Consider the following 55,958-nt stretch of genomic DNA (forward strand, 5'->3'; position numbering starts at 1 on the left):
TAGGCGCATAAAAAATCCGATGCTCGTTTCCAAGCATCGGATTGTGCGGCCTACGGGCTAAAGCTCAAAGCGTCAGTCTTAACTGACTGGTATTAGGCTTTACCCTGGAGTTTGTGAGCTATGGCAACGACCTGCAGAACGTCTGACGGGGATCTGCTGGATGTGATTTGCCAGCACTACTACGGCCACCTTAACGGCACCGTCGAGGCGGTGCTGGAGGCTAACCCGGATCTGGCCAGAGAGGCGCAGTCGTACCGCGCAGGCCTGCTGATTCAGCTGCCCGACCTGTCGGCACCGGCGGTCGAGCTGCTGCAGCTGTTCGACTGATCCCCATCGCGTTGCGCGTAACGAGCCCCGCCCTGTGCGGTTTTTTTTGTGCCTGGAGCAAGCATGAAACCCACGTATCGAATCATTGCGGATAGCAAGGACATCACGGCGCTGATCAATGACCGCCTGTTGCTGCTGCGCGTTTCGGACAAACCCGGCATGGAGTCGGACGAGTTCGAGCTGCGCATTGACGACCGCGACCAGGCTGTCGCGCTGCCTGCGCGCGGCGGCCGGGTGGAGGTGCTGTTGGGCTATGAGGGTCAGCCCCTGAAGCGCATGGGCGCTTACACGGTTGATGAGGTGCAACTGAGCGGGCCGCCTGACGAATTGACCATTCGCGGCAAGGCCAGCGATATGCGTGGCAGCGGCAAGACTGTGCGCAGCGGCAGCTGGGAAAACGTGCCGCTGTCGCAGATCGTCAACGAAATTGCCAAGCGCAACGGCTGGGAGCCGGTGTGCCCGGTCACCACAAAGGTCGAGCGCGTCGATCAGCGCAACGAATCGGATTTTAACTTTGTCACGCGCCTGGCGCGGCAGTACGACAGCACCGCCAAGGTGGCCGACGGCAAGCTGCTGGTAATGCCTCGGCAGGGCGGCAAGAGTACCTCGGGCAAATACTTGCAGGTCATCACCATCAATAAGACGGACGTTTCCCGGTACCAGTTCCGCCTGGGTGATCGCAGTACGCAAAAAGCTGTGAAGACTCAACACCAAGACCAGAAGACCGGGGCCATGAAAGTGGTCGAGCTGGGCAACGACGAATCGCCTGACGGCCTGCCCCCGGTGCATACCGACCGCCATATCTACCCCAACAAAACCGCCGCCGAGCAGGCCGCCAAAGCGCGGCTGGCTGCGTTCAACCGCAGCACCGCCGGCGTGCGTCTTGAAATGGCAGGGCGGCATGACCTGTTCGCCGAATGCACGATCAACGCCCAGGGCTTCAAGGTCGGCCTCGATGGCGAGTACCTGGTGGAAAGTGTCGAGCAGGTGTTTACGCAATCCGGGTGGAGCACGACGGTGGAGTGCAACGGCGGCAAGAAGGGCAAGGCCAAGGTCTCGGGCAAGAAAAAGAAAGTCGAAAAGCCGCTCAAGGTTGAGCAGCTCTAATTCCCTTGGCCGCTTTAGGCCATCACTGGAGGCACCAATGGCAATATCAGTTCAACAACTGCAACAGATCCTCCCCAACGCCGGCCGCAAAGCCGGCGTTTTTGTTCCTGGCCTCAACGCGACAATGGGCAAGTACTCGATCATCGCCCAAGCGCATGGCGGCATTCCTTGCCCAGGTCGGCCATGAGTCCGGCCAGCTGCTGTATGTGCGTGAACTCGGTAACGATGCCTACTTGGCCAAGTACGACACCGGCCGCTTGGCGCAGCTCCTGGGCAACACCCCGGCGGCTGATGGAGATGGTCAGCGGTACCGTGGCCGTGGGCTTATCCAGATCACGGGTCGCGACAACTACGAGGCCTGCAGCGAAGCGCTGTTCGGTGACAGCCGCTTGCTCAACACCCCCGACCTGCTCGAGCAGCCTGTCTACGCCTCGCTGTCGGCCGGCTGGTTCTGGCAGCGGTCGGGGCTTAATACCCTGGCTGACAAGGTACTGCAGGCCGATGACTCGGTTTTCGAGTCGATCACCCGTCGCATTAATGGTGGCTTGAATGGTTTGAAAGATCGCCAAGCGCTCTACACCCGGGCGCTCGAGGTGCTTCAGTAATGTCGCTGAATTGGCGTATCGCCCTGTTGGCTGTTGCGGTCGGGCTGTATGTCGGCGGCCGTGGCGCCTGGGTGTGGCAGGCCAGCGAGTACGGTCGGCAGCTTGCTGACCAGGCCGCTGGTTGCGTTCGGCAACTGTCGGACAAGGATCGAGCCTATAGCCGAGAGCGCGAAGAGGCAGCAGCTGCAGCCCTGGGGCAGTTGGCGGAGCAGAAGACTCAGCGACAAGCCCTGGAGATTCGCCTGCAGGAGCAGGGCAAAACACATTGGCAGGAGATGACCGATGCTCAACAAACTCAAACTCGCCTGCGTGACCGGCTTGCTACCGCTGATCTGCGGTTGTCAGTCTTTGTCGACGCCAGAGCCTTTGCCGCCCCGGGTGGTGACGGTGGGGTGCGAGAACCCGCCGGCACCGGAGGCCTGGTACATGGCGCCGTACGCGCCCAACTTGACCCAGCGCATGCTAAACGAATTATTGCCATCACAGACGACGGCGACCGGGGGCTGATTGCACTGCAGGCCTGTCAGGCCTACGTGCGCGAAGTCACCAAGTAAAAAGAGGCGAGCCAGGAGGATGCGTCAACATCCAGCCCGGCCCCCCAAACCCGCAGACCCTTCCTGCAAGTCCAGCCGTGGCCTCTGCCTTGTGCACAAAGCGCGGCGAGCCTAACACCTGTTTATCCATACAGTAAAGACTTGCATACCTATGACCTCTCCAATCATCCCCTGGATGGGTGGCAAACGCCGCCTGGCCGACCGCTTGATCCCACTCTTTCCCCCTCACGAATGCTACGTTGAAGTCTTCGCCGGCGGGGCCGCGTTGTTCTTCATGCGTCCCCAGCCCGCCCCGGTGGAGGTGCTGAACGATCTCAACGGTGACCTGGTTACCCTCTATCGCGTTGTGCAGAACCACCTTGAAGAGTTCGTGCGCCAGTTCAAATGGGCGCTCAGCTCTCGGCAGATCTTCGAGTGGCAGAAGATGACGCGCCCTGAAACCTTGACCGACATCCAGCGTGCGGCGCGGTTCTTCTACCTGCAGCAGCATGCGTTCGGCGGCAAGGTCACCGGGCAGACGTTCGGTACCGCCACCACGGGGCCGGCCATCAATCTGCTGCGCATTGATGAGAACCTGTCCGCCGCCTGGCAGCGTCTAGCCGGTACCTACGTCGAAAACCTGTCCTGGCTCGACTGCGCCGAGCGCTACGATCGAGCACATACGTTCTTCTACATGGACCCACCGTACTGGCAGACCGCCGGCTATGGGGTGGACTTCCCCTTCGAAGAGTACGGGCGCATGGCCGACTTCATGCGCCGGTGCAAGGGTAAGGTGATGGTCAGCATCAATGACCATCCGGACATCCGGCGCGCCTTCAGTGGTTTCCACTTCGATTGCCTGGATATCCGCTACAGCAACACCAATCAGCGGCAGAGCAAAGCGGAAATAACTGGCGAACTCATAATTCTCAATTGGACTCCGTCAGCATTGGATCTTTTGATCTAGAACGGAGGGCATCGTGCTATGCTCCGGTACTGGCATGATGCCTTCATTTCAAGCGTATTCTATAGGCTTCACTGTGGCTAGAAGAAAAGACAAAGATATCCATTCAAACGGTGTGCAGGCAGGCGGGGGTTTGGCTAAGACCCCTTTCGCGTTTGGAGTTCTCCTATGTGCTTTAGTGATTGTTTTAATAGTGTTTGCCGCGCTGGCTTATCATTTTTTTATTGGGGGCGATATCCCGTTTTTAAAATTATCTAATCACGAATCTGCACAATACTGGGGGCAGTTGGGCGACTTCGCAGGTGGGTTGTTGAATCCTATATTGAGCTTTCTTGCTCTAATGGCAGTGTTGAAAACTCTGACTCTGCAGCGAGCCGAGATGGCAGCGGCTCAAGTCGAGGCGAGGGCAGCAAATTTAGAGCAAAGGGTGCAATCAAATCTCTACTCGAGGCAGGCTTTTGAAACTACTTTTTTTGGCTTGTTAGATGTCCATTCTAGAATATTGAGCGACATTTGCTTCCGTGCTGATAGGCCTGTAAAAGGAAGAGAGGCGGTTGATACGATGTTGGCGAAGTTAAAGGCTTCGAATGAGTATCAGGGGGCAATACTGTTTCCGGAGCTCACGGAGACTGAAGATATACAGCGGAGAATTGATGATTTTTGCTTAAAATATAAGTCTGAAGTTGGGCATTATTTTAGAAATTTATACTGGATATTAAAGAAGATTGATAGTAGTCGCTTAGGTCTTGACTCCGAAGAAGAGAGCAAAGATGAGCGGTTTCGTGAACGCCGTATTTTCTTCGATTATTTAAGAAGGCGGCAGTATGCAAGCTTGGTCAGGGCGCAACTCAGTGAAGGGGAGTTAGCGCTGTTGCAGCTTAATTGTTTAGGTCCGTACGGTGAGGGGTTGAAGTTTTATGTGGAAAAATATTCCCTTTTAAAGTCTCTGGATCAAAATTTTTTTGGTGGTTGGAGTGAATACATTAATAATAGATTTCATCCGCTTGCAACCAAGAGCTCTTCAAAATTAGCACTGGATGATGTGAAAGCGTTTATTGTGTCGAATGTAATGTTTAGGCGCCTGAGAGCTAAGGCTGGAGCGATTGAATCTAAGCATGAGTAAATAATTACTTGATGTTGGAGGGGTGGACGCCTCGGAGAGAACGCCGGGCCTTCAGCCTAAAGTATCAATGCAAGTATTTGCATGCAACCTATCCGCTTAGGCAGGAATAGCGCAGGCCGTGCACTATGTGATGGTAATAAGCTTTAAGGTCAAGAGGCACCCAAGTCCGTTTGTCCGGCGTTAAGGTGCCTTCCTGCCTGTTACATATAAAGTGAGAGCTGGCTCATTGCCAGCTCAGATATCCCGACGAGAGTTGTTTGAATCTGCTGTCAAGTGGGGCTTTTCCGTTGCCCGGTAGGTTGGTTAAGAGGAAATCAATGCATTCGAGAAGACGCTGGTTTACTACTCCGGTCTTGAGCTTTTCTAATGCCATGCACGCTTGTTTGCGGCAAATTTCTTCGCCAAGTTGAACTTGGATCTCGAAACTCGTAAGTGCGGCCAGCGCTGTTGGTGCCCAGAAGTCACCCAGCAAGCCTAGGAGCTTATCGTAGTAAGCTGCGCCTCTTGGTGAAACGCCATTGCAATAGGGGCGGCCATTACCAATTCGGCACATTAGGAAAACTTTTATTAGTTTTGGGGCGAAGTTTGCCAAGATGTCCTGTTGGTTTTGTATGAAGGACATTATGTCATCAGCTACTGGGGCTTCGTGGTGATAGTTATCCCAAGCGTGATGCTTCTCCAATAAGTTGTCGATGAGGCCGTCAACGATAATGGCACGCTCAGCATTTGAACGAAATGCATTGCCGTTCACTGCTTGGAAGAACTGCACTCCGAGGTCGTACTTATCTTTATGAAGGTTGGTGTTATAGCCTTCAAGGGTTATTCCAAGTCGATATTTAAAGTCGTCATTGCTTGCTTGCCAAACTGCGACTGACAGAAGGGAGATGTTCTTTCTGACTTGTGGGTCCGTGTCTGGAGCTACATAGATTCCAAACATAGTTCTAAGAATGCTTCCGCAATGATGGGAGGCGAGCTCTCTGATTTTGCTGGTTATGCCTGTAAGGTTGCCTGCGTCAAGTGGTTGGGTGTACGTGCGAAGGTTCTGAATAAAGGCTTGAACCTGTAAGGCTGACTCCGTCGGGCGGTCATTTAACACATCTTTGATACAGTTGGTGAGCCAGGCAAGAAGCTCGTATGCATTGATGGTGTAGTTCGTAGGGTGAGATATGCCAATGTCGTTGCGCATGTCGAGCATGTGCTTCAGCTTCTTTGATGTTGTTTCGCTGATTAGTTCCAGCTTTCGACACGTATCCAAAAGGGTTGCATCTTTTACGGAGCGAAGATCATCCTCCGTTTGATAGAATTCCCTATTCTTTCCGCCGATTGCTGCGTCGTAGAATATGTCGAGGCCATAGGCAATTACTTTTTTGTGGAGGTCTAGTACGACTTCGTTCCAGATTGCATTGAGGGAGTAATCAAAAAGCCCGAATCCCGCACCCACCACAAATTTAGACAGGTATCTGGCGCCTTGCTTGGCATCGTGAGGAAGTGATTCGATTAGTGCAGGTAAGGCTTGCCCAATAATTGCTCTCTCTTCCTGAGATGCGATGATGTTTTCATGCGGCAAGCCGATGCTCTTTAGAACATCGACCACCATCTGCGCTTGCGGGTCAACCAACTGCATTTGGGGTTTGGGGATTAGGTTGCTCATTGTGGATCCGTTCCTTTATGCAATGACGTTTTTTCGATTCAGCCTATTGGCGCTAGAGCTAGCGCCTGCGACCCTGTTGGGCCAACTTGGAGCCGTTCCATGTCAAGGTCTGGGTGCATTGTGCCAGTAGCCGGATGCGTGAGCTATCCACCGCCAGAGCAGGCGTGATGTCTGTGCGAAAGCAGGGAGCGGCCACTGCCCCGGGTGGGGCTGATCTGGAGCCTGAATGTCCGCAATGGGTCGAAAGCGGACCCTTGCAAAAGGGGGATTTAGCCCTGAGTTCGTGGATGAACTGGCCGTAAGAGAACTGGGAGTGTGCAGATGGGTGGTACAAAATTGGTACATGCGCAGCCAAGCCCGGCTGTAAGCCTTGCAGATATTGGCACTTAGGAAATGATGCCCCAATCCATCATGGGGGCAACGCTGAAGCGACGTGACGGCTCAGGGCGCGTGGTTGCTGGGTTAGAGCCTGGTTCAGTGGTCATATCGTTCAACGTTTTCGGTACCGAATTCTGGATTTTGAGGCGTTTTAGCAAATTGCAGGGGCGGCGTAGCAAATGCTCGCAACAAAAAAAGACCTGCATCTGCCTGGGCTGTCGGCTAGTTTACCAAGGCAGCTAAGAATCCGTCAGGGTGCAGCTCGGGGACTCGTTCTCAAACCTCTGCGTGTGCGTTGGACAAACTCATACACGTATGCAGACGTTAGCTATGTGTGCTGCTGCTCTTTTTGTGTGGAGATCGCTCCACCGCTATGGGGAAATTGGCATGTCGTTTCGTACCAAAAAGCGTGAGCATCCCGTATCGATCCAAATGCGAGTGGATACCATAGAGCGAGACCTGATCGATGCGGCGGTAGATCTGCTGGGAACGGACAGAAGCAGCTTTATACGAGATGCTGCCTGCAAGCGAGCGAAGGAGGTGCTCTTTGAGCGCCAGTTGCTCATTGTCGATGACAAAGCCTTCGACCGCTTCGAACAGGCACTGGAGCAAAACGCTCTGAAGGATAACAAGTGCCTACAGAGGCTAATTTCCAATCCCGTGCTGTGGAGCTGAGCAAGCCAGCGCATCAAACCGCACGTTATGACAGCGCGTGCATGTCGCGTTAGTTAACGCGCCATGCATGCGCTCACAGCCAACGTTTGACTACTTCAACGGCACATAGATATCCGTCTGCCATTCTTCCAACGGCGTTTCCGGATACACGCTCAGGTAGTGAAAAAACAACGGATGATCGCGCAGCTCTTCACTGCTCGAAGGCAACCAGTCCCGATAAATCGGATAGATGGTTTCGCCGATGTAGTCAGGCGAGCCGATATGCCGAACCACGGCGCAACGCCCCGCCGGAATGACCCGTTCATGCACGCCGAACTCATTGGCTTGCACGGCCTCATCCATTTCCCCGCAAACCGCGAAGCGAAAGGCGTGCGCCGGGGTGGTGTCGGGGTTGTCGTAGGGGATGCCGAAGGTGCGGCTGCTGGCCACCGGCGATTGGCCGCTCTGCATGCGCCATTGGCGAAAGCGTGCGACGCTTTCGCCGACAAGGCCGGGGGCCCCGCGATGTTCGAGCGCGGCCACGCGGGTTTCGGCGAAATCCACGATATGGATTTGCATGGTGATACTCCTGGAAAGGTGAGGAACAACGAATACCGCACTCCAGGCCTGCCAGTTGGGGGCCTTGGCGAATGCGCTCGGTGCCATGCCAAACGCGCGCCTGAACGCCCTGGCAAAGGCTTCGGGGCTTTCGAAGCCGGCGCTGAAGGAGGCTTCCAGCACCGAGATGGCAGGCGAGGCCACCAGTTGATGCGCTGCCCGTCGAAGCCTCATCAGTTGCACATACCGTGAAACCGGTACGCCCATGTATGCCGTGAACTGCCGATGGAAGTGAAACGCCGAGAAGCTGGCGATGCGGCTCAGGGCAGCCACCGACAGGTCGCCTTCGAGGTGGCTGTCGATGTAGGCAAGCACGGCTTCGAACCGTTTTGCGTAGGTCGGGTTGTGCTGTGAGTCAGTCAACGAACGGAATCTCCGGAAGGTGCGGTGAGCGCTAGCATCCGTTGTTCAGGCATCGAGGTGCCTAGCCGTGATTGCTCTCTCCGGGATTGTCTTGACCATGTAGTGCATGGCACCGGCGTTGCCGGTGCTCGCGGGGGCACGTCAGCCTTGTATGCCAAGCGGTCAAGGAGCTGCGCAGCAGCCCCAGTGACGCTGCCGGTCAGTCCACCCGCACGAACTCATTCTTGGCCATGTCGCTGCCGCCTACAGCTTCCAGACGCTTGCCGCCGTCCAGCACGCGAACGTTGATCAGCGCAAGTCCGTCCTTGTTGCGTGCAGTGACCACATCATCCTTGCGTTCCCATTCCTCAACCTTGACCTTGCTGCCGTTGGTCATGATGTAGTCCTTGGAAAACTCCCATGTCTGCTTGGGGCCTTTGAAACCCATCACAGTGGTGGTCGCTTCGTAGGTGCCTTCCAGGGCGTCGTTGCCGCAGCCGGCCAGTACAAAGAATGGCAACGCTGCCAGCACAAACTTGAATTTACGCATGGGATTTCCTTATCGGTTGGTGTGTATCGGGGTTGCAGGCCACTTTATGCTGACCCGCGTGTCAGAACCCGGTGAGCGCCACAGGCACCCATCCTTGGGCAGGCGCAAGCATACGGATATCAAGCTGCTTTGCAATGTCAGCCGGTGTGAGTAAGGGCGCTGACGGGGGCATACCAGGGGGCGGCAGAATCAACATGAACCTGTTTCTGCTTCCTGGGCAGGAACGGCGTATCGAGCGTGCCCAGGGCAACCGACACCCAGTCGGCAAACTCACCTTGGGTGCGCGACCAGAACAGGCTCGAGCCGCATTCGCCGCAGAACTCGCGCATTACCGTGGGTGAAGAGGCAAATTTCTTGAGGTTGGTAGCGCCGCGCAGTATTCGCAGTTGGCTGCGCGGAACGCTCCCGTACGAAGCAAACGCGGCCCCGTGGCTTTTGCGGCACTGGCTGCAATGGCAGTGGCTTACCGCCTTTGGCGGGGTGAGTAGCAGGTAACAGATCGCTGCGCACAGGCAGCTTCCTTCATAGGTATCGATCACTGGCGCTTCCGTGCAGGTGGAAAGCGCCAGCGTAACTGCCTTGGCGTGATCAGTCGACTGGCCACTGCCGGGCCTTTGCCCGCGATCAATGCTGCGCGCTGTCCACCGCAATGCTTTCGCCAGAAACGTCGGCGTAGCGGGCACTGCGGTTGGCAATGGCGTAATGGATCAACCCGCCCAGGCCAGCGCCGAAGAACCAGGAAAACTGCGACAACGTATCGAACGCCGGTACCAGCGCCAGCACGATGGCGATCAGCGCAGCCGGGATAAATGCCGCTACGGCGCGCAGGTTGACCCCGCCGCTGTAGTGATAGGCAGCCTGTGAACTTTCGCTATACAACTGCGGCAGGTTTACGCGGCTGCGGCGTACCAGGTAGTAGTCGGTGACGATGATGCCGTACAAAGGGCCGAGCAGCGCGCCGAGGCCGCCGAGGAAATACACGATTACCGACGGGCTGTTGTACAGGTGCCAGGGCAGGATCACCACCGCGATGGCAGCGCTGAGCAAGCCGGCGCGGCGGAAGGTGAGCAGGTTTGGCGCCAGGTTGGCCAGCACGTAGGCCGGGGCGACGAAGTTGGCCATGATGTTCACCGCCACGGTAACGATCAGGAACGCCAGGCAGGCAAGCACCAGGCCAGCGGTGTTGGGTATGGCGGCGACGATTTCCGTCGGGCTCTGCACCAGTTTGCCGTCGATGCTGAACTGCGCACCGGCCAGTACTACAGCGATCAGCGCGAAGCCGAGCATGTTCACCGGCAGGCCCCAGAAATTGCCCACGCTGATGGTGCGCCGGTCCGGGCAGTTGCGGGTAAAGTCGCAGAAGTTGAGGATCATGGTGCCATACAGCGAGACCCACAAGGCAGCCGCACCCAGCACCTTCAGCCACATTGTGCTGCCGGTTGGTGCGTTGCCGCTGGACCAGGAAATCGACAGGCCACTGCGCCAGTACATCCAGCCCGCAAGGCCGCTGAAGGCGACCAGGATGATGGGCCCGGTGATGGACTCGAAGCGGCGTACCATCTCCATGCCGTAGGCGAATATCGCCACCTGCACGCACCAGATACCAAGGAAGGTGACCCAGCCCAGGGTCGACAAGCCCAGGATCGCGTTCTGGTCATACGCCTTGAGGTCTGGAGCCAGGGCAGTCAGCAGAACGCGCAATACCACCGAGGCAAGGTAGGTCTGGATGCCGAACCAGGCGATGGCGATGACCGCGCGGATCAGTGCCGGGATCTGCGCACCATGGATGCCGAAGCTGATCCGGCACAGCACGGGGTAGGGCAGGCCGGTTTTCTGGCCCATGTAGCCGGACAGGTTCATCAGGCCGTAGATCACCAGTGCGCCGAGCGCGAAGGCGGCGAGTATCTGCGCGCCGCTCATGCCCAGGGCGAACAGGCCGATGGCGAAGGAGTAGTTGGCGATGTTGTGCACGTCGTTGGTCCACAGCGCAAACAGGCTGTAGCGCCCCCAGGTACGGTTTGCCGCGCGGGTCGGGGCAAGGTCGGCACTGTAAAGGCGCGGGCTCAACGCCAGCGGGCCGGGATCGGTCGTGTCGGTGGGGAGCGTATCAGCTGGGCTAACATCGGAACGCGAAATCGACGCCATCGGGACCTCGTGATGGTTGTGTACTTTTATTTTTGGATTTGTATACAAACAAGATTCGTACCAAGCCGCGGGCGCCAATGAATGCTGGGCGCGCAGGTCTCTTGCGGCTTTTTCCGGTATGGGGTGAGCGGCGAGTTGGGAATTTTGTGCACACTTGCTGTGCTCGTTTGTTACCACGCATGGTGAATGCAGGGGGCAGGTGGCTTTGTGCCGCCCGTTCCGACTAAGCTGGGAGCAGGGATCGAAGAGGGATTATTCGATGTTGCATGTATCGCTCGGGCTGAGCCTGTTGCTTGCCGCCGCCGTGGTCGCAGCGGCACCCCTGCAGGTGCCCACGCCGACCGAACTCAGGCACCAGCTCGACAGCCTCAAGCCTGGCCAGTTTCTCTGGTACCCGCAGGTCTCGCCGGTGGGGCCGGTAACTGTTGTGGTGAGCCTTACCGAGCAACGTGCCTACGTGTATCGCAATGGCATCGCCATCGGCGTCAGCACTGTGAGCAGCGGCAAGGCAGGCCGTGAGACGCCCACCGGTGTATTCAGCATCCTGCAGAAAAAGGTCGAGCACAAATCCAGCCTCTACAACAGCGCGCCGATGCCGTACATGGAGCGCCTGACGTGGGATGGCATCGCCTTGCACGCCGGCCATCTGCCGGGTTACCCCGCGTCGCATGGTTGCGTGCGCCTGCCGCTGGCGTTTGCCAAAAAGCTGTATGAGGTCACTGGTTTCAGTTCCACCACGGTCATTGTTTCCGACACCCACAGTGCACCGGTGGAGGTCTACCACCCCGGCGTGCTGGCGCCTACGGTCAGCGAAGGCAAAGCCCAAGGGCCGCTGGTGTTGAACAACCAGCAGTTCTGGGACGACCCGGACCCTGCCTCAGGGCCATTGTCGATCCTGGTCAGCCGCGCCGACATGCGTGCCTATGTGTATCGCGGTGGCCAGCTGGTCGGCTCTGCCCCCGCACTTTCGCTGCAAAGCAGCCAGCATCGCAGCGGAATGGCGGTGTATTCCCTGCTGCAAAAACCGTCCAGCCTGGCAGTAGACGGCGGGCTGCCCTTGCATTGGTCAGTGGTGGGGCTTAGCAACCCGGAGTATGGGAATACGCCCTATGAACAATTGGGCCAACTGGACATCAACCCGGAGTTTCGCCGCCACCTACGTGCGGCGATGGATGTCGGCACCATGCTGGTGATCACCGACTGGGCGTCCACCCGGGATACCCGCAGCGACGGGAAATTCACGGTGATCAGCACCGAAGGCAGTGAGGAAGTTAAACCATTGGTCAAGAAATGATCGGCAATTCTGTAGAAATCAAGCAAAGTAGCCGCTTTTGGCTGCAATCAAGGCAAGAAAAGCCAGGTTTTCATCAGGGTAACCCATGTCGATGTTCACACCATTGCAGGGGGCCATCCGGCTCTCGCTGGCCAGTATTGGCCTGTTTTTCCTCAGCGCCTGGCAGGCCGTGCACGCACAACCCCTGCCTGGTGCCGCCGAGTTGCAACGGTTGGCGCCGAACGCCAGCCTTTCGGCCTTGACCCTGGCACTTACCGCCTACGCCTGTGCCAGCCACAGCGAAGCGGACAAGCTGCTGACGGTGATCGACTATTCAAAGCCCTCGCGTGACAAACGCCTGTGGGTGTTCGACCTGCGCGCCAAGAAGCTGTTGTTCGAAGAGTGGGTTGCCCACGGCAAGAACAGCGGCGCTGATGTGCCGACCACGTTCTCCAATGCGCCGAACAGTTACCAATCCTCGCTCGGCCTTTATGAAACCGGCCAGACCTATAGCGGCAAGCACGGTCGCTCGCTGCGGCTGCAAGGGCTGGAGCCGGGGTTCAACGACAACAGCATGTCGCGCGCGATCGTGATGCATGCCGCCGCCTACGCCGACCCCAAGGTCGTGCCCGGCCTTGGGCGCCTGGGGCGTAGCCAGGGGTGCCCGGCCGTTCGCCCGGCGATTGCCGGCAAACTGATCGAGACGCTGCAGCGCGGCAGCTATGTGTTTGCCTATTACCCGCAGCAGGACTGGCTGAAGAAATCGCGCTTCCTCAACGCCCAGAGCTGCCCGCTGGCGAATCAGTCGATCGCCAGCAAGTAAGGGAGTGGCTCAGGCGCTTCCCTTGGCCTGCTGCTCCAGATGCACCTGCAACGTCGGCTCGATTTGCAGTGCGGCGGCCAGTTCGTCAAGGTAGGCCCGCTCGGCGTCCTGCTGGTCGTCCACCAGCATCACGCTGGCCAGGTACATTTCTGCGGCCATGGCCGGGTCCTGGGCCGACCGTGCGACCTCGGCAGCATCCAGTGGCTTGCTCACTTCTTCATCCAGCCACTGCTGGAGTTGCGGGTCGTTGGCGTGACGTTTGATTTCAGCGTAGATCAGCTGTTGTTCCTGCTCGTCGATGCGACCGTCAGCCTTGGCTGCCGCGATCAGTGCGCGCAGGATTGCATGGCTGTGATCTTCGGCCTCGGGGCCGGACAGTTGGTCTACTGTACGTAACGCTTGTTGCGGGGCTGCCGCCTGGCTGTGCTGCCAGCTTTGATAAGCCTGAAATGCCATCATGCCCAACGAAGCCAGGGCAGCATAATTGATACCGCCAGCGGAGCGGCCCTGGGTATGGCCGCCAGCGTTGCTGCCAGCGCCGCCCAAAATGCCACCCAGTAAACCACCAAGCCCCCCACCTGATGCACTGCCACCGCCAAGCAGCCCGCCCAGCAAACCGCCCAGGCCGTCTTGCGATGACATGCCGGCGCCTTGCGGTGCCTGCGAGCGCTGCCCGGCTCGGAGTAACTGTTCGAGCAAATCACTGGTGTTCATGGCTCCACCCTCGGTCGGTAGTCGTTGCCCAGACCAGCAACGATAGCTGTCGCAAGGTGAACCGACATGACCGTTTGGCTGCAAAGTTGCTGGTGAGCGCGGCCTGGCCCGAGGTACTTGGGCATCACTCAGCTTGACGCGTGAAAATTTTTATGTAATTTTTCATGAAAAATAACACTAAAAATTTCACGGCAGTCCGAAACGATGAAGATGCACGAAGAGGTTGAAGCCCTCGCGATCCTTATTCACGACCTGCGCAAATTCAAGAACCTCACCCTGGGTGAGCTGGCCGGGCGCATCAACCGTTCGGTCGGTTTCCTCTCCCAGGTGGAGCGGGGTGTTTCGCGCCCGACCGTGGCAGACCTTACCGCCATCAGCGAAGCGCTCGGCGTGTCCACCGCTTACTTCTACAACCTGAGCAAGCCCCGCGGCATCGGCTGGGTCACGCGCCCCCATGAGCGGCGCACGCTGTACCTGGAGTCGGGCATTACCGATGTGCTGGCTTCGCCCACCATCGCCGGCGCCTTCTCCATGCTCGACAGCCATCTCGAACCCGGCGCCAGCAGTGGCGAGGAATACCTGAGCGACCGCTCCGAGCAGGGCTGTTTCGTGCTCGAAGGCGAACTCACGGTATGGCTGGACGCGGGCGACGCGGTGACCCTTCAGGCCAACGACTGCTTCCAGCTGCAACCCCACGCGCAGTTTCGTTACGCCAACCTGACGGAAAAAACCACCCGCGTGCTCTGGGTCTTCAACTGAATCTGTTCACCTCACAAGGATAAGAAGATGAGTGTCATCTTTGCGGACCTGCTGACTGAAGTGCGCTCGTTCCGGGCGCAGCACCCGGCAATACGTTATGTCGACCTGATTGCGCTGGATATCCCCGGGCACTTCTATGGCAAGCGCTACCCCATGGACATGCTGGAAAAGGTCGCAGCCGGCACCCCGTTGAAGCTGCCGCAAAACTGTGTGCTGCTGGGCACCCAGGGCGGCCTTTACCCGATTGGTGACTACTGCTTCGCCGACGGCGACCCGGATGCCGCCCGGCGTCTGGTGCCGGGTACCCTGAAACCGGTGCGCTGGGAAAAGGAAGTGATTGCCCAGATGCTCATCACCTCCGATGGCACAGCCAAGCCTATCGAGTTCGAACCCCGTGAAGTACTGGCCCGGGTCATCCAGCGCCTGGCCAAACGTGGCATTCGCCCGGTGGTGGCCTTCGAGCTGGAGTTCTACCTGTTCGACCGCAAGCTCGACAACGGCCTGCCGCAGCACCCACGGGATACCGCGACCGACGACGAAGACGACCAGCCGAACATGCACATCGAGCGGCTGTCACGCTTCTCGTCGGTGCTGCACGAGATGGTCGATGGCGCCAACGAGCAGGGTGTGCCGGCGAACGTCATCACGGCGGAGCTTGGCCCAGGGCAGTTCGAGATCAACTTCGCGCACAGCGAAGATGCCCTGAGCGCGGCAGACTGGTCGGCGCTGTTCTGCCGCAGTACCCGCGGCATCGCGATGAACTACGGCTACCGTGCCAGCTTCATGAGCAAGCCATACCTGGACGCGCCGGGCAGCGGCATGCATGTGCACGTCAGCCTGTACGACAGCGCTGGCAACAACCTCCTGGCGGGCGCAGAGCAGCGCAAGCTGCGCCATGCGGTGGCCGGGTGCCTGGAGCTGCTGCCCCACTGCATGCCGATCTTCGCCCCCAACCACAATGCCTACCGCCGCTACGGCGCCATGGTCAATGCGGCGAGCAAGGCCAGCTGGGGTTTTGAAGACCGCGACGCCTGCATTCGCATCCCCGAGTCCGACCCGCGCAACCTGCGTATCGAGCACCGGATCGCTGGCGCCGATGCAAACCCGTATCTGGTGCTGGCGGCCATCCTGACGGGCATGGAGCACGGCCTGGACCGCGGCGTCGAACCCATCGCCCCGCTGAACGAAAACCGCCAGAGCGGCATCGACTTCCCCAAGGATGCCCTCAGTGCCCTGGCCGCCATGCGTCACCACCCGGTGGTCAACGAAGGCCTGGGCAGTGAGTTCGTGATGGTCTATTGCGAGAACAAACACCAGGAGCAACTGGACTTCATGCGCCACATCGATGTCCGCGAGTACCGCTGGTTCCTGTAAGTGCCGAAGCCCGAACAGCAACACCTTCCCAACGTTTGAATACCACGCGCAATACCGATTTGCCGGAGGAAGATATGCCACGTGTGCCCGTTATTGGCATTACCGCATGCACCAGCATGATTGAGCAGCATGCCACCCAGACCATCGCCGAAAAGTACGCACGCGCGGCGGCCAAGGCAGCCTGTGGCTTGCCCATCGTGATACCCAGCCTCGGCGAGCTGATGGACAGCGCCGACATTCTTGACGTGGTGGACGGGCTGATCTTCACCGGTTCGCCGTCCAATATCGAGCCGTTCCATTACAACGGCCCGGCCAGTGCTGCGGGGACCCACCACGACCCTTTGCGTGATGCCACCACGTTGCCGCTGATGCGTGCAGCCATCGCCGCAGGCGTGCCGGTGCTGGGGGTTTGCCGTGGCTTCCAGGAAATGAACGTGGCGCTGGGCGGCACGCTGCACCAGAAGGTGCACGAAACCGGTGTGTTCATGGACCACCGCGAAGGCAAGGGCGAGCCGATCGAAAAGCAGTATGGCCCGCGTCACACCATGCATGTGGAACCCGGCGGCGTGCTCGACCGCATGGGCTTGCCGGCGGTATTCGACGTCAATTCCATCCACGGCCAGGGCATTGATGCACTGGCGCCCGGGCTGAGGGTGGAGGCGCTGGCACCCGACGGGTTGGTGGAAGCGATTTCAGTCCAGGGCAGCAAGGGCTTTGCCTTGGCTGTGCAATGGCACCCCGAGTTCCAGGTCATGGACAACCCGCATTACCTGACCATCTTCCAATCCTTTGGCAAGGCTTGCCGGCAGCGCTCGGTATTGCGCCAGAAACTGTTGCAGTCCGCCTGAACACCGACCGATTCCTTTGATGAAAATACCTGCGCAGCCTGGCTGCGCAACGTGATGGAGTGAAAAAATGAGTGAACAGAATTCGCAGACCCTTGCCTGGCAAGCCATGAGCCGCGACCACCACCTGGCCCCGTTCAGCGATGTGAAGCAACTGGCCGAGAAGGGCCCGCGCATCGTCACGTCGGCCAAGGGCGTGTACCTGTGGGACAGCGAAGGCAACAAGATTCTTGATGGCATGGCCGGCCTGTGGTGCGTGGCGGTCGGCTATGGCCGCGATGAGCTGGCCGAGGTCGCCAGCCAGCAGATGAAGCAGTTGCCGTACTACAACCTGTTCTTCCAGACAGCGCACCCGCCTGCGCTGGAATTGGCCAAGGCAACCGCCGATGTGGCCCCGCAGGGCATGAACCACGTGTTCTTCACTGGCTCCGGCTCCGAAGGCAACGACACCGTGCTGCGCATGGTTCGCCATTACTGGGCACTCAAGGGCCAGAACAACAAGAAGGTCATCATTGGCCGCATCAACGGTTACCACGGCTCCACCGTGGCGGGCGCGGCGTTGGGCGGCATGAGCGGTATGCACCAGCAGGGCGGGGTGATCCCGGATATCGTGCACATCCCGCAGCCGTACTGGTTTGGCGAAGGCGGCGACATGACCGAGGCCGACTTTGGCGTGTGGGCGGCCGAGCAGTTGGAGAAGAAGATTCTCGAGGTTGGCGTGGACAACGTTGCCGCCTTTATCGCCGAACCGATCCAGGGCGCCGGTGGCGTGATCATTCCACCGCAAACCTACTGGCCGAAGGTGAAGGAAATCCTGGCCAGGCACGACATCCTCTTCGTCGCCGACGAAGTGATCTGCGGTTTCGGCCGTACCGGCGAGTGGTTCGGCAGCGACTACTACGACCTCAAGCCCGACCTGATGACCATCGCCAAGGGCCTGACCTCCGGTTACATTCCAATGGGCGGAGTGATCGTGCGTGACGAAGTGGCCAAGGTCATCAGCGAAGGCGGCGACTTCAACCATGGCTTCACCTATTCCGGCCACCCGGTGGCGGCTGCGGTGGGCCTGGAGAACCTGCGGATTCTGCGTGACGAGCAGATCATTCAGCAGGTGCACGATAAAACCGCGCCGTATCTGCAACAACGCCTGCGCGAGCTGACCGACCACCCGCTGGTGGGCGAAGTGCGCGGTCTGGGCATGCTCGGTGCGATCGAACTGGTGAAAGACAAGGCCAGCCGCGCCCGTTACGAAGGCAAAGGTGTGGGCATGATCTGCCGCCAGCATTGCTTCGACAACGGCCTGATCATGCGCGCCGTGGGCGACACCATGATCATCGCGCCGCCGCTGGTGATCAGCATGGAAGAGATCGACGAACTGGTGGAAAAGGCGCGCAAGTGCCTAGACCTCACGTACGAGGCTATCCGCTAACGTAAAACACCTGCCTCGGCAGCGGCGCGGTCCCCTGTAGGAGCGGCCTTGTGTCGCGATCGGGCTGCGCAGAAGCCCCTCGATTTCAGCTTCGCCGCCGCTAGTGCTGGGGCTGCTGCGCAGCCCGATCGCGACACAAGGCCGCTCCTACAGAGGGCTGCGCTAACCGACAAGGTGGTAGGCCGCCTGCGGTCCTTTGGTGTGAAGCATTTTGCTTTGTGAAATGAATCATGTACTTTTCAGGGCATTCATTTTTCTGTCCGAAAGTCGCGATTCAACTATGAAAGTGCACGAAGAGATTGAAGGCCTGGCAGTACTGATTCGCGACCTGCGCAAATTCAAAGGCCTGACGCTGGGCGAGCTGGCCCAGCGTATCGGCCGCTCGGTGGGTTTTCTGTCCCAGGTTGAACGGGGCGTATCGCGCCCGACCGTAGCCGACCTCACCGCCATCAGTGAAGAGCTCGGCGTTTCGACGGCCTATTTCTACAAGCTGGAAAAACCCCGCGAACTCGACTGGGTCACCCGCCCGCATGAGCGCCGCACCCTGCACCTGGCGGGCGGCATTACCGATGTGCTTGCATCGCCCACGATATCGGGCGCCTTCTCCATGCTCGATAGCCACCTGGAGCCAGGCGCCAGCAGTGGTGAGGAGTACCTGGACGACAGCTCGGAGCAGGGCTGCTTCGTGCTCGAAGGCGAGCTGACCGTGTGGCTGGGCGGCGGCGAGCCGGTAACGCTACGCGCCAGTGACAGCTTTCAACTGCAACCCCACGCCAGTTTTCGTTATGCCAACCTTACCGACAAGCCCACGCGCGTGCTTTGGGTGTTCAGCTGAGGGGCGCGTGGGTTAACGCCATCGTTATGCAACCAGCACAAGCCATGGCCACCGCGCCTGGTAACTGGCGGCTTTCTGCCTGAACAAGTCTGGGCGCGGGTTCAGCTCGTTCATCTTCAGCAGGTCGTTTTGCAGGTCATCCAGGCCGTGCGTGCTGTACAGCGCGCCTGTGTGCACATCAACCCCAAGGCAGGTCGAGCGGATCAGGTAGCGGTCGATGCCATCTGTGACCTTGAGCAATGGCGAGTAATCACCACCGAATTTAGCCTGGTACCACAGATGAACGCGGGCCTGGTTGCGCACTTCAACATTGACGCCCAGGTGCGCGCAGGCCTGCTGCACCCTGGTGATAACCCGGTCTTCTGCTTCCCAGGACAAGTCTTCGTCGAAATAGGCGATGTCGTAATCCTTGATGCCCCGCTGGGCAGGCAACCCGGCGCGGTGGTTCCAGACGGTCTGGAACAGCGCGCCTGCCACCAGCATGCAGTGGGGGATATCCAGCGTTGGCAGTACGTCCAGGAGCGCCCGGTTTACCGGGTTTTCGCGGATGATCGCCAGTACCTGCTCGTCAGTCAGTGAATGCATGGGGTCCGTCCTTGAGGGTTGCATTGCAGGAAGCCGAGCTTACCGGAATGGCGCCGGGGCCATTACTTGATACCGCTCGGCGCACTGCAACACCCTACAGGCGGGGTCAATACTTCCAGGTCACCGAGGCCGTCAGGTTGCGTGGTGCTCCGTAGCTGGCGGTTGTCGCATTGTTGTACAGCGACAGCAGGTATTTGCGGTCGGTGACGTTGTTCAGGTTCAGCGACGTGCTCCAGTTGCTGTCGATGTCGTAGCTGGTCATCAGGTCGACCAGGCCGTAGGCGTTCTGGTGGATGGCGCTGTTGGTGTCGCTCTCGACGCCGGTCTGCCAGCTGACACGGGCGCCAACCTTCATCTGCGGCAGGGTTGGCAAGCGGTAGGTGACCATACCGCGCACGCTGTGGGTGGGCACATATTTGCGCGCACGCTCGCCGTTGTCATCGTCAATGCGCACATAGGTGTAGCCAGCGAGCATGTCCAGCCCCGGCACCACTTCGCCCGAGGCTTGCAACTCTACGCCGTGGCTCTTGAAGTCGCCCGGCGTGTAAACCTCCTGAACCCCGTCGAAACCCGCATCCACAGCCACGTTGCGCTGCTCGGTCTTGAACAGCGCAGCGGTCAGGTGCAGGTGGTCGTCCATCACGCTGCCTTTGACGCCAACTTCCATGCTCTTGCCCTCCAGAGGGTCGAGCAGCTTGCCGTCGATACCGACCACGTTGTACTGCGGGTTGTAAATTTTGGTCCAGCTGCCGTAGAGGCTCCATGCATCGTTCAGGTCGTAGACCAGGCCAGTGTACGGCGTGACTTTGCCATGGGCGCGCGTGGAGTGCTCTGAACCGTAGCTCTCGCCCTTGCCGTCGGCGCTGAGCATACGTGCACCGGCTATCCAGTGAAGGTTATCCGCCAGGCTGAAGCGTGCCCCGGCGAATACGCTTTTCTGCGTGTCCTGGAAGTTCTGCGCCAGGCCCTCACTGGTAACGCCAAACGATGGCATTGGCGTGTTGCCCGCCAGGATGCCCGAGAACGAAGTGTTGAAGAAACTGCCGTGTTCCAGGTCTTCGTCATACTCCTGGCCTTTCTGATGGGTGCGCCCATACGCGGCCCCGAAGGTCAGTTGGTGCTCGCGACCGAACAGGCTGAACGGCCCTTGCACCTTGGCCTCGCCCAGCAGTTGGTGTGCCTCGCTGCGGGTGTGGTTGGCATACGCGTCGGCAACATCCCCGGAGACGCCGCCCACATAAAGCATGTTGGTGTTCTGCTTTTCCTGCTGCCCGGTGGCCGTGAGCGTGGCGTTCCAGTCATTGCCGAAATCATGCTTCAGCTCGACGAAGGCCCGCTGGGTGTGCAGGTTCCAGTAGGTCCACGGCTGCCCGATGCTGCTACTGCGCCCGCTGTAATGAATGGCATTGCCGTGGTTGTCCACCAGCGGCAGGTTGCCCCAGGTGCTGCCGTTGGAGTCACTGTTGTGCTGGGAGAAACCCACGGTCACCGTGTCGGCATCGGACACATCGAACGCCAGCAGGCCGGCAGCCACGTTGCGCTCGTGGCTGTAGCGGTCCATCCACGAATTACCCTTGTCGTGGGAGTAGATGAAGCGGCCGCGCACATTGCCGCTGTCGGTCAGCGGGCCGGCGACATCGATGTCGATCCGGCGGCTGTCCCATGAGCCGACGCTGGTATCGACCTGCGCCTGGAAGGTGTCGGTGGGGCGTTTACGCACGAAGTTGACCGTGGCCGACGGGTTGCCGGCGCCGCTCATCAAACCATTGGCACCGTGCAGTACGTCGATCTGCTCGAATTCGGCCAGGTCCTGGTCGCCTACCAGCGTGCTGCTGACGAAGGGCATGCCAGTACCGTCGAATTCGAAGGTATTGATATCGAAGCCACGCGAGGTGAATTCGGTGCGGTCGGTTTCGGTTTGCTCGACGGTTACCGATGGTGCTGCCCGCAGTGCGTCCTTGATACCGGTGATCTTGAAATCGTCCAGCGCTTGCCGGGTGATGGTCGTTACACCCTGAGGGGTCTGCTTGTCGGTCAGGCCCAGTTTGGTGGTGCTGGATGCCGCCCTGCCTTCATAGCCCTGGCTTACGCCATCTACTGCTTCGCTCGTGCTGTCGATCTGGGTCGCGGGCAGGGTGAGGTTGTCGGCGGCATGAACGACAGGCATGGCGCTGCATGCGCCGACCAGCAGCAGGCGGGCGGGGAGGTGACGTTTCAAGACGAATTCCTGAGGCGGGGAGTGGTAAAGGGTACGATTTCTATGCGAATGAGAAACTACATCAAATAGGAGTTAGTATTGATAAATAATGTTTCATGCTTCTTCACCTCCCACCAAGCACGGTCTCGGTGGCGACATGGCCAAGGCCTTGATGGATGACGCCCACATGAGCATGCGCAAAAACCGGTGAGCTAGCAGCAAGCGGCGGTGTTGCGCAGGCAACAGTGATCCGACAGCGTGTTTGATCACATGCAGCCAGCATCGCCGCCTTTTATCGCCAACTCATTGAAAGTAAAGCCATCCAGCCGTTGGCACGCTTGCTGCTCCTGCCTCCTTGAACCCTAAGAATTCTCAAGGAGCCACCCCATGAGCCGTACCCCGATCAAGTTCGCCTACTGGGTCCCCAACGTCAGCGGTGGCCTGGTGGTCAGCACCATCGAGCAACGCACCAGCTGGGACATCGACTACAACCGCAAGCTGGCGCAAATCGCTGAACAGTCAGGCTTCGACTACGCCCTGTCGCAAATCCGTTTCACCGCCGGCTACGGCGCCGACAACCAGCACGAATCGGTCACCATCAGCCACGCGCTGCTGGCCGCCACGGAAAAGCTCAAGGTCATCGCTGCCATCCTGCCCGGCCCGTGGAACCCGGTGCTGGCGGCCAAGCAGCTGGCGAGCATCGACCAGTTCACCAATGGCCGTATCGCCATCAACGTGGTCTCGGGCTGGTTCAAGGGCGAGTTCCACGCGATCGGTGAGCCGTGGCTGGACCACGACGAGCGCTATCGCCGCTCCGAAGAATTCATCCGCGCGCTCAAGGGCATCTGGACGCAAGACAACTTCACCTTCAACGGCGACTTTTACCGCTTGCGTAACTACAACCTCAAACCCAAGCCGTTGCAGCAACCGCACCCGGAGATCTTCCAGGGCGGCAGTTCGCGTGCGGCGCGGGACATGGCTGCGCGGGTGTCGGACTGGTACTTCACCAACGGCAACAGCGTGGAAGGAATCAAGGCCCAAGTGGACGATATCCGCACCAAGGCGGCGGCCAATGGCCACTCGGTAAAGATCGGGGTGAATGCCTTCATCATCGCCCGCGACACCGAGGAAGAAGCGCGTGCGGTGCTGCAAGAGATCATCGACAAGGCCAACCCCGAGGCGGTGCGGGCGTTCGGCCAGGAGGTAAAGCACGCCGGGGCCGCCAGCCCGGAGGGCGAGGGCAACTGGGCCAAGTCCAGCTTCGAGGACCTGGTGCAGTACAACGATGGCTTCAAGACCAACCTGATCGGCACACCACGGCAAATTGCCGAACGCATCGTGGCGCTGAAGGCAGTGGGGGTGGACTTGATCCTCTCTGGATTCCTGCATTTCCAGGAGGAAGTGGCGTACTTCGGCGAGCACGTGCTGCCTTTGGTGCGCGAGCTGGAAGCGGCGCAGCGTGTCGAGAAAGCGGTGGCCTGAGGTCGGGGCAGGGTGGGCTTGGCACCCTGCCAGTATTGTCGGGTTGCCGTGCAGGGGGTAGGTTGATGGGCTATTTTCAAGGAAGACTAGCCCATGAAACGGACCTTACCGCTTTTGTTCGCCTGTGCGATTTTCCCCCTGCAAGCCTGGTCGGCGCTCGAAGTTGGCGAGTTCAAGCTAGGCATGCCCAAGTCCCAGGCCTTGGCCATTCTGCAGCAGCAGTTCGGCGAGGTAGAGCATTTCACCGGTTATCACTACCAGGTGCCTACCGAGTTCTATCAGGGCGTCAAGCCCAAGGCTGATTACAACCTGGGCGGCCTTGCCATTTCTCAAGTCAAGGCCGTGTTCAACGAGGCCGACCAGTTGCGCCAGGTGGAGGTGCGGCTGGATACCACCGACGAGGCACGGGTTCAGCAACTGCTGCCGATGACCAAGGACGCCAGGCCGGTGCCGGATAGCGGTGGCCGGCTTGAAGCGTTTTCAGCGGACGGTGAGCTGGTTTACTGGGTGTCCAGGAACTGGGACTGGACGGTGGTGACCATTGCCGACAAGGCCAGTTCGGTGAACAACATAAAGGCCCGCGCCACGAGTGATGAGAAGTTTACCCAGTTGAACCGCAAGTTCGACAAACTGATTGAAACCGCGAAGGCAGTGGAAGGCAAGAAGGTGCCGTGAGACGGTTCGGGGCTGCGCAGCAGCCCCTTGGGCCCCTCAATACCGCTGCAGATGCTCGGCAAACGTAGCCCCTTGATAGCGGTCACGGAACAACCCGCGCTCCACCAGTCGCGGCACCACTTCATCCAGAAAGCTGTACACCGAGCCAAACGAGCCCCCCGGCGCGGCAATGAAGCCATCCATCACCCCCGCCTCGGCCCAGTCGGCAATTTCTGCCACGGCATCGTCGACCGTGCCAATCACTTGCCAGTGCGCCGCCGATAACACTTCCGGGCGCATCAGCAGTTCTTCTGGCAGCAGCGATTCACGCTCGATCAAGCGCCGTAGCAGGCTCACATGCGTGCGGCTGGCGCCGGGCAGCAGTTGCAGCGGCGGCAAGTCGGCAGCATGAATGCGTCGGTCGCTCGGCCAGTTGGCCAGGTCGATGCCGATCATCTTCTCGATGGCGGCGTACTTGCGTGCCTTGTCTACCCGGGCGTGGGTTTGCATGAACAGTTCGCGTGCCTGCTGGCGAGTGGGTGCCAAGTACAGGCTCAGGCCGGGCAACAGGCGAACATCGTCGGCCTGGCGGCCGTGTTTTTGGGCTCGGCGAGACAGGTCGCGGCGCAGGTCCGCCGCCGCGGCCTGGTCGGGTGTAGGGGCAAAGACGATGTCGGCAATGCGGGCAGCAAAGTCACGACCGCTGTCGGATGCACCCGCCTGGATCAACGGAATGCGTGCGCCCTGTTCGGGCAGGTTCAGCGGGCCCTGTACCTGCAGGAAGTCGCCTTGGTGGTTGATTGGCTGGACGTGCGCCGGGTCGGCGTAAACACCGTTCTCGCGGTCGATGCGCAGGGCCTGTTGCGGGAAGCTGCGCCACAACCGCTGCACCACCTCGGTGAACTCGGCGGCACGGGCATAACGCTCTTCGGCGCTGGGCATGGCTGCCAGGCCGAAGTTCTCGTGGCCTTGCAGGGCAGTGACGATGTTCCAGCCGACCCGGCCTTGGCTTAGCCAGTTCAGTGACTGCAGCTGACGCGCGACCAGGTAGGGGGGGAAGAAGGTGGTCGAAACAGTCGACACCAGGCCGATACGGCTGGTTTCGCGGGTGAGCGCGGCCAGTAGCACGGTGGGGTCGAGGCTGGTGAAGCCCGAGCCGCTTTGCAGGGCGTCGGCCACCACGCAACTGACGTCGGGGCGGAACACGAAGTCGAGGTGTGCGGCTTCGGAGCGGCGGGCGATGTCCATGGCGAAGTCGCTGCCGAACAGCGTTTCGACGCGGCTGTCGGCACGCCGCCAGCCTTCGCCGCTGAGCCAGGTGGGGGCAAGCGACATGCCGATGTGCAGGCCTTTTTTGAATGTCATCAGGGTCTCCGGTTGCTGGCTATCGAAGATTTGGGGCCGCTTTGCGCCCCTTCGCGGGCACGCCCGCTCCCACATGGATCGCACTGAACCTGTGGGAGCGGGCGTGCCCGCGAAGGGGCGCAAAGCGGCCCCGGTTGGTTTCAGAAGGCGCCTTTGATGCCTACACCCAAGGTACGCGGTTCGGTCATGCTCGCTTCGATACCGCCGATGCCCCGGTTGGTCTGCATGTAGGTCGGGGTACGCTCGTCAAACACGTTCTTGACGTAGGTGTACACCTGCACCTGTTCGCTGAAGCGGTAGCTCATGCGCGCATCGGCCACGGTGTAGCCATCGATGGCATAGCTTTTGGTGTTGGCCACGTCCGAGTAGTAGCCGTCGATGTGCCGCACCTGGGCATTGAGGTTCAGGCGGTCGGTAATGTCCCAGCTCGGGCCGAAGCTGACGGTGTAGCCGGGTGAGCGGGCAAATTCGTTGCCGGCGTAGCTGCTGTTGGCGTCGATGTCGTCGATGCGGGTTTGCAGGGCGCCGGCGCTGGCCTTGAGGGTCAGGTTGTCCAGCACCCGGTAGTCCGCCGACAGCTCGAAACCATAGGCATGGGCCTTTTCGGCGTTGATGGTGTAGGACTGGGTCAGGCCAGAGGCAAGCACCACCGGGATGTTGTACTGGGCATCCTGCATGTCCATGTAGAACAGGTTGGCGTTCAGGTGCAGGCGGTCGTCCAGCAGGCTGGCGCGGGCGAACAGCTCGTAGTTCCACATGCGCTCATCGTCGAATTCCTCGAAGCGCTTGCTGCTCAGGTTCAGCGACACGCCGCCCGGGTTGTAGCCGCGGCTGACCATGCCGCCGACGGTCCATTGTGGGGTCAGGGCGTAGGCCAGCGACACTTTGGGCAGCAGTGCGGTAAAGGTCTTGTCGTAGTCCAGCCCGTTGGCGGCGAACGGCGAGGTGCCGCTGCGCTGGATCTGGTCCTGCTGCAGGCGCAGGGCGGTTGTGAGCGTCCAGCGGTCATTCAGGCGGTAGCTGGCTTCGCCGAACAGGCCCAGGTTGCGCTTGGTGTCGTCGAAGTCCGAGGTGCCGCCGTAGTACAGCACTTCGTCCGAGTCGGTGCGTGCCAGGTACAGGCCGGCCATACCGCTAAGGGTGTCTTGCTGCTCGCCGAAGGTGATGCGGCTTTCGTTGGAGAAGTTTTTCTGCCGGATGTCGGCGTCGCCGCCGTTCGCCACGCCAATCACCCGGTGCACGTTGGACAGCGAGTACTGGGTCTGGTTGAACAGCTTCATGCCGTTATCCAGCTCGTAATCCACGTCGACAATGTGCGTGTTGCTCTGCTGGTGCCAGCTGGGCATGGTCGCGCCGGTGTGGTTCAGGTCGTGGAACGGCCGCGAGGCTGCTTCCTGGGTGGGGCGGTTGGAGTCGCCGTGGGCGAAGGTGTACTTCAGGCCCAGGCCGGGTACCGACGCGGGCAGCCACAGCAGCTTGCCGCGCAGGTTCAGGGCGCGGAAATCCTGGTCGGTGTTGTGGCTGGCAAACGAGGGGTTGGTGTAGTCGATGAAGGTGTCGCGCGCCGAATAGTCCAACGCCAGGCGCCCGGCGAGGTTGTCGGTGAGTGGCCCGGACACTGCCAGCGAACTGCGCCGCGAGTGATAGCTGCCGATCTCGGCCTGGTACGCCGCCTCGGGGTCAAAGGTCGGGTCCTTGGTCTTGACCACGATGGCACCGGCGATGGCGTTGGCGCCTTGGCTGGTGGTCTGCGGGCCGCGATACACCTCGATGCTGTCCACGTCCCACACCGAGGGTGCGCCAAAGTACATCTCGTTGTAGTTCAGGTAGTGCCCATCGAGGTTGATGGTGGCACGCGGCACGGTGCCGCCCCAGAACACATTGGCGCCGTTGTTCGGGCCCTGGGTGTCCTGGCCGCGAATGATCGGCGCGCCCACCGTGTCGGTGTAGATCACGTTGGGCACGTCGTTGAGCACTTCGTGCACCGAGGCGTTGCCGGTCTTGAGGCTGTCGATTTCGCCGGCGTTTTTCACCGACACCGACGAGGCAGTGTTGCGCAGGTCTCGTTCGACCTTTTCGCCGCTGACCAGTACAGGGGCAAGCACCAGTTGCGCGCTAGCGGCAGTGGGGGCTTGTTCGGCCAGGGCGTGGGGTGCAGCAAGCAGGGTAGACAGGGTCAGCACACCGAATCCATGGCTGATCGAGCGTTGCGCAGGGTACTTCAAGACAACCTCCAAATGAGAACGATCCTCGTTTGCGGCGCAAGGTATCACGGTGCCATTGCGTTCCGCAATAAAGAATCTATTCCTCAAAGTGGTATGGTGATGCCTGTGTTTGCCAGCACGCGCGCCAGGCCGGGGTTGCTGGCGGTATGATAGGCAGCCGCGCTAACCGGCCACCGTGATGGCGCCTGGCCGGATAATCAGAAATGAGGAGATAGCCCCGTTGAACACTTTGCAGTCCCCCGCCGACACGGAGCCGGAAAGCCCGGGCGAGAAGCGTTCCGGCACCATCCAGTCGGTGTCGATCGCGGCGCGGTTCCTGAATGTGCTGGCCAATGCGGAGAACGAACTGAGCCTGGGTGAGGTGGCCCGCCGCACCGGTACCGGCGGTTCCACGGCGCACCGCTACCTGCAGAGCCTGGTGAAGGAGGGGCTGGCCAGGCAGGACCCGGCCAGCGCGCTGTACGACCTGGGCCCGGCCGCGCTGAGCATCGGCATCGGCGCCCTCAAGCGTGTGGATGCTGTTGAAATTGCCGCCCGGCACATGAAGGGGCTGGCCCAGCGGCATGCCGCCAGTGGTGGGGTGGCGATCTGGACCGACCGTGGCCCGACCCTGGTGCGTTGGTACCGCAGTGCCTATTTCTCGATCAACCCGCTGGCGTTGGGCGACATCCTGCCCATCGACAACACCGCCTGTGGGCTGATCTTCCAGGCGTTTCTCCCCAAGGCCACCATCGATGCCGCCCGCAAGTTGCAGCCTGCGCATTTTCGCGGTACTGCGCCCAGTGCCAAGGTGCTGGAGCAGATCCGCCAGCATTGCTGGGCCGAACTGACCAGCCACCTGCTGTCCAGCGTGACTGGCCAGGCGGCGCCGGTGTTCGATGCGCAGCAGGAGATTGTTTGCGTGATGACCACCGTGACCGACCTGGGGCAGCTGCGGGCACCGGAGGATCGACAGGCGTTGTTCCATGAAGCAGGGCAGGTCAACCAGGCTACGGGTGGGCGCATGCTGGGTGCGCCAGCGCCGGTTTTACCGGAATAAGCACCTTCGCTACCCGGCCGGATGAAGGTTGCAACCTCGCGCGATCCCTGTGGAAGATTGCCCAGCCCATTGGGCTGCGCTGTCGCGCAGAGAACTGATTCGGGGCGCACCGCGTACCCTGTGGGAGCGGGCGTGCCCGCGAACACGGGCGAAGCCCGTGCCATCCAACGCGTCGCCTGTTTCGCGGGCACGCCCGCTCCCACAGGTTCTACTGCCTGAACTATTTGTTTCTGCCGGCCTCGGTAAGCCGCCCTCGCGGCACCAGCATCGGCGTACCGCTCACCGGGTCGTCGATCACCAGCCCCGACAGCCCGAACACCTGCTGCACCAACGCCTCGGTAAAGATCTCTGCCGGCGCACCCTGGGCAACGATGGCGCCGTCGCGCATGGCCACCAGGTGGCTGGCGTAGCGGCAGGCCTGGTTCAGGTCATGCAGCACCGCCACGATGGTACGGCCCTGGCGGTTCAGGTCGCGCAGCAACTCCAGCAATTCGAACTGGTGGGCAATGTCCAGATAGGTGGTGGGCTCGTCCAGCAGCACCAGTGGGGTGTCCTGCGCCAGGACCATGGCAATCCAAACGCGCTGACGCTGGCCGCCAGACAACGCCTGCAGCGGCCGTTCGGCAAGGTCTTCGATGCCGGTTGCATGCATCGCCCGCTGTACCGCCTGCTCATCCTCGTCCGACCACTGTTGCCACAGGCGCTGGTGCGGGAAGCGGCCGCGCGCGACCAGTTCGGCCACGCGGATGCCGTCCGGTGCGTTGGCGCTCTGTGGCAACAGGGCCAGGCGCCGGGCCACGTCCTTGGCGGGGCGTTGCTGGATGTCCTGGCCATCGAGCAGCACCTGGCCGCAACTGGGGGCCAACAGCCGTGACAGCGCCGCCAGCAGGGTCGACTTGCCGCAGGCGTTGGGGCCGACAATCACGGTAAAGGCGCCATCGGGGATGTCCAGCGACAGGTCGTGCGACAGCGTTCGGTTATCGCGGCGCAGGGTCAGCGCGCGGGCTTGCAGGCGAGGGCTCATGGTGGGTCCTTGGCAACACGAAATTTGCGGAACGTATTCTACATTATGGAATTATCTGTATGAGAAGTATTATCATGCGCAGCTGACTCCTCCAAGGCGAAGCCCATCGATGAAGCGTTTTCGAGTTTGTGCAGCACTGGCCGCCGTCGCCCTGACGCTGGCTGGCGTAATCCCGACCGCAGCGGCCACACCTGCGCGCATCGTTTCCACCACTCCGAGCGTGACCGGCATCCTGCTGGCCATGCAGGCTCCGCTGGTGGCCAGCGCCGCCGCCACGCCCAGCCGGCTGACCGATGGCAAGGGCTTTTTCTCGCAGTGGGCAGCGGTGGCCGACCAGCGTGATGTGCAGGTGCTGTACCGCAACCTGCAGTTCGATATCGAGGCCGTGGTGGCCAGCGCGCCTGACCTGCTGGTGGTATCTGCAACCGGGGCGGACAGCGCTGCGCCACACCTGGCGGAGTTGAAGGCCCAGGGCGTGCCAACCCTGGTGGTGAACTACTCCAACCAGTCCTGGCAGGAACTGGCCACCGAACTGGGCGCACGCACCGGGCTGCAACAGCAGGCCAAGGCCGTGATCCAGCAGTTCGACGATTACACCCGCGAAACGGCAGCTCGCCTGCAGCCCTCGCCAAGGCCGGTTGTTCTGATCGGCTACAACATCGGTGGCAGTTATTCCATTGGCCGCACCTTCAGCCCGCAAGCCCGGCTGCTGACGGCCCTTGGCTTCCAGGTGCGGGAGCTGCCTGAGGCCATGGCAGGGCAGGTGATTCGCGCCACCGAGTTCCAGTTCATTTCCCGCGAGAACCTCGCCGCTGCCATTGGTGATGCCGATGTGTTCCTGCTCAGCGCCGACGACAACGACGCTAAAGCCTTCCGCGACGATCCGGTGCTGGCCAACCTGCCTGCGGTGCAGCACCAGCGCGTGTACCCGCTGGGGCCCAGTTCGTTCCGCATCGACTACTACTCCGGGCGGCAGATGCTCGACACCGTTGCCGGCTACTTCCGCTGAACATGGCTGGCCAAACCTTGCGCCCTGCGCTGTTGGCAGGGCTGGTGCTGCTGTTGGTGGCAGCGCTGGCGAGCCTGTTGATCGGCTCGCACCCGATTGCCTTTGGCGTGGTGTTCGATGCCCTCTACCACCCCGACCTGCATAACGATGAGCACCTGATCGTGCGCGAGCTGCGCGTGCCACGCACACTGGTGGCGCTGCTGGCAGGCCTGGCGCTGGGCGCGGCAGGCACGGTGATGCAGGCATTGACGCGCAACCCGTTGGCCGAGCCCGGGTTGCTGGGCGTCAATGCCGGGGCTGCGCTGGCAGTGATCCTTGGCGTGGCGCTGTTTGGCCTGACCCAGGTCAGCCAGTACATTCCACTGGCCTTCCTGGGTGCCGGTATCGCCGGCGTTGCCGTTTTCCTGCTTGGCCAGGCGAGGGCTGGCGACAGCAACCCGGTGCGGCTGGTACTGGCCGGGGCGGGGCTGAGCATGCTGCTGGCCTCGCTAACGGCGATTGTGGTGCTCAACACCCCGCCGCAGGTCTACGACCATTTTCGCAACTGGGCGGCAGGCTCGTTGGCGGGCAGCAGTGCGGCGGCGTTGCCGTTGCCGACCTTGGCCATCGCCTTGGGGCTGGCCCTGGCGGCAGCCTTGATGCCGCAGCTCAACGCGCTGGCGCTTGGCCGTGACCTGGGCCGGGCGCTGGGGGTGAATGTGCGTCTTACCTGGGCGTTGGCTTGCGTGGCGCTGATGTTGCTGGCCGGCAGTGCTACTGCCATTGCCGGGCCAATCGGTTTCGTCGGCCTGGTGGCGCCACACCTGGCCCGCTTGCTGGTTGGCCCGGACTACCGGCGCATGCTGCCGTATGCAGCCTTGATCGCTGCCCTGTTGCTGCTGGGTGCCGATCTGCTTGGCCGGGTGCTGGCAGCTCCCGCGGAGCTGGCGGCCGGAACCTTGGCGCTGTTGCTGGGTGGGCCGGCCTTTATCGTACTGATCGGCAGGTTTCGCCTATGCCAGCTGTGAAGGGGTTGCGGGTGTTCCGGTGTGGGCCGCTAAGCCTGCGTTTCAGCCTGCGTGCAGTGCTGGTCTGTAGCCTGTTGGCGTTACTGGTGATGGGCCTGGCGGTGCTGCTGCTGGGCACAGGCAGCCTGCCGATTCGTGCAGGCCAGGTATTGGCCAGCCTGCTGGGGCAGGGTGACAACGCGATGGTGGAGCGCATTGTCAACCGCGTGCGTTTGCCGCGGGTGCTCACGGCGGTGATGGTGGGCGCGGCGCTGGGCATGGCCGGGGCGATCTTCCAGTCGATCGCGCGCAACCCGCTGGGCTCTCCCGATGTCATCGGCTTTACCACCGGTGCGGCGAGTGGCGCCATTGTGCAGATCATTCTGTTTGATGCCGGGCCGTTGGCCACCGCATTGGCGGCGGTGGCGGCTGGCATGCTCACGGCATTGCTGGTGCTGCTGCTGGCACGTCGAGGGCATGGCAGCCAGGGCTATCGGCTGGTACTGGTAGGTATTGGCATGGGCGCCACGCTGTCGGGCCTGAACCAGCTGCTGCTCGTCACCGGTGACCTTGACCAGGCACTGTTCGCCCAGCTGTGGCTGGCCGGTTCGCTCAACACCCGCACCTGGGCCCATGTGCTACCGGCAGCGTTGGGGCTCGCGCTGATCGTGCCGGTGGCTTTGCTGCACGGGCGTGAACTGGCGCTGATGGAAATGGGCGATGGCACGGCCAGCCAGTTGGGGGTGGCGGTGGAGCGTTCGCGGTTGCGGCTGGTACTTGCCGCCGTTGGCCTTACCGCTATTGCCACTGCCGCCGCTGGGCCAATTGCCTTTATTGCCCTGGCCGGGCCGCAACTGGCACGGCGGCTGACGCGCAGCGCCGGGGTGCCGCTGATGTGCGCCGCCTTGATGGGCGCAGCGTTGCTGCTGGTAGCCGACTGGCTGAGCCAGCGCCTGGCGGCGACGGCGCAATTGCCAGTCGGGTTGGTGACCGGGGTGTTGGGTGGTTGTTATTTGCTGTGGTTGATTACCGCCCAGCGGCGGGGGTAGTGCCAAGTTGTCAGGGGTGTTCGGCTTTAGGGCTTTTTCGCTCTTGAGATCGAGCGCCGCGCGGGCGGCGCTCGATCTACCAGGCCCTGAATTTCCCAAGGCGAGCCTCCTTGGCCCACAACCGCAGGTCGGTTTCAGGCTTTGCATGGTCGCTCGCACATAACCCTCTTGCGTAACAAGTGCCATGCTTGAAGGATGCCCAAGGACCAGCGCGCGCAGATGCGCGGCCCTGGGCAAGGAGGCCGTCAGCGCCGCGCAACCGTGACGTGGCCAGCGCGCCGCAGCAGAACACGCCGGACACCTGCCCCCACAATAATTCAGGCAGGGTCCGTGATGCCGAGGTCCGCTGTATGCCTGATGAACTGCTTCACCTGCCCGCGATCCAGCGCATTCTGGCCCGCGACAAGGACGCCCCCGGCGCCCTGTTGCCGATCCTGCATGCCATCCAGCACGACATCGGCTTCATCCCCGATGCCGCTATCCCCGAAATTGCCCATGCCCTGAACCTCAGCCTGGCCGAGGTGCGTGGGGTAATCAGCTTCTACCACGACTTCCGTACTTCACCGCCAGCGCGCCACACCCTGCGCCTGTGCCGCGCCGAATCGTGCCAGAGCCGCGGCGCCGAGGCCCTGGCCGCGCAACTGCGTGATCAGCTGGCACTGGACGACCACGGCACCAGCGCCGACGGTGCCATCAGCCTGCGCCCGGTGTATTGCCTGGGCGCCTGCGCCTGTTCACCCGCGCTGGAACTGGACGGCAAGGTGCATGCACGGCTCACCCCTGAGCGCCTGCGCGCATTGGTAAACGGTTGCCGGGAGGACGCAGCATGCTGAAGGTTTACATCCCCTGCGATTCGGTGGCCTGCGCCGTGGGTGCCGACCAGGTTGCCGAGGCCTTGCAACGCGAGGCCGAGCGGCGCCAGTTGCCGCTGGATATCCGGCGCACCAGTTCCCGCGGCCTGTATTGGCTGGAGCCACTGCTGGAGTGCGACAGCGCCCAAGGGCGCCTGGGCTTCGGCCCGCTCACCCCGCAGGATGTACCGTCATTGCTGGATGCCTTGGCGGGTGAGCCCGGTGGCCACTCGCTGGCGCTGGGCCCGGTCGATGAAATCCCGTACCTGAAGACCCAGCAGCGCCTGTTGTTCGCCCGCGCCGGCATCACCCGCCCATTGTCGCTGGATGACTACCGCACACAAGGAGGCTTCGCCGGCCTGGAGGCTGCCGTGGCAATGAACGGCGCCGATGTGGTCGCTGCCGTGCTGGATTCCGGCCTGCGTGGTCGGGGCGGTGCGGCGTTCCCCGCCGGCATCAAATGGCGCACCGTGCGCGATGCTGTTGCCGGGCAGAAATACGTGGTGTGCAACGCCGACGAGGGCGACTCCGGTACCTTCGCCGACCGCATGCTGATGGAAGGCGACCCGTTCCTGCTGATCGAAGGCATGATCATTGCCGGCCTCGCCGTAGGTGCCGACAGGGGCTACATCTACGTGCGTTCGGAATACCCCGACGCCATTCGCATGCTCGGCCAGGCCCTCGTCATCGCTCGTGACGCAGGCTACCTGGGTGGCGACGTAGCCGGCAGCGGCAAGGCCTTCGAGCTTGAAGTGCGGGTAGGTGCCGGCGCTTATATCTGCGGCGAAGAAACCGCATTGCTCGAGTCCATCGAAGGCAAGCGTGGCATCGTCCGCGCCAAGCCTCCACTGCCAGCGTTGCAAGGCCTGTTCGGCCTTCCCACGCTGGTGCACAACGTACTCACCCTGGCGTCGGTGCCGATCATCCTGGCCAAAGGCGCGGCGTTCTATCGCGATTTCGGCATGGGCCGCTCGCTGGGCACCATGCCGTTCCAGCTGGCTGGCAACATCCGCCAGGGTGGCCTGGTGGAGCGTGCATTCGGCCTGACCCTGCGCGAGCTGGTGGAGGGCTATGGCGGTGGCACAGCCAGTGGCCGACCGCTAAAGGCCGCGCAGGTCGGTGGCCCGCTCGGCGCCTGGGTGCCCCCCAGCCACTTCGACACCCCACTGGACTATGAAGCCTTCGCCGCCATGGGCGCGATGCTCGGCCACGGCGGTGTGGTGGTGGCCGACGACACCCTGAACATGGCCAGCATGGCGCGCTTTGCCCTGCAGTTCTGCGCGGAGGAATCCTGCGGCAAATGCACCCCGTGCCGCATCGGCTCAACCCGCGGCATGGAAGTGGTCGACCGGTTGATCGCGACCAGCGATTTCACCGAACGCCACGATCAGGCCCTGCTGCTTCGCGACCTGTGCGACACCATGCAGTACGGCTCGCTGTGCGCCATGGGCGGCATGACCGCTTATCCTGTGGCCAGCGCCCTCAAGTACTTCCCCGCCGATTTCGGGCTGACCACCATGGAGGCTGCGCAGTGATCAATTTCTTCGACCCGGCTTCTGATAAAAGTAGCGACCTCGGCACGCCGGCCCGTGACAGCGACGTGCAGGTCAGCCTGAGCATCGATGGCCGCGCCATCAGCGTGCCTGCGGGTACTTCGGTGATGCGCGCCGCCGCCATGCTCGGCACCAGCATCCCCAGGCTCTGCGCCACCGACAGCCTTGAAGCCTTTGGTTCCTGCCGCCTGTGCATGGTGGAAATCGAAGGCATGCGCGGCTACCCGGCCTCCTGCACCACCCCGGTCAGCGAAGGCATGGTGGTGCGTACCGAAACCCCGCGCCTGGCCGGCCTGCGTCGCAACGTGATGGAGCTTTACATCTCCGACCACCCGTTGGACTGCCTGACCTGTTCGGCCAACGGCAACTGCGAACTGCAGACCGTGGCCGGCCAAGTGGGCCTGCGCGAGGTGCGCTATGGCTACGACGGTGCCAACCACCTGGCCGAGAAAAAGGACGTTTCCAACCCGTACTTCGACTACGAGCCGAGCAAGTGCATTGTCTGTAGCCGCTGCGTGCGCGCCTGCGAAGACATCCAGGGCACCTTCGCCCTGACCATCACCGGGCGCGGCTTTGAATCGCGGGTGGCGGCGGCCGGCGGTGACAATTTCCTGGCTTCCGAGTGCGTGTCGTGTGGGGCTTGCGTGCAGGCTTGCCCGACTGCAACCCTGACCGAAAAGAGCCTGCTAAAGCTCGGCCAGCCCGAGCGTTCGGTGATCACCACCTGCGCCTACTGCGGGGTCGGTTGTTCGTTCCGCGCCGAAATGAAAGGCGACCAGCTGGTGCGCATGGTCCCGGACAAGAACGGCGGCGCCAACCATGGCCACGCCTGCGTCAAGGGCCGCTTTGCCTGGGGCTACGCCACCCACCCGGACCGCATCACCAAGCCGATGATTCGCAAGCGCCTGGAAGACCCCTGGCAGGAGGTGAGCTGGGACGAAGCGGTGACCTACGCTGCCACTGAGTTCCGCCGCATCCAGCTGAAGTACGGGCGTGATTCCATCGGCGGCATCACCTCCAGCCGCTGCACCAACGAAGAAGCTTACCTGGTGCAAAAACTGGTACGCACGGCATTCGGCAACAATAACGTCGATACCTGCGCGCGGGTATGCCACTCGCCCACCGGCTATGGCCTGAAGCAAACCCTGGGTGAGTCGGCGGGCACGCAAAGCTTCGACTCGGTGATGCAGGCCGACGTTGTGCTGGTGATCGGCGCCAACCCCACCGACGCCCACCCGGTGTTTGGCTCGCAACTCAAGCGTCGGCTGCGCCAAGGCGCGCGGCTGATCGTGATCGACCCACGTCGCATCGACCTGGTCGACTCGCCCCATGCCCGCGCCGACTTGCACCTGCAATTGCGCCCGGGTACCAACGTCGCCATGCTCAACGCCCTGGCCCACGTGATCGTCACCGAAGGCCTGTTGGCCCAGCGCTTCATCGATGCCCGCTGCGAAACCGAAGACTTTGCCCACTGGCGCGATTTCGTCAGCCAGGCCGACAACGCACCTGAAGTACTTGGCCCGGTCTGCGGCGTGCCTGCCGAGCAGATCCGCGCCGCCGCCCGGCTATATGCCACTGGCGGTAACGCGGCGATCTACTACGGCCTGGGCGTGACCGAGCACAGCCAAGGCAGTACCGCCGTGATGGGCATCGCCAACCTGGCCATGGCCACCGGCAACATCGGCCGCGAAGGGGTAGGGGTGAACCCGCTGCGCGGACAGAACAACGTGCAGGGCTCATGCGACATGGGTTCGTTCCCGCACGAGCTGCCCGGCTACCGGCATATTTCCAACGAGAATGTGCGCGCCGAGTTTGAGCGTGCCTGGGGTGTGACCCTGCAACCTGACCCGGGCCTGCGTATCCCCAACATGTTCGAAGCCGCGCTGGATGGCAGCTTCAAGGCCCTGTATTGCCAGGGCGAGGACATCGCCCAAAGCGACCCCAACACCCAGCATGTCACGGCGGCGTTGCACGCCATGGAATGCGTGGTGGTACAGGACATCTTCCTCAACGAAACGGCCAAGTTCGCCCATGTGTTCCTGCCGGGCAGCTCGTTCCTGGAAAAGGACGGCACCTTCACCAATGCCGAGCGGCGTATTTCGCGGGTGCGCAAAGTCATGCAACCGCTGGCCGGCAAGGCCGATTGGGAAGCCACCGTGGCCCTGGCCAATGCCTTGGGCTACCCGATGAACTATCGTCACCCGTCCGAGATCATGGACGAGATCGCACGCCTTACGCCCACGTTCCGCCGCGTCAGCTACGCCGAGATCGACCGTCATGGCAGTTTGCAGTGGCCGTGTAACGATGCTGCGCCCGACGGCACGCCGACCATGCACATCGACCAGTTCGTCCGTGGCAAGGGGCGCTTCATGCTCACCGGTTACGTGCCCACCGACGAAAAGGTCAACAACCGCTACCCGTTGCTGTTGACCACCGGGCGCATTCTTAGCCAGTACAACGTCGGCGCCCAGACCCGGCGCACCGGCAACGTGGCCTGGCATGATGCCGACCGCCTGGAAATCCATCCCGCCGACGCCGAAAGCCGTGGCATTGAGGACGGTGACTGGGTGGGCATTGGCAGCCGTGCCGGGCAGACTGTACTGCGCGCCAAGGTCAGCGCCCGGGTGGCGCCGGGGGTGGTCTACACCACCTTCCACTTCCCCGAGTCGGGCGCCAACGTGATCACCACCGACAACTCCGACTGGGCCACCAACTGCCCGGAATACAAGGTGACGGCGGTGGAGGTGGTGAAGGTGTTCCAGCCTTCGCAATGGCAGAAACGTTATCAGGACTTCAGTGATGAACAGCGGCGCCTGCTGAAGGAACGTCGCACAACGGAGCAAGCCGAGGTGCGCCGATGAGCAGCGACAACCTGGTCAAGATGGCCAACCAGATTGCCCATTACTTTGACAGCGAGCCGGACCGGGCGCTGGCGGTGCAGGGGGTGCGCCAGCATTTGCACAGCTTCTGGACCCCGGCGATGCGTCGGCAGCTGGCAGAGTGGATTGCAGCCAATCAAGGGGAGGGGCTGGACCCGAAGGTGCGCGAGGCGTTGGCGTAGAGACGACCTTTAAGGGTGCAACTGTCTTGCGCAGAACCTGAAGGCTGCACTGCCCCTGTGGGAGCGGCCTTGTGTCGCGAAAGGGCCGCAAAGCGGCCCCAGCAATTTCTGCATCGATGCTGATATCTGGGGCCGCTTTGCGGCCCTTTCGCGACACAAGGCCGCTCCCACATAGATCGCGTCTGCTTCAGCCTCGGGCTAATTCGGCCTGGTGCGCGATGGCTTCTTCGCTCTTGAGCACCAGCACATCACACTCAAGCGAATCCAGCACCACCTCCGACGTATTACCAATCAACGCTCCGGTAATCCCCGTGCGGCACACGGTGCCGATCACCGTCACCACGGCATCGAGCTGCTGTTCGAAATGCGGGATCAGCACATCCGCCGGCCCTTCAGCCACATGCAGGCGCTCATCGCTGATGTCGTACTCGGCCTGGAATGCCTTGCACGCTTCGCGGTACCGTTTTTCGATGGTCTCGCTCAGCTGATAAGCCGGGTCCGAGGCCGATAGCATCGGTGACGGGTGGGCACTGACGACATGCAATTCGCCCTTGGCCAGCTTGGCAATCTCAAACCCATGGTCAATGATGCTGGCATGCAGGCGGCGGTGGTCTTCGTCCTGGTTGCCCACGTCCACCGCAGCCAGGATCTTGCCGCCGGTCCATGGCCGCTCGCTCTTGACCATCAGCACGGCACACGGGCATTGGCGCAGCAGCTTCCAGTCACTGGGGGTGAGCAGGGCTTTTTTCAGCGGGTTGTCCGGGCGGTGTTCCTTGATCACCAGCTCGCAGCCCTCGGCTTGCTGCACGTGGACGATGGTGTCGTGCAGGTTGTCGCGCCAGGCCTCTTCATAGGTGACATTGTCGTAGCCGTCATCGTGCAGCTGGCTGCGCAACAGGCTCAGCAGCGCACTGTGCTCATGCCGCTTGTCGCACATCAGCAGGTGCAGGCGTGCGCCGGTGACGCCGGCGATCAGCTTGGCCCGGGTCAGCGCCCGGCTGTGGGCGTGCTCGGGGTCGAGGACGACGAGGATGCTGCGGACGGCTTGCATGGGCGTTAGCTCCCTTCAAAGGTGGCGACCAATGCCTGACTATAGTCGGCGCGCCCCCCGCTGGCGCTTGATGTACATCAACAAGCATAGTCACTGGCGCCGCCCGCCGCCGCCGGTATAATCGCCAGCCCTGCCTGTTCTGAGTGGTTGCACGCTTATGTCCCTGATCCCCGAAATCGACGCCTTTCTTGGTTGCCCGACGCCAGACGCCTGGATCGAAGCGGCGCTCGCCGACCAGGAAACCCTGTTGATCGACCACAAGAACTGCGAGTTCAAGGCCGCCAGCACCGCCTTGAGCCTGATGGCCAAGTACAATACCCACCTCGACCTGATCAACATGATGTCGCGCCTGGCCCGTGAGGAGCTGGTGCACCACGAGCAGGTGCTGCGCCTGATGAAACGCCGTGGTGTGCCACTGCGCCCGGTATCGGCGGGGCGCTATGCGTCGGGGCTGCGCCGCCTGGTGCGCGCCCATGAGCCGGTGAAACTGGTGGATACGCTGGTGGTGGGAGCGTTCATCGAGGCACGCAGCTGCGAGCGCTTTGCCGCGTTGGTGCCGCACCTGGATGAAGAGCTGGGCCGCTTCTATCACGGCCTGCTGAAAAGCGAAGCGCGCCATTACCAGGGTTACCTGAAACTGGCGCACAACTATGGTGATGAGGCGGACATTGCCCGCCGGGTTGAACTGGTACGCGCTGCAGAAATGGAGCTGATCCAGTCACCAGACCAGGAACTGCGCTTCCACAGCGGTATCCCGCAGGCACTGGCCGCCTGATTCGCACCAGGCGGCCAGGCTTCAGTTGCGCCGGCCCAGCAGCAGGCCCACCACCAGGCCCAGGCCGGCTGAAATGGCCACGGTCTGCCAGGGGTGGCCACCGATGTAGTCCTGGGTGGCGTCCACCACCGGTTGCGCCTTGTCCCGCACATTGCCAGCGGCCTGGCGTGCCTGCTTCAGTTTGAGGCTCACCTGCGCGCGCAGGGTTTCAGCTTCTTCGCCTACCAGGGAAGCGCTGTCGGTCAGCAGTTTTTCCGATTCTTCGATCAGCGACTGCAGCTCGCTGAATACCTGGTCCTTGATCTGGTCACTGTCGGCCTGTGTGGCGTTTTTGCGGGCCATGAACTCGTCCTCGTCGATGGGGTGGTTTGAACAATGGATGCCGCCGCGTCGGGAAAGTTGCGCCGGCTTTCCGATGTTGCGTTGCCTGGGTGTAAGATAGCGGCCATTTTCAAACCTGCAGGTACCTTCATGAGTTTCAATCTGGCCAACATGAGCTTCGAGGAACGGGCGCAGATCGAGGCAGAGAAGGCGCGGCTGTTCGAGATGTGGCAGAACAACCTGGGCAAGGCCAAGGGCGATGCGGCCCGGCTGATTGCCGAAAAGCCACGACGCAAGGGCAAATGGGCCGAGTGGGTGCGCGCCGAGCTGGACGGCATGTCGCCGCCCGAATACGCCAGCATGGTGCGCAGCGAAGTCAACAAGCTGATGGCCGCCGCCAGCGCCAACCGCTGAATACACCCCGCCGGGTGCTTACCAGTAGGCACCCTTGGGCAGGTCCAGCTTGCCCTCGTCGGTAAAGCGCACGGTGCCCAGCAACCCGCCCGCCAGTTTGCCGCGCAGTTTGTAGGGCAAGCCCTGCAGCGATTGCGCCTTGCCCAGCCCGTAGGCCTGGCGCAGGAAGGAAAACGCCGTGATGCTCACCGGCACCACGATCACCGCTTCGTCATAACGGCCAATGTGCCCCTGCTGGTCGCTGACCCCGGCGGCCAGCGGCTGGCCGTTCACTTCCAGGTTCACGGCGATGCCGTTGTAGTCGATGGGCGATTCGTTGGGGTTTTGCACCCGCATTTTCACTGCCATGCGCAGCTCCAGTTCCTGCCCGGGCAGCGGCTCGATGCCGATTACGCTGATGTTGACGGGGTCACGGGGCTGGAACAGTGCGCAGGCGGCCAGGGCATAAGTCATCAGCAGCACAAGAAGCCACCGGGCGTAGCGGTATGGACGGGCAGTCATGAGGGCGACCTTGCCGAAGTAAACGAACGGTCAGTGTGGCAAATGCGCGTCGGCGTTGAAAGTATCCCTTCAGATGAAAGATACTGTTTCTCATTAACGCCCGATAACCCCTCTTACTGGCTGCTTCCAAACCCATGCTGACGTCACCCGTGTCGGGGCTGCTGGCGAGTTTCCAGGAGCACTACGACGACCTGCTCCAGTTTCTGACCCGGCGCATGAGCGACCGCCAGCGCGCCGCCGACGTGGCGCAGGAAACCTACCTCAAACTGGTCAAGATCGATGAGCAGGCGCTGCCGGTGTTGCACGCCCGCAGCTTCATCTTCCGTGTGGCCGGTAACCTGGCAATCGATGCCCTGCGCCGCGAGCAGCGCCTCGCCGCCAGCCACGACGACTGTGACGGGGCGGGTGAACTGGCTTGCCCGGCGCCAGCGCCCGAGGCGACATTGCTGGCTCGGGAGCGCCTGCGAATCCTCGACGATGCGCTGCTGGAACTGCCCGACAAAGCCCGTCAGGCGTTGCTGCTGAACCGCGTCGAGGGCCTGACCCAGGCACAGGTTGCACAGCGGCTGGGGGTGTCCGAGAGCATGGTGGCCAAATATATCGGCCAGGCCCTGCGCCATTGTCGTGACTGGCTCAAGCAGGCCGGTGTGGCTGCCTCTGTGGTGTTGCTGGTCGCCGCGGTGGCGGGTTGGCAGCAGGCACCGATGCTGCTGGCGGACTACCACACCGCGGTGGGTGAGCGGCAGGTAATTAACCTGGCGGACGGCACGCGGGTGACGCTGAACAGCGCCAGTGCGCTGAGTGTGGTGTTCAACGAGCACGAACGCCGGGTGGTGCTGGATGCCGGTGAAGCCCTGTTCGAGACCACTGATGATGCCCGGCCGTTCGTGGTCGAGACGGCGGGTGAGCGTGTGCAGGGTGGTGCCGCTACCTTCAGCGTACGCCGCGATGGCCGCGTGGTGTTGGCACGCGGTGAAGCCAAAGTTGGCGAACATGAGCTGGCGGTGGCGGCCGATGCCGGTGCGCAGATGGCCTGGCAGCGCGGCAAGCTGATCTTCAATGGCAAACCGCTGGGGCAGGTGCTGACCGAGCTTGAACGCTACCGGCAGGGGCGCATCGTGCTGTCCGATAGCAAGCTGGCGGCGATGGAGGTGAGTGGGGTGTTTGACCTTGACGAGCCTGAGGCACTGCTGCGCACGCTTGAGCAGCGGTATGGGCTGAAGGTTACCTATCTGCCGTGGCTGGCTGTGGTGCATTGATTCGCCTGTGCCGGCCTCTTCGCGGGCTCGCCCGCTTCCACAGGTCCAACACCTCTGTCGAGCTCTGTGGCGCACCTGTGGGAGCGGGCATGCCCGCGAAGAGGCCAGCACAGGAAAAATAATTTCATTTGGCACTGCAAGTTCCTGCAAGCCAGATCGTCGTAGTGGGACTGATCAGCAACCCATTCTCATTTACGACTTGTCAGGAAGCTCTTTCGTGCCTCTGATGCTCAAGCCCTTGTACCGCCGTCGCGGTCCTCTTCACCACACCTTGATGTCCTGCAGTGCCCTGGCCATGCTGCTCGGCCCCCTGCATGCATTGGCCGCGACCACTGCCGAACAGGCCCAGATACAGGCTCGCCAGGTTCAGCTCGACCTGCCGGCCCAGCCGCTGGACCAGGCCCTGACCACCTTCGCCGACCAGGCCGGCCTGCACTTGCTGTTCACCACAGGCGATGTTGCAGGCGTTGCCAGCCCGGCCTTGCACGGCAGCTACAGCGTCGAGCAGGCGCTGCAGGAGTTGCTGGCAGGCAGCGGCATGAGCTGGCATTTCAGCGACGCCCGCACCGTAACCCTGCGCAAGGCCGATACAGCGCCACAGGCGGTCAACCTCAAACCGATCGAAGTCAGCGTGGCCTCGCGCACCAGCACCGCCATCAGCGAAATCCCCGGTACTGTCTGGGTGGTCGACCAGCAGCAGCTGCGCGAGCAGATCGACAGCGGCGTCAGCCTGAAGGAAGCCATCGGCAAGCTGGTACCGGGCCTTGACCTGGCGCCGGAAGGGCGCACCAACTATGGCCAGAACATGCGCGGGCGTAACGTGCTGGTGATGATCGACGGGGTCAGCCAGAACAGCTCGCGCGGCCTGTCGCGCCAGTTCGACAGCATTTCGCCGTTCAACGTCGAGCGTGTGGAAGTATTGTCTGGCGCCAGCGCCATCTACGGCGGCGGGGCCACTGGCGGTATCATCAACATCGTGACCAAGAAGGGCGAGCCCGGCCCGGCGCGCTTCGAAACCCAGCTGGGCGCCAGCAGCGGCTTCAACAACAGCGACGACCTGGCCACCCGCTTCGCCCAGTCGATCAGCGGCGGCAACGAGCGGGTCAATGCCCGGCTGGGTATTTCCGGCGAGCAGAACGAAGCCTTCTACGACGGTGCCGGTGATCAGATTTTCATCGACAACACCCAGACCGATTTGCAGTACAACCGCACCATCGACGTGCTCGGCACCCTGGGGTTGCAGTTGAATGACCAGCAGAGCCTCGACCTGCTGGCCCAGTACTACGACTCGGGCAACCACGGCAGCACTGGCATTTACTTCCCCAACCTCAACTACAACGCACCGTCCGACCTGGAGGACGCTGAACTGCGTAGCGGTTACTCGTCCGACCTGGAACCGCGCACCCGGCGCTTGCTGCTCAACGCCAACTACCACCACGCCGACGTGCTGGGCCAGGACTTCTACCTGCAGGCCTCGTACCGCAAGGAAGACGACAACTTCTACCCGTTCCCGTACTACAACCGCGCCACGCCCACCGGATCGCGCGGGGTGTACTTCGCCGCCTCGCAGCAGAACTTCGAGGTCACCAGCCTCAAGGGCCTGTTTGCCAAGCAGTGGGACACGCTGAAGCTGACCTACGGCGTCGACCTGGACCGTGAGCGTTTCAATGCCGAGCAGACCACGTTCAACGCCCTGACCTCGTCCGAGTCGGGCGGGCTGGAGATGGAAAAGGACAGCAAGGCCCCGCGCTACCCGAGCTACCGCGTCGATGGTGTGTCGATGTATGCCCAACTGGACTGGCACGCCACCGACAACCTCACCGTTTCGGGCGGCGCCCGTCGCCAGCAGATGGACGTGGACGTCAGCGACTTCAAGGGCGTGCCCGGCGGCAGCAACGATTACCAGGTCAACCTGTTCAATGTCGGTGCCATCTACGACTTCAAGAACGGTCACCAGGTGTGGACCAACTACGGCGAAGGCTTCGACCTGCCGGACCCGGCCAAGTACTACGGCAAGCCGGGCCTGAGCGTGGCCGACAACCCGCTGGCCGGTATCAAGAGCCGCCAGGTGGAACTGGGCTGGCGCTATGCCGACCTGGATTGGGATGCCCAGGCGGCGCTGTACTACATCTGGTCGGACAAGATCATCAACGTCGATTCGCAAACGCTGACGATCAACGTGGAAGAGCAGAAGAGCCGCGATTTTGGCTTTGAAGGTGCATTGACCCGACACTTCCAGACCGGCTGGGAGGCGGGGGGGACCTTGCACCTGACCCGCTCTGAAGAAGAGGCTGCCGATGGCGGCTGGATCAAGCGCGATGCCCGTTATGCCTCGTTGTCCAAGGCCACTGCATTCGTCGGCTGGAAGGGCGATGGCCGCAGCGCGCGGCTGCAGGCCAACCATGCTTTCAGCCTGAAGGACGATGCCGACCACGAGATCGACGGCTACACCACCTTCGACCTGCTGGGCAGCCAGGACACCGGCTTCGGCACTTTCAGCGCCGGTATCCAGAACCTGCTGGACAAGCAGTACAGCACGGTCTGGGGGCAGCGTGCGACGCTGTTCTATTCGCCAACCTACGGGCCGGCCTACCTGTATGACTACCAGGGGCGCGGGCGGACCTACACCCTGACCTGGAGCATGGCTTACTGATTGGTATTGCCTGCTCTGGCCCCTTCGCGGGTGAACCCGCTCCCACAGGTTCACCACAGGTGCTGAAAGCGGTGCAGTACCTGTGGGAGCGGGCGAGCCCGCGAAGGGGCCAGTTCAGGCGAACGCTGCCAGCAAATCCTGCGCAAAGGCCTGCTGCGCCTCACCCACCAACTGTGACCGGTGCCGTGCCAGGGTGAACGGCACCACAAAATCCAGCCCGTCGTCCAATGCCCACAACATACCATCGGCCTCCCACGGCTGTGCGCAATGGCATGGCAGATAGCCAATGTGCCGCCCCGACAAAATGAACGTCAGCACACTCTCGATCTGCTCAGCCACCGCCATGCTGCGCCGGCTCTGGAACGGCTCACCGCTCTTCAGAAACCGGTAGGGGTGGCGCACCTGGTCCGTCTCCAGCAAGCGCTCCAGCCCCACATCCGCTTCGCCAAACAGCACATGCCCCTTGCCGCAATACAGCCGTTGCCGCTCCTCGAACAGCGGCTGGTAATCGAAAGCCGCCTGGTTGCCGGAAAAGTAGCTGATGGCGTAGTCCAGCCGCTGCTCCAGCAACAACCGCTCCAGCTCGGCCGGGGGGGCGCTGATCAGCTCCAGCTGCACCGACTCATCTCGTCTGCGAAACGCTGCAATCGCCGCCGCCAGCTTCAGGCTTACGGCCTTGTCCTGGTCTTCGGCCATGCCGACGCGCACCGTCCCCAGCAGCCGCCCGGCAACACCGTTGGCCTGCTGGCGAAACTGTTCGATATTCAGCAGCAGCCCACGGGCCGCCTCCAATAGCAACGCGCCTTTTTCCGTCAGCTGAAAACCACCCTTGCCCCGGCTGCACAGGCGGTAACCCAGGCGAGCTTCCAGCTGCGCCATGCGCTGGCTGATGGTGGGCTGGCTCAGGCCCAGCACGCCTTGCGCGGCGCTGAAGCCTCCGGCCTCGACTACAGTGACGAACAGCCGCAGCAGGTGCAGGTCGGGGTCGTGTACCTGTCCAAGCATTACATTGCTCCTGGTGAATGTCAGCTTTGCAAACTTGCCATTCCTGCAATGTAACCCGGCTGCCATGCTCGCGGCATCCACCCATTTGCCGAGGTGTCCGCCATGCGTCGATCGTTGTGCCTTTTGTCCCTGGTCCTGGCTTTGCCGCTGCAAGCCGAAGAAAAGGTCGTCAACCTCTACAGCTGGGCCGACTATGTCGCCCCGCAAACCCTCAAGCGTTTCGAACAGGAAACCGGCTACAAGGTGCGTTACGACACCTTCGATACCACCGAAGTGCTGGAAACCAAGCTGCTTACCGGTGGCAGTGGCTACGACGTGGTGGTGCCATCGTCTACCGTGCTGGCCCGGGCGCTCAGGGCCAACGCCCTGCAACCGCTCGACCCCCAGGCCATGCCCGGCTACAGCAACCTCGACAAGGACCTGTTGGCCAAGCTCGCCGAGGCCGACCCCGGCAACCGCCATGCCGTGCCGTACACCTGGGGCACGTTGGGGCTGGGTGTGAACGTGGAGGCCGTGCGCCAGCGCCTGGGTGACGTGCCGCTGGACAGCCTCGACCTGCTGTTCAAGCCCGAGTACGCCAGCCGCCTTAAGGACTGTGGCATCGCCATGCCCGATTCGCCGCAGGAAGTGATCGGCGTGGCCCTGAACTACCTGGGCAAGGACCCTTACAGCCAGAACAAAGAGGATCTGGCCGCCGCGCAGCAACTGCTGAGCCAGTTGCAGCCCTCGATCAGCTACGTCGCCAATGGCCGGCAGATCAGCGACCTGGCCAACGGCAGCGTGTGCCTGGCGCTGACCTACAACGGCGATGCTGCGATGGCTGCCGACCAGGCCCGCCGTGCCGGCAAGCCGTTCGAGCTGATTTACCGCATCCCGCGGGAAGGCACGCTGGTGTGGCAGGACAACCTGGTCATCCCCAAGGATGCGCCCCATCCAGAGGCGGCCCGGGCGTTCATTGCCTTCATGCTCAAGCCCGAGTCGGTGGCCGCGCTGACCAACACCCTGTTCTTCGCCAACGCCAACCAGGCCGCCACGCCATTGGTGGACGAGGCGGTGCGTAACGACCCCGACATCTACCCGCCGGCTGCAGTGCGCCAGCGTCTGTTTGCCGACCGCAGCATGGCCCTGTCCGACCTGCGTCAGCGCAACCGGCTGTGGACTGCCTTCCGCACCCGGCAGTAACTCATGACAACCAAGGAGCCCGACCGTGGAGCAAGCCGCAAGCAATGACCAGGCAATAACCCGCGACAGCCTGTATGGCACCGCCGCAGAAAGTACCTACGCCGGCATTACCAGTTTCTCTCGCCGCCGCTACAGCCGCGACTTGCGCGGTGTGGATGTGGTGGTCAGCGGTGTGCCGTTCGATACCGCCACCAGCAACCGCCCTGGCGCACGTTTCGGCCCGCGGGCGATCCGCGCCGCCTCGGTGCAGCAGGCCTGGGCCCGGCACTGGCCATGGGCGTTCGACCCGTTCGACCACCTGGCAGTGATCGACTATGGCGACTGCGCTTTCGACAATGGCACGCCGCAGTCGGTGCCGGACAGCATCGAGGCCCATGCCAGCCATATCCTGGAGGCGGGCTGCGCCATGCTTACCCTCGGTGGCGACCACTTCATCAGCTACCCGCTGCTCAAGGCCCACGCCCGCCGGCATGGCCCGCTGGCGCTGATCCACTTCGATGCCCACAGCGATACCTGGCCGGACGAGGAGGGCAAGCGTATCGACCACGGCACCATGTTCTGGCATGCCGCCCGTGAAGGCCTGGTGGACCCCGCCCACTCGGTGCAGATCGGCCTGCGCACCACCAACGATGACAGCCAGGACTTTGCCATCCTCGACGCGCGGCAGGTGCATCGTAAGGGTACTGAGGCGATCATTGAGGCGATTCGCCAGCGGGTGGGTGAGCGGCCGGTGTACCTCACCTTCGATATCGACTGCCTTGACCCCGCCTATGCGCCGGGCACGGGTACGCCTGTGTGTGGCGGCTTGAGCACGGTGCAGGCGCTGGAGATTCTGGGCGGGTTGCGCGGTATCAACCTGGTGGGCATGGACCTGGTGGAAGTGGCGCCGGCCTACGACCATGCCGACATCACCGCATTGGCCGGGGCGACCCTGGCGATGGAGATGCTGTGCCTGTATGCGGCCCGGCACAAGGCTGCTCTCCTGGAATAAAACATGACTCATTGATTCAGCAGGGATTCTGTGGGAGCGGGCTTGCCCGCGGTACACCGGCAAAGCCGGTGCCATGCACCGCGTGGCCCCCTTCGCGGGACAAGCCCGCTCCCACAATGACCATTGTCCGAATAGGCCCATACTGAAACATCAGGAATCAACTCCACCCGCATTCACACTTTTGCCGCGAACCCTTCGCGCCTTAGGCTATCAAACCCACCAGGCGCGGCATTTTCGTACAGGAGGTGAAGCATGATCCCGACATTGCCCATCCTGGCCCTCGGCCTGGCCTTGTGCCTGCCCGCACACGCTGCCCCGCAGCAGCCTTTGCAGCTCGCCGCGGGCAACAACAACTCCTACAACAGCCCGATCCAGCGCGCCAACCCCAACAGCCGCCAAGGCAGCATGCCGGCCACGCCCCCCGTGCGCGGTCCGTCCACCGACCCGTACCAGCGTACGCCCAGCCTGGACAACCGCGGCATCGGCAACGGTGACAACCTGCGGCGACAGCAACAAACCCCGAACCTGGAACCGACACGGCCACCCCGCGACAACCCGCGTGCGCCGTGAGCCCCTATGAAAGGAATTCTGCATGCCTAAAGCACCCTGGCTAGCCACTCTGGCTGCCGCCGCACTCATGCCCCTGTTGGCACAGGCCGCGGCAGAGCAACAGTTTCGCAGCGAAGCAGGCACGTTGACCGTCAGCACCCTGGCCGACGGCCTGCGCAACCCGTGGGCGCTGGCTTTTCTACCGGGTGGCAAGGACATGCTGGTAACCGAGCGCGCCGGCAACCTGCGGGTGGTCAACGCTGAAGGCAAGGTCGGGCCGCCGATCAACGGCGTGCCCAAGGTCTGGGCCGAGGGCCAGGGCGGCCTGCTGGATGTGGTGCTGTCGCCGGAATTCGACAAGGACCGCACCGTGTACCTGTCCTACGCCGAGGAGGGCAGTGACGGCAAGGCCGGGACCGCTGTCGGGCGTGGCCAGTTGTCCGAAGACCGCGCCCGGCTGGAGAACTTCAGCGTGATCTTCCGCCAGCAGCCCAAGCTGTCGGTGGGCAACCACTTCGGCTCGCGCCTGGTTTTCGACCGCAATGGCTACCTGTTCATTGCGCTTGGCGAGAACAACCAACGCCCAACTGCCCAGGACCTGGACAAGTTGCAGGGCAAGATCGTGCGCATCCTCCCCGATGGTGAAGTGCCCAAGGACAACCCTTTCGTTGGCAAGGACAATGTGCGGCCGGAGATCTGGTCGTTCGGCCACCGCAACCAGCAAGGCGCCGCGCTCAACCCCTGGACCGGCAAGCTATGGACCCACGAACACGGCCCGCGTGGCGGTGACGAAATCAACATCCCCGAGCCCGGCAAGAACTACGGCTGGCCGATCGCGACCCATGGCATCAACTACTCGCTGCTGCCGATCCCCGAGGCCAAGGGCAAGCATGTCGACGGTATGGTCGACCCACACCATGTATGGGAGAAGTCGCCCGGTATCAGCGGCATGGCGTTCTATGACAGCCCGACATTCAAGGCCTGGGACCACAGCCTGTTCATTGGTGCGCTGGCCACGCAGGAGCTGATCCGCTTGCAGCTGAAGGGTGACAAGGTGGTGCATGAGGAGCGCCTGCTGGGCGACCTGAAGGCGCGTATCCGCGATGTGCGGGTGGGGCCGGATGGGTACATCTATGTGCTGACCGATGATAAGGATGGTGCATTGCTCAAGGTGGGTTTGGGCGCAGAAACCTGATAACTCGGCATGTTACGCGGTCCCCTGTGGGAGCGGGCTTGCCCGCGAACACGGGCGAAGCCCGTGCCATCCACCGCGCTGCATGCTTCGCGGGCACGCCCGCTCCCACAGGAGACCGCGCCAACCTTCTGTATTTGCGCAAGTAGGTTATTCCCAAGAGGTGTGTTGTGGCATTCGGTTAGAATGCCGCATGGCCATCACTCCCCAATCCCTCTACCAGCAAGCCCTGACCACCCAGGGCTACGTCGCCGACCCTGCCCAGGCCCGTGCCGTCGAGGCCCTGCAAGCTTGTTTCCTTGCCGTGGAGCAGGGCCGCCCGACCCAGGGCATCTACCTATGGGGCCCGGTCGGGCGCGGCAAGACCTGGCTGATGGACCAGTTTCACCGCTGTCTACGAATCCCCAGCCGGCGCCAGCACTTCCACCACTTCATGGCCTGGGTGCACCAGCGCCTGTTCCAGCTCAACGGTACCGCCGACCCGTTGCTGGCGTTGGCGCGTAAACTGGCCGGGCAGATCCGCGTGCTGTGCTTCGACGAACTGTTCGTCAACGATATCGGCGACGCAATCATTCTGGGTCGCCTGTTCCAGGTACTGTTCGACCAGGGCGTGGTAATTGTCGCCACTTCCAACCAGCCACCCGAACAGCTCTACCGCGACGGCTTCAACCGCGAGCGGTTCCTGCCGGCCATCGCCGCGATCCAGCGGCACATGCAGGTGCTGCCGGTGGCAGGGGAGCAGGACCATCGCCTGCACCCTGGTGCCGAACGCCAGCGTTACTGGGTGGCAGAGCCGGGACAGGCCAGCCAGTTAGGCGAGGTGTTTCGCAAACTCAGCCCGGATGACCCCGGCAACGATCGGCCATTGCAGATCGGCTCCAGGCATATCCAGGTGGTACGTCGTAGCGAACAGGCCATCTGGTGCAGCTTTACCGGCCTGTGCGAACAACCACTGGCAGCCATGGAGTTCATGGCCCTGTGCGACCGTTTCCCCGCCATTCTGGTATCGGAGGTTCCGGTACTGGGCGGTGAACAGCGGGCCGGGCGTATTGCCCGAGGCACCGAGGATGCGGCGGCGCGGGTGGTGGCGGGCGACCGCGAACTGCCGGCGCTGTCGCCCAAGGACGACGCCGTGCGCCGTTTCATTGCCCTGGTCGACGAATGCTACGACCGCCGCGTGGCCTTGTACCTGGAAGCGCAGGTGCCGCTGGAGGCCCTTTACACTCAAGGGTATCTGGCGTTCCCGTACCAACGGACCCTGAGCCGGCTACGAGAGATGCAACTGCAACGCTTCGCCTGATCGGCTGCGGTTGTCAAGGCTCACACAGGTACCCTGTTGGCTCGGAGCCAGCGCAGCCCAATGGGCTGGGCAATCTCCCACAGGAAGCGCGGCACCGCTTTATTTGTTCAGCCACTCCACCAGCGTACGGTTGAACCGCACCGGCTCTTCGATCTGTGGCGCATGCCCCATGCCTTCGAAGGTGATCAACTCACCCTTGGGAATCAGCTTGGCCACCTGTGGCCCCAGCACTTCATACTTGCCCAGCTTCGCCTTGACGTCTGGCGGCGCGATATCACTGCCAATCGCTGTGGTGTCCTTGTCGCCGATAAGCAGCAAGGTTGGCATCTGCAGGTACTTGAACTCGTGGTACACCGGCTGGGTGAAGATCATGTCGTAGATCAGCGCCGAGTTCCACGCCACTGCTTCATGCCCCGGGCCTTTGTTCAGGCCCACCAGCATCTGTACCCAGCGTTCGTATTCGGGCTTCCAACGCCCGGCGTAGTAAGTCTTGCGCTCGTATTCGCGCACCCCCTCGGCATCCAGCTTCAGCTCGCGGGCATACCACTGGTCCACAGTGCGGTAGGGCACGCCAAGGGCCTTCCAGTCTTCCAGGCCAATCGGGTTGACCATGGCCAGGCGTTCCACCTGCTGCGGGTACATCAGCGCATAGCGGGTGGCAAGCATGCCGCCGGTGGAGTGGCCGAGCACGATGGTTTGCTTCACACCCAGCTGCTCCAGCAGCGCATGGGTGTTGTCGGCCAGTTGCTGGAAGCTGTACTGGTAATGCGCCGGTTTGCTCGAGGTACAGAAGCCGATCTGATCCGGCGCAATGACCCGGTAGCCGGCTTTGCTCAAGGCGTCGATGGTGGTTTCCCAGGTGGCGGCGCAGAAGTTCTTGCCGTGCATCAGCACCACGCTGTGGCCGTTGGCCTGGCCTTGCGCGGGCACGTCCATGTAGCCCATCTGCAGGGCCTGGCCCTGGGACTTGAAAGCAAAATGCTTGAGCGGGTGCGGGTAACTGAAACCTTCGAGCTGGGGGCCATAGGTGGGCGATTCGGCGGCGAAGGCCGAACCGCTGGCCAGGCAGGCCAAGGCCAGGGCGGTTGCGCGCAGCATGGGGGCACTCCATGTTGGACCATGTAGGAAAAAGGGAATGTAACAGCCCATGGACCACGCGGAAGGTGAAAGGTGTTACCAGGCGTGAAACCAGCCCAGGGTAATCATCGCTAGCACTGCGTAACGGCCAGCCTTGGCCAAGGTCACCAGCAGCAGGAAGCGCCAGAACGGCTCGCGCATGATGCCGGCGATGAGCGTGAGCGGGTCGCCGATTACCGGCATCCAGCTGAGCAGCAGCGACCATTGCCCCCAGCGCTGGTAGCGTAGCTGCGCGCGCTCCAGTTGCGCCGCGCTGAACGGGAACCAGCGCTTGTCGCGCAGGTGCTCGATGGCCCGGCCCAGCAGCCAGTTGACCACCGAGCCGAGCACATTGCCCAGGGTGGCCACCAGCAGCAGGGTCGCCCAAGCCTCGGGCTGGCGCAGCAACAGGCCGATCAGCACGGCTTCCGACTGCAGCGGTAGCAGGGTGGCGGCACCAAAGGCGCTGAAGAACAGCGCCCACAGGCTGAGCATCAGTAGTTGGCGACCACGGTGTCCTGGCCATCCTGGGTCACCCCGATGACCTGGTAGGCATCTTTGTGGTCACCCATTTCCATGCCCGGCGAGCCCATTGGCATGCCCGGCACGGCCAGGCCCTTGAGGTCGCTGCGCTTGGCCAGCAGGCGCACCTGCTCGGCCGGCACATGGCCTTCGACGAACTTGCCGTCGATTACCCCGGTGTGGCACGACGCCAGGCGCGGCGCCACACCCAGGCGTTGCTTGACCGCGCTCATATTCGGCTCGACGTGGTCGTTGACAGTGAAACCATTGTCACGCAGGTGGCTGATCCAGGCCTTGCAGCAACCGCAGTTGGGGTCGCGGTACACGTCGATGGTCTCGGCGGCCTGAGCCAGGCCGGTAATGGCCAGCAGGCTCAAGGCCAGCAGGTGTTTGCGTAGCATGGTGAAACTCCTTCCAGCGTTCGGTCAGCAGCATAGCGTAAGCGGCTGGTAGCCAAGTTGCACGCTACAGTGCTGTCAGCTTGTCACCTCATCGGCACCGAGGTCACGCATCAGCAGGGCGTAGCCAAGCGCAACCTGCTCCGGGATGGGCAGGTACACCACGTGGCCGTCGCCCGGTGCCACGTCGATGGCCTGCTGCTGGCGTTTGCACAGGCGGTGCAAGTCGAAATGGTAGTTGCCGCGCGGGGTCATCAGCTCCAGATGGTCACCTACGGCAAAGCGGTTCTTCACCCTGACCTCGGCCAGGCCATCGACCCGCACGCCGGTCAGTTCGCCAACGAACTGCTGGCGCTCGGACACCGAGTTGCCGCGCTGGTAATTCTGGTATTCGTCATGCACGTGGCGGCGCAGGAAACCTTCGGTGTAACCGCGTTGGGCGAGGGATTCCAGATTGCCCATCAGGGTACGGTCGAACGGCCGCCCGGCCACGGCGTCATCGATCGCCTGGCGGTACGATTGCACCGCGCGGGCACAGTAGAAGTGCGACTTGGTGCGGCCTTCGATTTTCAGTGAATGCACGCCCATGCCAGCCAGGCGCTCGACGTGCTGGATGGCGCGCAGGTCCTTGGCGTTCATGATGTAGGTGCCGTGCTCGTCCTCGAATGCCGGCATTTCGGTGCCGGGGCGGTTGCTTTCCTGCAGCAGGAACACCTGCTCGGTGGGAGAGCCAAGGCCAAGGGTGGGCTGCACTTCGCGCACGATGTCGCCAGTGGCGTTCTCGGTGGCCGGCGTGGCGTGGTACTGCCAGCGGCAGGCGTTGGTGCAGGTGCCCTGGTTGGCGTCACGCTTGTTGAGGTAGCCCGACAGCAGGCAACGGCCCGAGTAGGCCATGCATAGCGCGCCGTGGACGAACACCTCCAGTTCCATGCCCGGCACCTGCTGGCGGATTTCCTCGATCTCTTCCAAAGATAGCTCGCGCGACAGGATCACCCGGCTCAGGCCCATTTGTTGCCAGAACTGCACACTTGCCCAGTTGACTGTATTGGCCTGCACCGACAGATGCACCGGCATGTGCGGGAAGTGCTGGCGTACCAGCATGATCAGGCCGGGGTCGGACATGATCAGCGCGTCTGGCGCCATGTCGATGACCGGTGCCAGGTCCTTGAGGAAGGTCTTGAGCTTGGCATTGTGCGGGGCGATGTTGACCACCACGTAGAAGCGTTTGCCCAGGGCATGTGCCTCCTGGATGCCTAGCGCCAGGTTGGCATGGTCGAATTCGTTGTTGCGCACCCGCAAGCTGTAGCGCGGCTGGCCGGCATAGACCGCATCGGCGCCATAGGCAAAGGCGTAACGCATGGTCTTCAGGGTGCCGGCGGGGGCCAGCAGTTCGGGCTTGGCGTTAGAGGTCATGGTGCGCACCGGGGCAAAGGGCGGGGATGCTAAAGCCGGCGGGCCATACACGTATTGATTTACATCAAGGGCGTGGCGGCACTTTTAGCCAAGCGGCGCGCACTAATATCCCAGAAGCCACTTGAGGAGATGCGATGAACGAAGCCGCGCTACAGAACAAAGCCCTGGCAGTACTTTTGGCGCTGGTGACCATCGCCTTTTTCTGGATATTGCTGCCATATTACGGTGCGATCTTCTGGGCGGTGATACTCGGCATCCTGTTCGCCCCGTTGCAGCGCCATCTGCTTATCCGTTTTGGGCGCAGGCGCAACCTGGCCGCAGCCACGACCACGCTGGTGTGCCTGCTGGTGGCGATCCTGCCGGTCATCATTACCAGCGCGCTGCTGGTACAGGAAGGTGCCACGCTGTATCAGCGTATCGAAAGCGGGCAGCTGGACATCGCCGGCTATGTCGAGCACGGCAAGGACATGCTGCCAGCGTTTGCCCAGCATGGCCTGGACAACCTGGGCATGGGCAACCTCGACGGGCTACGCGACAAGATCACCAAATGGGCAACCCAGGGCAGCCAGGTGCTGGCCAGCCAGGCGTTCAGCTTTGGCCAGGGCACGTTCGAGTTCCTGGTCAGCTTCGGCATCATGATGTACCTGTTGTTCTTCTTCCTGCGCGAAGGCGCGGAGTTAGCCCGCCGGGTGCGGCTGGCCGTGCCGCTGCCCGAGCACCAGAAGCGCCGGTTGCAGCTGAAATTCAACCGTGTGGTGCGGGCAACAGTAAAAGGCAATGTATTGGTAGCCATTACCCAGGGGGCGTTGGGCGGCTTCATCTTCTGGGTACTGGATATTCCCAGTGCACTGGTGTGGGCAGTGCTGATGGCGTTTCTGTCGCTGCTGCCGGCGGTGGGGGCGGGCATCGTGTGGGCACCGGTGGCGGCCTACTTCCTGATGACCGGGGCGATATTGCCGGGGATCATACTGACCGCGTTCGGGGTACTGGTGATCGGCCTGGTGGACAACCTTTTGCGGCCGATCCTGGTGGGCAAGGATACGCGCATGCCGGACTACCTGATTCTGGTGTCGACACTGGGTGGGCTGGCGGTGTTCGGGCTCAACGGTTTTGTCATCGGGCCGCTGATCGCGGCGCTGTTCGTGTCCAGCTGGGCAATCTTTGCCGCGACCAAGCCGCAAGTGCAG

The 55,958-nt window shown here is 62.1% G+C and carries 52 protein-coding genes and 1 pseudogene (1 of these 53 running past the window's edge); 34 read left to right on the forward strand and 19 right to left on the reverse strand.

Features of this window, described 5'->3' with window-relative positions; all coding sequences use genetic code 11:
- The first annotated feature begins 120 nt into the window (after positions 1-120).
- From ACIQUI_RS22655 to ACIQUI_RS22680, 6 genes and pseudogenes are all read left to right on the forward strand, one after another.
- Positions 121-327 carry a tail protein X gene (locus tag ACIQUI_RS22655; RefSeq protein ID WP_403202829.1) on the forward strand — a complete coding sequence of 69 codons (207 nt, stop codon included), beginning with the start codon at positions 121-123 and terminating at the stop codon, positions 325-327.
- 63 nt (positions 328-390) lie between these two features.
- Positions 391-1,434 (forward strand): phage late control D family protein, encoded by a 1,044-nt coding sequence (locus tag ACIQUI_RS22660; protein WP_403202831.1) that lies wholly within the window; start codon positions 391-393, stop codon positions 1,432-1,434.
- Positions 1,435-1,471: 37 nt separating this feature from the next.
- Positions 1,472-2,039 (forward strand): annotated as a pseudogene (locus ACIQUI_RS22665) (glycoside hydrolase family 19 protein).
- Positions 2,039-2,593 carry a lysis protein gene (locus tag ACIQUI_RS22670; RefSeq protein ID WP_403202833.1) on the forward strand — a complete coding sequence of 185 codons (555 nt, stop codon included), beginning with the start codon at positions 2,039-2,041 and terminating at the stop codon, positions 2,591-2,593. Before ACIQUI_RS22665 ends, ACIQUI_RS22670 begins: the two are co-directional and overlap by 1 nt.
- A 151-nt stretch (positions 2,594-2,744) precedes the next feature.
- Positions 2,745-3,539, forward strand: coding sequence for a DNA adenine methylase (locus ACIQUI_RS22675; RefSeq protein WP_403202835.1), 795 nt, complete (start codon positions 2,745-2,747; stop codon positions 3,537-3,539).
- A 13-nt stretch (positions 3,540-3,552) separates the two neighbouring features.
- Positions 3,553-4,659: a putative phage abortive infection protein gene (locus ACIQUI_RS22680; protein WP_403202836.1), complete on the forward strand. Its 1,107-nt coding sequence runs from the start codon at positions 3,553-3,555 to the stop codon at positions 4,657-4,659.
- A 223-nt stretch (positions 4,660-4,882) separates the two neighbouring features.
- Here the strand turns inward: ACIQUI_RS22680 and ACIQUI_RS22685 are convergent, their stop codons facing one another.
- The gene (locus ACIQUI_RS22685) at positions 4,883-6,310 is read right to left on the reverse strand and encodes a hypothetical protein (RefSeq protein ID WP_403202838.1); all 1,428 of its coding nucleotides are present in this window, start codon (positions 6,308-6,310) and stop codon (positions 4,883-4,885) included.
- Between the two features lie 765 nt (positions 6,311-7,075).
- Between ACIQUI_RS22685 and ACIQUI_RS22690 the strand changes: the two genes are divergently transcribed.
- On the forward strand, positions 7,076-7,363 hold the full coding sequence (locus ACIQUI_RS22690) for a DUF1778 domain-containing protein (protein WP_403202840.1): 288 nt from the start codon (positions 7,076-7,078) through the stop codon (positions 7,361-7,363).
- A gap of 90 nt (positions 7,364-7,453) precedes the next feature.
- On the opposite strand, the gene ACIQUI_RS22695 is transcribed toward ACIQUI_RS22690, so the two are convergent.
- From ACIQUI_RS22695 to ACIQUI_RS22710, 4 genes are all read right to left on the reverse strand, one after another.
- Positions 7,454-8,323, reverse strand: coding sequence for a GyrI-like domain-containing protein (locus tag ACIQUI_RS22695; RefSeq protein WP_403202841.1), 870 nt, complete (start codon positions 8,321-8,323; stop codon positions 7,454-7,456).
- 199 nt (positions 8,324-8,522) lie between these two features.
- Positions 8,523-8,852: a hypothetical protein gene (locus ACIQUI_RS22700; protein ID WP_403202843.1), complete on the reverse strand. Its 330-nt coding sequence runs from the start codon at positions 8,850-8,852 to the stop codon at positions 8,523-8,525.
- 137 nt (positions 8,853-8,989) lie between these two features.
- Positions 8,990-9,391, reverse strand: a complete 402-nt coding sequence (locus ACIQUI_RS22705) for a GFA family protein (RefSeq protein WP_403202845.1) — start codon at positions 9,389-9,391, stop codon at positions 8,990-8,992.
- A gap of 85 nt (positions 9,392-9,476) precedes the next feature.
- The gene (locus ACIQUI_RS22710; RefSeq protein WP_403202847.1) at positions 9,477-10,997 is read right to left on the reverse strand and encodes an NCS1 family nucleobase:cation symporter-1; all 1,521 of its coding nucleotides are present in this window, start codon (positions 10,995-10,997) and stop codon (positions 9,477-9,479) included.
- A 259-nt stretch (positions 10,998-11,256) separates the two neighbouring features.
- Between ACIQUI_RS22710 and ACIQUI_RS22715 the strand changes: the two genes are divergently transcribed.
- Positions 11,257-12,291: a L,D-transpeptidase gene (locus tag ACIQUI_RS22715; protein ID WP_403202849.1), complete on the forward strand. Its 1,035-nt coding sequence runs from the start codon at positions 11,257-11,259 to the stop codon at positions 12,289-12,291.
- Between the two features lie 91 nt (positions 12,292-12,382).
- Positions 12,383-13,093 carry a murein L,D-transpeptidase catalytic domain family protein gene (locus ACIQUI_RS22720; protein ID WP_403202936.1) on the forward strand — a complete coding sequence of 237 codons (711 nt, stop codon included), beginning with the start codon at positions 12,383-12,385 and terminating at the stop codon, positions 13,091-13,093.
- Between the two features lie 9 nt (positions 13,094-13,102).
- On the opposite strand, the gene ACIQUI_RS22725 is transcribed toward ACIQUI_RS22720, so the two are convergent.
- Positions 13,103-13,807, reverse strand: coding sequence for a tellurite resistance TerB family protein (locus tag ACIQUI_RS22725; RefSeq protein ID WP_403202851.1), 705 nt, complete (start codon positions 13,805-13,807; stop codon positions 13,103-13,105).
- 204 nt (positions 13,808-14,011) lie between these two features.
- Here ACIQUI_RS22725 and ACIQUI_RS22730 point away from each other — a divergent pair, with 204 nt between their 5' ends.
- From ACIQUI_RS22730 to ACIQUI_RS22750, 5 genes are all read left to right on the forward strand, one after another.
- Entirely contained in the window at positions 14,012-14,566 is a 555-nt protein-coding gene (locus tag ACIQUI_RS22730; RefSeq protein WP_403202853.1) for a helix-turn-helix domain-containing protein, read from the forward strand.
- Between the two features lie 27 nt (positions 14,567-14,593).
- Positions 14,594-15,940: a glutamine synthetase family protein gene (locus ACIQUI_RS22735; RefSeq protein WP_403202855.1), complete on the forward strand. Its 1,347-nt coding sequence runs from the start codon at positions 14,594-14,596 to the stop codon at positions 15,938-15,940.
- Between the two features lie 74 nt (positions 15,941-16,014).
- Positions 16,015-16,788, forward strand: a complete 774-nt coding sequence (locus ACIQUI_RS22740) for a gamma-glutamyl-gamma-aminobutyrate hydrolase family protein (RefSeq protein ID WP_403202857.1) — start codon at positions 16,015-16,017, stop codon at positions 16,786-16,788.
- Positions 16,789-16,855: 67 nt separating this feature from the next.
- A complete protein-coding gene (locus ACIQUI_RS22745) occupies positions 16,856-18,214 on the forward strand; it encodes an aspartate aminotransferase family protein (protein WP_403202859.1) in 1,359 nt (452 codons plus the stop codon).
- A gap of 280 nt (positions 18,215-18,494) precedes the next feature.
- Positions 18,495-19,049 (forward strand): helix-turn-helix domain-containing protein, encoded by a 555-nt coding sequence (locus ACIQUI_RS22750; protein ID WP_284356441.1) that lies wholly within the window; start codon positions 18,495-18,497, stop codon positions 19,047-19,049.
- 24 nt (positions 19,050-19,073) lie between these two features.
- Here ACIQUI_RS22750 and ACIQUI_RS22755 read toward each other — a convergent pair whose 3' ends face one another.
- Together ACIQUI_RS22755 and ACIQUI_RS22760 are read right to left on the reverse strand one after the other, a co-directional pair.
- On the reverse strand, positions 19,074-19,634 hold the full coding sequence (locus tag ACIQUI_RS22755) for a nucleotidyltransferase family protein (protein WP_403202862.1): 561 nt from the start codon (positions 19,632-19,634) through the stop codon (positions 19,074-19,076).
- Positions 19,635-19,740: 106 nt separating this feature from the next.
- Complete coding sequence (locus tag ACIQUI_RS22760) at positions 19,741-21,801, reverse strand: TonB-dependent siderophore receptor (protein WP_403202938.1); 2,061 nt, start codon at positions 21,799-21,801, stop codon at positions 19,741-19,743.
- Between the two features lie 417 nt (positions 21,802-22,218).
- Between ACIQUI_RS22760 and sfnG the strand changes: the two genes are divergently transcribed.
- Complete coding sequence (gene sfnG, locus ACIQUI_RS22765; protein ID WP_403202864.1) at positions 22,219-23,313, forward strand: dimethylsulfone monooxygenase SfnG; 1,095 nt, start codon at positions 22,219-22,221, stop codon at positions 23,311-23,313.
- 93 nt (positions 23,314-23,406) lie between these two features.
- Entirely contained in the window at positions 23,407-23,988 is a 582-nt protein-coding gene (locus tag ACIQUI_RS22770; protein WP_403202866.1) for a hypothetical protein, read from the forward strand.
- Between the two features lie 36 nt (positions 23,989-24,024).
- Here the strand turns inward: ACIQUI_RS22770 and ACIQUI_RS22775 are convergent, their stop codons facing one another.
- Together ACIQUI_RS22775 and ACIQUI_RS22780 are read right to left on the reverse strand one after the other, a co-directional pair.
- The gene (locus ACIQUI_RS22775; RefSeq protein WP_403202868.1) at positions 24,025-25,332 is read right to left on the reverse strand and encodes an NtaA/DmoA family FMN-dependent monooxygenase; all 1,308 of its coding nucleotides are present in this window, start codon (positions 25,330-25,332) and stop codon (positions 24,025-24,027) included.
- A 140-nt stretch (positions 25,333-25,472) separates the two neighbouring features.
- Positions 25,473-27,557 carry a TonB-dependent receptor gene (locus ACIQUI_RS22780; RefSeq protein ID WP_403202870.1) on the reverse strand — a complete coding sequence of 695 codons (2,085 nt, stop codon included), beginning with the start codon at positions 27,555-27,557 and terminating at the stop codon, positions 25,473-25,475.
- A 220-nt stretch (positions 27,558-27,777) separates the two neighbouring features.
- Here ACIQUI_RS22780 and ACIQUI_RS22785 point away from each other — a divergent pair, with 220 nt between their 5' ends.
- Positions 27,778-28,596 (forward strand): helix-turn-helix domain-containing protein, encoded by an 819-nt coding sequence (locus tag ACIQUI_RS22785; protein WP_391132473.1) that lies wholly within the window; start codon positions 27,778-27,780, stop codon positions 28,594-28,596.
- A 220-nt stretch (positions 28,597-28,816) separates the two neighbouring features.
- Here the strand turns inward: ACIQUI_RS22785 and ACIQUI_RS22790 are convergent, their stop codons facing one another.
- The gene (locus tag ACIQUI_RS22790; RefSeq protein WP_403202872.1) at positions 28,817-29,620 is read right to left on the reverse strand and encodes an ABC transporter ATP-binding protein; all 804 of its coding nucleotides are present in this window, start codon (positions 29,618-29,620) and stop codon (positions 28,817-28,819) included.
- Positions 29,621-29,729: 109 nt separating this feature from the next.
- Between ACIQUI_RS22790 and fepB the strand changes: the two genes are divergently transcribed.
- The 7 genes from fepB to ACIQUI_RS22825 all read left to right on the forward strand — a co-directional run bounded on the left by fepB (position 29,730) and on the right by ACIQUI_RS22825 (position 38,129).
- Positions 29,730-30,629, forward strand: coding sequence for a Fe2+-enterobactin ABC transporter substrate-binding protein (gene fepB, locus ACIQUI_RS22795; protein ID WP_403202874.1), 900 nt, complete (start codon positions 29,730-29,732; stop codon positions 30,627-30,629).
- 2 nt (positions 30,630-30,631) lie between these two features.
- A complete protein-coding gene (locus ACIQUI_RS22800; RefSeq protein WP_403202875.1) occupies positions 30,632-31,636 on the forward strand; it encodes a FecCD family ABC transporter permease in 1,005 nt (334 codons plus the stop codon).
- The gene (locus ACIQUI_RS22805; RefSeq protein WP_403202940.1) at positions 31,633-32,664 is read left to right on the forward strand and encodes a FecCD family ABC transporter permease; all 1,032 of its coding nucleotides are present in this window, start codon (positions 31,633-31,635) and stop codon (positions 32,662-32,664) included. The genes ACIQUI_RS22800 and ACIQUI_RS22805 overlap by 4 nt, the downstream gene beginning before the upstream one ends.
- A 350-nt stretch (positions 32,665-33,014) precedes the next feature.
- On the forward strand, positions 33,015-33,497 hold the full coding sequence (locus ACIQUI_RS22810) for a formate dehydrogenase subunit gamma (RefSeq protein WP_403202877.1): 483 nt from the start codon (positions 33,015-33,017) through the stop codon (positions 33,495-33,497).
- Complete coding sequence (locus ACIQUI_RS22815; protein WP_403202879.1) at positions 33,491-35,050, forward strand: formate dehydrogenase beta subunit; 1,560 nt, start codon at positions 33,491-33,493, stop codon at positions 35,048-35,050. Before ACIQUI_RS22810 ends, ACIQUI_RS22815 begins: the two co-directional genes overlap by 7 nt.
- The gene (fdhF, locus tag ACIQUI_RS22820) at positions 35,047-37,929 is read left to right on the forward strand and encodes a formate dehydrogenase subunit alpha (RefSeq protein WP_403202881.1); all 2,883 of its coding nucleotides are present in this window, start codon (positions 35,047-35,049) and stop codon (positions 37,927-37,929) included. Before ACIQUI_RS22815 ends, fdhF begins: the two co-directional genes overlap by 4 nt.
- On the forward strand, positions 37,926-38,129 hold the full coding sequence (locus tag ACIQUI_RS22825; protein ID WP_403202882.1) for a formate dehydrogenase subunit delta: 204 nt from the start codon (positions 37,926-37,928) through the stop codon (positions 38,127-38,129). Before fdhF ends, ACIQUI_RS22825 begins: the two co-directional genes overlap by 4 nt.
- A gap of 187 nt (positions 38,130-38,316) precedes the next feature.
- Here ACIQUI_RS22825 and ACIQUI_RS22830 read toward each other — a convergent pair whose 3' ends face one another.
- Positions 38,317-39,180 carry a universal stress protein gene (locus tag ACIQUI_RS22830; RefSeq protein ID WP_403202884.1) on the reverse strand — a complete coding sequence of 288 codons (864 nt, stop codon included), beginning with the start codon at positions 39,178-39,180 and terminating at the stop codon, positions 38,317-38,319.
- Positions 39,181-39,337: 157 nt separating this feature from the next.
- On the opposite strand from ACIQUI_RS22830, the gene ACIQUI_RS22835 reads away from it, so the two are divergent.
- On the forward strand, positions 39,338-39,955 hold the full coding sequence (locus ACIQUI_RS22835; protein ID WP_012271474.1) for a tRNA-(ms[2]io[6]A)-hydroxylase: 618 nt from the start codon (positions 39,338-39,340) through the stop codon (positions 39,953-39,955).
- A gap of 21 nt (positions 39,956-39,976) precedes the next feature.
- Here the strand turns inward: ACIQUI_RS22835 and ACIQUI_RS22840 are convergent, their stop codons facing one another.
- Positions 39,977-40,297 (reverse strand): YqjD family protein, encoded by a 321-nt coding sequence (locus tag ACIQUI_RS22840; protein WP_403202887.1) that lies wholly within the window; start codon positions 40,295-40,297, stop codon positions 39,977-39,979.
- A gap of 129 nt (positions 40,298-40,426) precedes the next feature.
- Between ACIQUI_RS22840 and ACIQUI_RS22845 the strand changes: the two genes are divergently transcribed.
- Positions 40,427-40,690, forward strand: a complete 264-nt coding sequence (locus ACIQUI_RS22845; protein WP_403202889.1) for a hypothetical protein — start codon at positions 40,427-40,429, stop codon at positions 40,688-40,690.
- 18 nt (positions 40,691-40,708) lie between these two features.
- Here ACIQUI_RS22845 and ACIQUI_RS22850 read toward each other — a convergent pair whose 3' ends face one another.
- On the reverse strand, positions 40,709-41,191 hold the full coding sequence (locus ACIQUI_RS22850) for an LEA type 2 family protein (protein ID WP_403202891.1): 483 nt from the start codon (positions 41,189-41,191) through the stop codon (positions 40,709-40,711).
- Between the two features lie 134 nt (positions 41,192-41,325).
- On the opposite strand from ACIQUI_RS22850, the gene ACIQUI_RS22855 reads away from it, so the two are divergent.
- Together ACIQUI_RS22855 and ACIQUI_RS22860 are read left to right on the forward strand one after the other, a co-directional pair.
- Positions 41,326-42,450, forward strand: a complete 1,125-nt coding sequence (locus tag ACIQUI_RS22855) for a sigma-70 family RNA polymerase sigma factor (RefSeq protein WP_403202893.1) — start codon at positions 41,326-41,328, stop codon at positions 42,448-42,450.
- Between the two features lie 226 nt (positions 42,451-42,676).
- Complete coding sequence (locus tag ACIQUI_RS22860) at positions 42,677-45,103, forward strand: TonB-dependent receptor (protein ID WP_403202942.1); 2,427 nt, start codon at positions 42,677-42,679, stop codon at positions 45,101-45,103.
- A gap of 114 nt (positions 45,104-45,217) precedes the next feature.
- Here ACIQUI_RS22860 and ACIQUI_RS22865 read toward each other — a convergent pair whose 3' ends face one another.
- Positions 45,218-46,108, reverse strand: coding sequence for a LysR family transcriptional regulator (locus ACIQUI_RS22865; protein ID WP_403202895.1), 891 nt, complete (start codon positions 46,106-46,108; stop codon positions 45,218-45,220).
- Positions 46,109-46,210: 102 nt separating this feature from the next.
- On the opposite strand from ACIQUI_RS22865, the gene ACIQUI_RS22870 reads away from it, so the two are divergent.
- The 5 genes from ACIQUI_RS22870 to zapE all read left to right on the forward strand — a co-directional run bounded on the left by ACIQUI_RS22870 (position 46,211) and on the right by zapE (position 51,322).
- Positions 46,211-47,290, forward strand: coding sequence for a polyamine ABC transporter substrate-binding protein (locus ACIQUI_RS22870; RefSeq protein ID WP_403202897.1), 1,080 nt, complete (start codon positions 46,211-46,213; stop codon positions 47,288-47,290).
- A 25-nt stretch (positions 47,291-47,315) separates the two neighbouring features.
- Positions 47,316-48,281 (forward strand): agmatinase, encoded by a 966-nt coding sequence (gene speB / locus ACIQUI_RS22875; protein WP_403202899.1) that lies wholly within the window; start codon positions 47,316-47,318, stop codon positions 48,279-48,281.
- Between the two features lie 252 nt (positions 48,282-48,533).
- Positions 48,534-48,851 carry a hypothetical protein gene (locus ACIQUI_RS22880; RefSeq protein WP_403202901.1) on the forward strand — a complete coding sequence of 106 codons (318 nt, stop codon included), beginning with the start codon at positions 48,534-48,536 and terminating at the stop codon, positions 48,849-48,851.
- A 22-nt stretch (positions 48,852-48,873) separates the two neighbouring features.
- The gene (locus ACIQUI_RS22885; protein ID WP_403202903.1) at positions 48,874-50,025 is read left to right on the forward strand and encodes a PQQ-dependent sugar dehydrogenase; all 1,152 of its coding nucleotides are present in this window, start codon (positions 48,874-48,876) and stop codon (positions 50,023-50,025) included.
- Between the two features lie 190 nt (positions 50,026-50,215).
- Entirely contained in the window at positions 50,216-51,322 is a 1,107-nt protein-coding gene (zapE, locus tag ACIQUI_RS22890) for a cell division protein ZapE (protein ID WP_403202904.1), read from the forward strand.
- Between the two features lie 99 nt (positions 51,323-51,421).
- Here the strand turns inward: zapE and ACIQUI_RS22895 are convergent, their stop codons facing one another.
- The 4 genes from ACIQUI_RS22895 to yegQ form a co-directional block, all read right to left on the reverse strand.
- Entirely contained in the window at positions 51,422-52,420 is a 999-nt protein-coding gene (locus ACIQUI_RS22895) for an alpha/beta fold hydrolase (protein ID WP_403202906.1), read from the reverse strand.
- Between the two features lie 75 nt (positions 52,421-52,495).
- A complete protein-coding gene (locus ACIQUI_RS22900) occupies positions 52,496-52,933 on the reverse strand; it encodes a YqaA family protein (protein ID WP_403202908.1) in 438 nt (145 codons plus the stop codon).
- Positions 52,933-53,361, reverse strand: a complete 429-nt coding sequence (locus ACIQUI_RS22905) for a DUF411 domain-containing protein (RefSeq protein ID WP_403202910.1) — start codon at positions 53,359-53,361, stop codon at positions 52,933-52,935. The genes ACIQUI_RS22900 and ACIQUI_RS22905 overlap by 1 nt, the downstream gene beginning before the upstream one ends.
- 75 nt (positions 53,362-53,436) lie before the next feature.
- Positions 53,437-54,771, reverse strand: a complete 1,335-nt coding sequence (gene yegQ, locus ACIQUI_RS22910) for a tRNA 5-hydroxyuridine modification protein YegQ (RefSeq protein ID WP_403202912.1) — start codon at positions 54,769-54,771, stop codon at positions 53,437-53,439.
- A 134-nt stretch (positions 54,772-54,905) separates the two neighbouring features.
- Between yegQ and ACIQUI_RS22915 the strand changes: the two genes are divergently transcribed.
- Positions 54,906-55,958, forward strand: partial view of an AI-2E family transporter gene (locus ACIQUI_RS22915; protein WP_403202913.1) — the 5' portion only. The gene runs 12 nt beyond the window's last position; only the first 1,053 of its 1,065 coding nucleotides appear in the window; the start codon lies at positions 54,906-54,908; its stop codon lies beyond the right edge, outside the window.

It is taken from the genome of Pseudomonas sp. NPDC090592, from assembly GCF_044769185.1.
GTDB lineage: Bacteria > Pseudomonadota > Gammaproteobacteria > Pseudomonadales > Pseudomonadaceae > Aquipseudomonas.

Coding starts and splice junctions, on each gene's coding strand:
- ACIQUI_RS22855 (WP_403202893.1), top strand. CDS start 41,326: ATGCTGACGTCACCCGTGTCGGGGCTGCTGGCGAGTTTCCAGGAGCAC.
- ACIQUI_RS22735 (WP_403202855.1), top strand. CDS start 14,594: ATGAGTGTCATCTTTGCGGACCTGCTGACTGAAGTGCGCTCGTTCCGG.
- ACIQUI_RS22800 (WP_403202875.1), top strand. CDS start 30,632: ATGGCTGGCCAAACCTTGCGCCCTGCGCTGTTGGCAGGGCTGGTGCTG.
- ACIQUI_RS22900 (WP_403202908.1), bottom strand. CDS start 52,933: ATGCTCAGCCTGTGGGCGCTGTTCTTCAGCGCCTTTGGTGCCGCCACC.
- ACIQUI_RS22690 (WP_403202840.1), top strand. CDS start 7,076: ATGTCGTTTCGTACCAAAAAGCGTGAGCATCCCGTATCGATCCAAATG.
- ACIQUI_RS22810 (WP_403202877.1), top strand. CDS start 33,015: ATGCCTGATGAACTGCTTCACCTGCCCGCGATCCAGCGCATTCTGGCC.
- ACIQUI_RS22660 (WP_403202831.1), top strand. CDS start 391: ATGAAACCCACGTATCGAATCATTGCGGATAGCAAGGACATCACGGCG.
- ACIQUI_RS22760 (WP_403202938.1), bottom strand. CDS start 21,801: ATGCCTGTCGTTCATGCCGCCGACAACCTCACCCTGCCCGCGACCCAG.
- ACIQUI_RS22885 (WP_403202903.1), top strand. CDS start 48,874: ATGCCTAAAGCACCCTGGCTAGCCACTCTGGCTGCCGCCGCACTCATG.
- sfnG (WP_403202864.1), top strand. CDS start 22,219: ATGAGCCGTACCCCGATCAAGTTCGCCTACTGGGTCCCCAACGTCAGC.
- ACIQUI_RS22725 (WP_403202851.1), bottom strand. CDS start 13,807: ATGAACACCAGTGATTTGCTCGAACAGTTACTCCGAGCCGGGCAGCGC.
- ACIQUI_RS22700 (WP_403202843.1), bottom strand. CDS start 8,852: ATGCGTAAATTCAAGTTTGTGCTGGCAGCGTTGCCATTCTTTGTACTG.
- ACIQUI_RS22750 (WP_284356441.1), top strand. CDS start 18,495: ATGAAAGTGCACGAAGAGATTGAAGGCCTGGCAGTACTGATTCGCGAC.
- ACIQUI_RS22905 (WP_403202910.1), bottom strand. CDS start 53,361: ATGCTACGCAAACACCTGCTGGCCTTGAGCCTGCTGGCCATTACCGGC.
- ACIQUI_RS22860 (WP_403202942.1), top strand. CDS start 42,677: ATGCTCAAGCCCTTGTACCGCCGTCGCGGTCCTCTTCACCACACCTTG.
- ACIQUI_RS22740 (WP_403202857.1), top strand. CDS start 16,015: ATGCCACGTGTGCCCGTTATTGGCATTACCGCATGCACCAGCATGATT.
- ACIQUI_RS22865 (WP_403202895.1), bottom strand. CDS start 46,108: ATGCTTGGACAGGTACACGACCCCGACCTGCACCTGCTGCGGCTGTTC.
- ACIQUI_RS22710 (WP_403202847.1), bottom strand. CDS start 10,997: ATGGCGTCGATTTCGCGTTCCGATGTTAGCCCAGCTGATACGCTCCCC.
- ACIQUI_RS22850 (WP_403202891.1), bottom strand. CDS start 41,191: ATGACTGCCCGTCCATACCGCTACGCCCGGTGGCTTCTTGTGCTGCTG.
- fepB (WP_403202874.1), top strand. CDS start 29,730: ATGAAGCGTTTTCGAGTTTGTGCAGCACTGGCCGCCGTCGCCCTGACG.
- ACIQUI_RS22685 (WP_403202838.1), bottom strand. CDS start 6,310: ATGAGCAACCTAATCCCCAAACCCCAAATGCAGTTGGTTGACCCGCAA.
- yegQ (WP_403202912.1), bottom strand. CDS start 54,771: ATGACCTCTAACGCCAAGCCCGAACTGCTGGCCCCCGCCGGCACCCTG.
- zapE (WP_403202904.1), top strand. CDS start 50,216: ATGGCCATCACTCCCCAATCCCTCTACCAGCAAGCCCTGACCACCCAG.
- ACIQUI_RS22675 (WP_403202835.1), top strand. CDS start 2,745: ATGACCTCTCCAATCATCCCCTGGATGGGTGGCAAACGCCGCCTGGCC.
- ACIQUI_RS22880 (WP_403202901.1), top strand. CDS start 48,534: ATGATCCCGACATTGCCCATCCTGGCCCTCGGCCTGGCCTTGTGCCTG.
- ACIQUI_RS22715 (WP_403202849.1), top strand. CDS start 11,257: ATGTTGCATGTATCGCTCGGGCTGAGCCTGTTGCTTGCCGCCGCCGTG.
- ACIQUI_RS22830 (WP_403202884.1), bottom strand. CDS start 39,180: ATGCAAGCCGTCCGCAGCATCCTCGTCGTCCTCGACCCCGAGCACGCC.
- ACIQUI_RS22775 (WP_403202868.1), bottom strand. CDS start 25,332: ATGACATTCAAAAAAGGCCTGCACATCGGCATGTCGCTTGCCCCCACC.
- ACIQUI_RS22730 (WP_403202853.1), top strand. CDS start 14,012: ATGAAGATGCACGAAGAGGTTGAAGCCCTCGCGATCCTTATTCACGAC.
- ACIQUI_RS22720 (WP_403202936.1), top strand. CDS start 12,383: ATGTTCACACCATTGCAGGGGGCCATCCGGCTCTCGCTGGCCAGTATT.
- ACIQUI_RS22840 (WP_403202887.1), bottom strand. CDS start 40,297: ATGGCCCGCAAAAACGCCACACAGGCCGACAGTGACCAGATCAAGGAC.
- ACIQUI_RS22895 (WP_403202906.1), bottom strand. CDS start 52,420: ATGCTGCGCGCAACCGCCCTGGCCTTGGCCTGCCTGGCCAGCGGTTCG.
- ACIQUI_RS22755 (WP_403202862.1), bottom strand. CDS start 19,634: ATGCATTCACTGACTGACGAGCAGGTACTGGCGATCATCCGCGAAAAC.
- ACIQUI_RS22815 (WP_403202879.1), top strand. CDS start 33,491: ATGCTGAAGGTTTACATCCCCTGCGATTCGGTGGCCTGCGCCGTGGGT.
- ACIQUI_RS22655 (WP_403202829.1), top strand. CDS start 121: ATGGCAACGACCTGCAGAACGTCTGACGGGGATCTGCTGGATGTGATT.
- ACIQUI_RS22870 (WP_403202897.1), top strand. CDS start 46,211: ATGCGTCGATCGTTGTGCCTTTTGTCCCTGGTCCTGGCTTTGCCGCTG.
- ACIQUI_RS22835 (WP_012271474.1), top strand. CDS start 39,338: ATGTCCCTGATCCCCGAAATCGACGCCTTTCTTGGTTGCCCGACGCCA.
- ACIQUI_RS22770 (WP_403202866.1), top strand. CDS start 23,407: ATGAAACGGACCTTACCGCTTTTGTTCGCCTGTGCGATTTTCCCCCTG.
- ACIQUI_RS22825 (WP_403202882.1), top strand. CDS start 37,926: ATGAGCAGCGACAACCTGGTCAAGATGGCCAACCAGATTGCCCATTAC.
- ACIQUI_RS22670 (WP_403202833.1), top strand. CDS start 2,039: ATGTCGCTGAATTGGCGTATCGCCCTGTTGGCTGTTGCGGTCGGGCTG.
- ACIQUI_RS22845 (WP_403202889.1), top strand. CDS start 40,427: ATGAGTTTCAATCTGGCCAACATGAGCTTCGAGGAACGGGCGCAGATC.
- ACIQUI_RS22790 (WP_403202872.1), bottom strand. CDS start 29,620: ATGAGCCCTCGCCTGCAAGCCCGCGCGCTGACCCTGCGCCGCGATAAC.
- ACIQUI_RS22745 (WP_403202859.1), top strand. CDS start 16,856: ATGAGTGAACAGAATTCGCAGACCCTTGCCTGGCAAGCCATGAGCCGC.